Origin of the sequence: Microbacterium proteolyticum (assembly GCF_030818075.1) — a bacterium.
Lineage (GTDB): Bacteria > Actinomycetota > Actinomycetes > Actinomycetales > Microbacteriaceae > Microbacterium > Microbacterium proteolyticum_A.
Map to the genome: position 1 here is coordinate 3,153,362 of NZ_JAUSZZ010000001.1, position 57,671 is coordinate 3,211,032.

The 57,671-nt window shown below is 70.9% G+C and carries 49 protein-coding genes, 1 tRNA gene and 1 pseudogene (2 of these 51 running past the window's edge); 19 read left to right on the forward strand and 32 right to left on the reverse strand.

Annotation, left to right across the window (positions count from 1 at the left end):
• From QE392_RS14700 to QE392_RS14730, 7 genes are all read left to right on the forward strand, one after another.
• Positions 1-760: the 3' portion of an alpha/beta fold hydrolase gene (locus tag QE392_RS14700; protein WP_307453033.1), read on the forward strand. The gene continues 38 nt to the left of window position 1, outside the view; the window shows 760 of its 798 coding nt (coding positions 39-798); the start codon falls outside the window, past its left edge; its stop codon occupies positions 758-760.
• A gap of 334 nt (positions 761-1,094) precedes the next feature.
• Positions 1,095-1,589 (forward strand): Lrp/AsnC family transcriptional regulator, encoded by a 495-nt coding sequence (locus QE392_RS14705; RefSeq protein ID WP_373426482.1) that lies wholly within the window; start codon positions 1,095-1,097, stop codon positions 1,587-1,589.
• Complete coding sequence (locus QE392_RS14710; protein ID WP_307453034.1) at positions 1,586-2,980, forward strand: aspartate aminotransferase family protein; 1,395 nt, start codon at positions 1,586-1,588, stop codon at positions 2,978-2,980. The genes QE392_RS14705 and QE392_RS14710 overlap by 4 nt, the downstream gene beginning before the upstream one ends.
• 178 nt (positions 2,981-3,158) lie before the next feature.
• The gene (locus QE392_RS14715; RefSeq protein WP_373426505.1) at positions 3,159-4,571 is read left to right on the forward strand and encodes an APC family permease; all 1,413 of its coding nucleotides are present in this window, start codon (positions 3,159-3,161) and stop codon (positions 4,569-4,571) included.
• A 170-nt stretch (positions 4,572-4,741) separates the two neighbouring features.
• Positions 4,742-6,217 (forward strand): DUF3375 domain-containing protein, encoded by a 1,476-nt coding sequence (locus QE392_RS14720; protein WP_307453035.1) that lies wholly within the window; start codon positions 4,742-4,744, stop codon positions 6,215-6,217.
• Positions 6,210-7,151: a DUF4194 domain-containing protein gene (locus tag QE392_RS14725; RefSeq protein WP_373426483.1), complete on the forward strand. Its 942-nt coding sequence runs from the start codon at positions 6,210-6,212 to the stop codon at positions 7,149-7,151. Before QE392_RS14720 ends, QE392_RS14725 begins: the two co-directional genes overlap by 8 nt.
• Positions 7,148-10,501 carry an ATP-binding protein gene (locus QE392_RS14730; protein ID WP_307453036.1) on the forward strand — a complete coding sequence of 1,118 codons (3,354 nt, stop codon included), beginning with the start codon at positions 7,148-7,150 and terminating at the stop codon, positions 10,499-10,501. The genes QE392_RS14725 and QE392_RS14730 overlap by 4 nt, the downstream gene beginning before the upstream one ends.
• A 490-nt stretch (positions 10,502-10,991) precedes the next feature.
• Here QE392_RS14730 and QE392_RS14735 read toward each other — a convergent pair whose 3' ends face one another.
• The 3 genes from QE392_RS14735 to QE392_RS14745 all read right to left on the reverse strand — a co-directional run bounded on the left by QE392_RS14735 (position 10,992) and on the right by QE392_RS14745 (position 14,188).
• Entirely contained in the window at positions 10,992-11,636 is a 645-nt protein-coding gene (locus QE392_RS14735; protein WP_307453037.1) for a hypothetical protein, read from the reverse strand.
• A gap of 90 nt (positions 11,637-11,726) precedes the next feature.
• Positions 11,727-13,769: a DUF222 domain-containing protein gene (locus tag QE392_RS14740; protein ID WP_307453039.1), complete on the reverse strand. Its 2,043-nt coding sequence runs from the start codon at positions 13,767-13,769 to the stop codon at positions 11,727-11,729.
• Between the two features lie 47 nt (positions 13,770-13,816).
• A complete protein-coding gene (locus QE392_RS14745) occupies positions 13,817-14,188 on the reverse strand; it encodes a hypothetical protein (RefSeq protein ID WP_307453041.1) in 372 nt (123 codons plus the stop codon).
• Between the two features lie 19 nt (positions 14,189-14,207).
• Between QE392_RS14745 and QE392_RS14750 the strand changes: the two genes are divergently transcribed.
• Positions 14,208-15,656 (forward strand): aminotransferase-like domain-containing protein, encoded by a 1,449-nt coding sequence (locus QE392_RS14750; protein ID WP_307453043.1) that lies wholly within the window; start codon positions 14,208-14,210, stop codon positions 15,654-15,656.
• Between the two features lie 142 nt (positions 15,657-15,798).
• Positions 15,799-17,622 (forward strand): Na+/H+ antiporter, encoded by a 1,824-nt coding sequence (locus tag QE392_RS14755; RefSeq protein WP_307453046.1) that lies wholly within the window; start codon positions 15,799-15,801, stop codon positions 17,620-17,622.
• 888 nt (positions 17,623-18,510) lie between these two features.
• On the opposite strand, the gene QE392_RS14760 is transcribed toward QE392_RS14755, so the two are convergent.
• From QE392_RS14760 to QE392_RS14770, 3 genes are all read right to left on the reverse strand, one after another.
• Positions 18,511-19,323: a shikimate 5-dehydrogenase gene (locus QE392_RS14760; protein WP_307453048.1), complete on the reverse strand. Its 813-nt coding sequence runs from the start codon at positions 19,321-19,323 to the stop codon at positions 18,511-18,513.
• Positions 19,324-19,833: 510 nt separating this feature from the next.
• Entirely contained in the window at positions 19,834-20,043 is a 210-nt protein-coding gene (locus QE392_RS14765; RefSeq protein WP_307453050.1) for a hypothetical protein, read from the reverse strand.
• Positions 20,044-20,066: 23 nt separating this feature from the next.
• Positions 20,067-20,411: a YnfA family protein gene (locus QE392_RS14770; protein WP_307453054.1), complete on the reverse strand. Its 345-nt coding sequence runs from the start codon at positions 20,409-20,411 to the stop codon at positions 20,067-20,069.
• A gap of 169 nt (positions 20,412-20,580) precedes the next feature.
• On the opposite strand from QE392_RS14770, the gene QE392_RS14775 reads away from it, so the two are divergent.
• The 6 genes from QE392_RS14775 (at position 20,581) to QE392_RS14800 (ending at position 24,257) form a co-directional block, all read left to right on the forward strand.
• Positions 20,581-21,570, forward strand: a complete 990-nt coding sequence (locus QE392_RS14775; protein ID WP_307453055.1) for a zinc-binding metallopeptidase family protein — start codon at positions 20,581-20,583, stop codon at positions 21,568-21,570.
• A gap of 216 nt (positions 21,571-21,786) precedes the next feature.
• Positions 21,787-21,981 carry a DUF2795 domain-containing protein gene (locus QE392_RS14780; RefSeq protein WP_307453059.1) on the forward strand — a complete coding sequence of 65 codons (195 nt, stop codon included), beginning with the start codon at positions 21,787-21,789 and terminating at the stop codon, positions 21,979-21,981.
• A 91-nt stretch (positions 21,982-22,072) separates the two neighbouring features.
• Entirely contained in the window at positions 22,073-22,768 is a 696-nt protein-coding gene (gene rfaE2, locus QE392_RS14785) for a D-glycero-beta-D-manno-heptose 1-phosphate adenylyltransferase (RefSeq protein ID WP_307453061.1), read from the forward strand.
• Positions 22,769-22,970: 202 nt separating this feature from the next.
• Complete coding sequence (locus QE392_RS14790; protein WP_307453063.1) at positions 22,971-23,333, forward strand: DUF732 domain-containing protein; 363 nt, start codon at positions 22,971-22,973, stop codon at positions 23,331-23,333.
• A gap of 99 nt (positions 23,334-23,432) precedes the next feature.
• Positions 23,433-23,891, forward strand: a complete 459-nt coding sequence (locus tag QE392_RS14795) for an acyl-CoA thioesterase (RefSeq protein WP_307453064.1) — start codon at positions 23,433-23,435, stop codon at positions 23,889-23,891.
• Positions 23,892-23,957: 66 nt separating this feature from the next.
• Positions 23,958-24,257: a SelT/SelW/SelH family protein gene (locus QE392_RS14800; RefSeq protein WP_307453065.1), complete on the forward strand. Its 300-nt coding sequence runs from the start codon at positions 23,958-23,960 to the stop codon at positions 24,255-24,257.
• 260 nt (positions 24,258-24,517) lie between these two features.
• On the opposite strand, the gene QE392_RS14805 is transcribed toward QE392_RS14800, so the two are convergent.
• Entirely contained in the window at positions 24,518-26,572 is a 2,055-nt protein-coding gene (locus QE392_RS14805) for a putative Ig domain-containing protein (protein WP_307453067.1), read from the reverse strand.
• A gap of 273 nt (positions 26,573-26,845) precedes the next feature.
• A complete protein-coding gene (locus QE392_RS14810; protein WP_307453070.1) occupies positions 26,846-28,087 on the reverse strand; it encodes an NADH:flavin oxidoreductase/NADH oxidase in 1,242 nt (413 codons plus the stop codon).
• 326 nt (positions 28,088-28,413) lie between these two features.
• On the opposite strand from QE392_RS14810, the gene QE392_RS14815 reads away from it, so the two are divergent.
• Positions 28,414-29,511: an NAD(P)-dependent alcohol dehydrogenase gene (locus tag QE392_RS14815; protein ID WP_307453073.1), complete on the forward strand. Its 1,098-nt coding sequence runs from the start codon at positions 28,414-28,416 to the stop codon at positions 29,509-29,511.
• Positions 29,512-29,639: 128 nt separating this feature from the next.
• Here QE392_RS14815 and QE392_RS14820 read toward each other — a convergent pair.
• A tRNA-Pro gene (locus QE392_RS14820) sits at positions 29,640-29,713 on the reverse strand.
• Positions 29,714-29,889: 176 nt separating this feature from the next.
• On the opposite strand from QE392_RS14820, the gene QE392_RS14825 reads away from it, so the two are divergent.
• Both QE392_RS14825 and QE392_RS14830 read left to right on the forward strand, forming a co-directional pair.
• Positions 29,890-30,468 (forward strand): GNAT family N-acetyltransferase, encoded by a 579-nt coding sequence (locus QE392_RS14825; RefSeq protein WP_307453075.1) that lies wholly within the window; start codon positions 29,890-29,892, stop codon positions 30,466-30,468.
• A gap of 141 nt (positions 30,469-30,609) precedes the next feature.
• The gene (locus tag QE392_RS14830) at positions 30,610-30,993 is read left to right on the forward strand and encodes an RNA-binding S4 domain-containing protein (RefSeq protein ID WP_307453077.1); all 384 of its coding nucleotides are present in this window, start codon (positions 30,610-30,612) and stop codon (positions 30,991-30,993) included.
• A 350-nt stretch (positions 30,994-31,343) separates the two neighbouring features.
• Here the strand turns inward: QE392_RS14830 and QE392_RS14835 are convergent, their stop codons facing one another.
• Both QE392_RS14835 and QE392_RS14840 read right to left on the reverse strand, forming a co-directional pair.
• Positions 31,344-32,246: an NUDIX domain-containing protein gene (locus tag QE392_RS14835; RefSeq protein ID WP_307453079.1), complete on the reverse strand. Its 903-nt coding sequence runs from the start codon at positions 32,244-32,246 to the stop codon at positions 31,344-31,346.
• 200 nt (positions 32,247-32,446) lie between these two features.
• Positions 32,447-32,884 carry a DUF805 domain-containing protein gene (locus QE392_RS14840; protein WP_307453081.1) on the reverse strand — a complete coding sequence of 146 codons (438 nt, stop codon included), beginning with the start codon at positions 32,882-32,884 and terminating at the stop codon, positions 32,447-32,449.
• A gap of 223 nt (positions 32,885-33,107) precedes the next feature.
• Between QE392_RS14840 and QE392_RS14845 the strand changes: the two genes are divergently transcribed.
• Positions 33,108-33,521 (forward strand): GNAT family N-acetyltransferase, encoded by a 414-nt coding sequence (locus QE392_RS14845; protein WP_307453083.1) that lies wholly within the window; start codon positions 33,108-33,110, stop codon positions 33,519-33,521.
• Positions 33,522-33,811: 290 nt separating this feature from the next.
• Here the strand turns inward: QE392_RS14845 and QE392_RS14850 are convergent.
• From QE392_RS14850 to pheS, 21 genes and pseudogenes are all read right to left on the reverse strand, one after another.
• Positions 33,812-34,261, reverse strand: a pseudogene (locus QE392_RS14850) (DUF805 domain-containing protein).
• Positions 34,262-34,753: 492 nt separating this feature from the next.
• Positions 34,754-36,277 (reverse strand): ribosome biogenesis GTPase Der, encoded by a 1,524-nt coding sequence (gene der / locus QE392_RS14855; protein ID WP_307453085.1) that lies wholly within the window; start codon positions 36,275-36,277, stop codon positions 34,754-34,756.
• Positions 36,267-36,992: a (d)CMP kinase gene (gene cmk / locus QE392_RS14860; protein WP_307453087.1), complete on the reverse strand. Its 726-nt coding sequence runs from the start codon at positions 36,990-36,992 to the stop codon at positions 36,267-36,269. The genes der and cmk overlap by 11 nt, the downstream gene beginning before the upstream one ends.
• Entirely contained in the window at positions 36,985-38,118 is a 1,134-nt protein-coding gene (locus QE392_RS14865) for a prephenate dehydrogenase (protein WP_307453089.1), read from the reverse strand. The genes cmk and QE392_RS14865 overlap by 8 nt, the downstream gene beginning before the upstream one ends.
• Before the next feature lie 55 nt (positions 38,119-38,173).
• On the reverse strand, positions 38,174-38,998 hold the full coding sequence (locus QE392_RS14870; protein WP_307453091.1) for a pseudouridine synthase: 825 nt from the start codon (positions 38,996-38,998) through the stop codon (positions 38,174-38,176).
• On the reverse strand, positions 38,995-39,654 hold the full coding sequence (gene scpB / locus QE392_RS14875) for an SMC-Scp complex subunit ScpB (RefSeq protein ID WP_307453094.1): 660 nt from the start codon (positions 39,652-39,654) through the stop codon (positions 38,995-38,997). The genes QE392_RS14870 and scpB overlap by 4 nt, the downstream gene beginning before the upstream one ends.
• A complete protein-coding gene (locus QE392_RS14880) occupies positions 39,644-40,462 on the reverse strand; it encodes a segregation and condensation protein A (RefSeq protein ID WP_307454161.1) in 819 nt (272 codons plus the stop codon). Before QE392_RS14880 ends, scpB begins: the two co-directional genes overlap by 11 nt.
• 346 nt (positions 40,463-40,808) lie before the next feature.
• A complete protein-coding gene (locus QE392_RS14885) occupies positions 40,809-41,711 on the reverse strand; it encodes a ParA family protein (RefSeq protein WP_307453097.1) in 903 nt (300 codons plus the stop codon).
• 690 nt (positions 41,712-42,401) lie between these two features.
• Positions 42,402-43,205, reverse strand: a complete 804-nt coding sequence (locus tag QE392_RS14890) for a DUF4184 family protein (RefSeq protein WP_307453099.1) — start codon at positions 43,203-43,205, stop codon at positions 42,402-42,404.
• Between the two features lies 1 nt (position 43,206).
• Positions 43,207-44,520 (reverse strand): tyrosine--tRNA ligase, encoded by a 1,314-nt coding sequence (tyrS, locus tag QE392_RS14895; protein WP_307453101.1) that lies wholly within the window; start codon positions 44,518-44,520, stop codon positions 43,207-43,209.
• A gap of 183 nt (positions 44,521-44,703) precedes the next feature.
• A complete protein-coding gene (locus QE392_RS14900) occupies positions 44,704-45,414 on the reverse strand; it encodes a hypothetical protein (protein WP_307453103.1) in 711 nt (236 codons plus the stop codon).
• Complete coding sequence (locus QE392_RS14905) at positions 45,411-46,058, reverse strand: SatD family protein (RefSeq protein ID WP_307453105.1); 648 nt, start codon at positions 46,056-46,058, stop codon at positions 45,411-45,413. Before QE392_RS14905 ends, QE392_RS14900 begins: the two co-directional genes overlap by 4 nt.
• A 51-nt stretch (positions 46,059-46,109) precedes the next feature.
• Complete coding sequence (gene argH / locus QE392_RS14910) at positions 46,110-47,540, reverse strand: argininosuccinate lyase (protein WP_307453108.1); 1,431 nt, start codon at positions 47,538-47,540, stop codon at positions 46,110-46,112.
• A gap of 9 nt (positions 47,541-47,549) precedes the next feature.
• A complete protein-coding gene (locus QE392_RS14915) occupies positions 47,550-48,704 on the reverse strand; it encodes a heparan-alpha-glucosaminide N-acetyltransferase domain-containing protein (protein ID WP_307453110.1) in 1,155 nt (384 codons plus the stop codon).
• Complete coding sequence (gene argF, locus QE392_RS14920; protein ID WP_307453113.1) at positions 48,683-49,606, reverse strand: ornithine carbamoyltransferase; 924 nt, start codon at positions 49,604-49,606, stop codon at positions 48,683-48,685. Before argF ends, QE392_RS14915 begins: the two co-directional genes overlap by 22 nt.
• Positions 49,603-50,850 carry an acetylornithine transaminase gene (locus QE392_RS14925; protein ID WP_307453115.1) on the reverse strand — a complete coding sequence of 416 codons (1,248 nt, stop codon included), beginning with the start codon at positions 50,848-50,850 and terminating at the stop codon, positions 49,603-49,605. Before QE392_RS14925 ends, argF begins: the two co-directional genes overlap by 4 nt.
• Positions 50,847-51,749 (reverse strand): acetylglutamate kinase, encoded by a 903-nt coding sequence (argB, locus tag QE392_RS14930; RefSeq protein WP_307453117.1) that lies wholly within the window; start codon positions 51,747-51,749, stop codon positions 50,847-50,849. Before argB ends, QE392_RS14925 begins: the two co-directional genes overlap by 4 nt.
• Entirely contained in the window at positions 51,746-52,903 is a 1,158-nt protein-coding gene (gene argJ / locus QE392_RS14935; RefSeq protein WP_307453120.1) for a bifunctional glutamate N-acetyltransferase/amino-acid acetyltransferase ArgJ, read from the reverse strand. The genes argB and argJ overlap by 4 nt, the downstream gene beginning before the upstream one ends.
• On the reverse strand, positions 52,900-53,949 hold the full coding sequence (gene argC, locus QE392_RS14940; RefSeq protein ID WP_307453122.1) for an N-acetyl-gamma-glutamyl-phosphate reductase: 1,050 nt from the start codon (positions 53,947-53,949) through the stop codon (positions 52,900-52,902). The genes argJ and argC overlap by 4 nt, the downstream gene beginning before the upstream one ends.
• A gap of 348 nt (positions 53,950-54,297) precedes the next feature.
• On the reverse strand, positions 54,298-56,805 hold the full coding sequence (pheT, locus tag QE392_RS14945; protein ID WP_307453124.1) for a phenylalanine--tRNA ligase subunit beta: 2,508 nt from the start codon (positions 56,803-56,805) through the stop codon (positions 54,298-54,300).
• Positions 56,805-57,671: the 3' portion of a phenylalanine--tRNA ligase subunit alpha gene (pheS, locus tag QE392_RS14950; protein WP_307453126.1), read on the reverse strand. Its footprint extends 174 nt past the window's final position; 867 of the gene's 1,041 nt are visible here — the last part of the coding sequence; its start codon lies off the right edge, out of view; its stop codon occupies positions 56,805-56,807. The genes pheT and pheS overlap by 1 nt, the downstream gene beginning before the upstream one ends.

The following is a 57,671-nucleotide window of genomic DNA, read 5'->3' on the forward strand; positions in this document are numbered from 1 at the left end:
GCAGTACGTCATCGTCGGCGACAACGTGCGGCTCGCGACGTACATCTGGGGCGATCACGACGCCGATCCCGTGCTGTGCGTCCACGGTTTCGGGTCGAGCACGCGTGACAACTGGGTCAACACGGGGTGGGTGCGCGATCTGCTGCGCGCCGGCTTCCGCGTGGTCGCGGTCGATCAGCGCGGTCACGGCGCGAGCGAGAAGCCCGTCGACGCCCCGTCGTACACGATGCCCACGCTCGTGTCCGATCTCGTCGCCGTGCTCGACACCTACCTGCTCGATTCGGTGCGCTACCTCGGCTACTCCCTCGGCGGCCGGGTCGGCTGGCAGCTCGCCGTCGATGCGCCGGAACACGTCGAGCGGGCGGTGCTCGGCGGCATCCCCGACGGTCGCCCCCTCGCCCGGCTGAAGGTCGAGCAGGCCCGGGCGTTCCTCGACCACGGCACGCCGGTGGAGGATGCCACGACCCTGCGCTACGTCTCGCTCGCCGAGCGGGTGCCCGGCAACGACCTGCGCGCCCTGGTCGCGATCGCCGAGGGCATGCGCCTGGGCGAAACCGATCCCGACCCGGCGTCACCGCCCCAGCAGCCGGTGTTGATCGCCACGGGCACCCAGGACCCGATCCACGACCAGTCGGCGCACCTGGCGTCGCTGCTGCCGCGGGGCGAGTTCGCCGACATCCCGGGTCGCCACCACGTCAATGCACCCGGTGCACGCTCGTTCCGCGAGGCCGGCCTGGAGTTCCTCAGCCGCACGTCGTGACCCCTGCCGGCGCGCGGGGACTTCGGCGGTCGCCTCTCCGCGCGTGGACCGGCGCACCGAAGCCCCGGATCAGGATGCGGGCAGCGTGAGCGGCGGATCCACCGGCGCCCGGCTGGCCACCGCCTGCAGGCGGACGCGCACCGACTGCCCCGACGCGAGTGAAGCGGCCCCGTCGGCGCCGGTGCAGCTCACCCGCGGCTGAGCGACGACGCAGGTGGTGCCCCGGCACCCCGGCGTGCGCGCTCCATGTGCTCCCGAGGCGAGGCACTCGCGCGCGACGGTTTCCGTGCTGTTACGGCGTGTAAATCGACGGATTCATCTCTTCCCTCCCGCCATGCCCGCTGATACCGTCGCCGACATGACTCCCCCGACCGAACGCGCCATCGTCCTCGACGACGTGTCGAAGGCCATCGTGGAGCAACTGCAGGAGGACGGTCGGCGGCCGTACTCCGAGATCAGCAAGGCCGTCGGACTCAGCGAGACGGCGACACGCCAGCGCGTGCAGAAGCTGCAGGATGCCGGCATCCTGCAGATCGTCGCGGTGACCGATCCGCTGCAGCTGGGCTTCGCCCGTCAAGCGATGATCGGCGTGCGCGTCTCGGGCGACACACGGGTCGTCGCGGCCCGGATGGCGGAGCTGCCGGGAGTCATCTACGTCGTCTCGACCGCCGGATCGTTCGACCTGCTGGTCGAGGTCGTCTGCGAGAGCGACGACGACCTGATCGACCTGCTCAACGACCGCATCCGGTCGTTGCCCGACGTCGTCTCGACCGAGACGTTCGTCTATCTCAAGCTCCACCGACAGCTCTACAACTGGGGAACGCGATGACCCTTCTCGACACCGACCACAACGCCACCCTGCAGGCGAAGGCCCGCGACCACCTGTGGATGCACTTCGCCCGTCAGTCGGTGATGACCGACGGCCCCGGCGTGCCGATCATCGTCAAGGGCGAGGGTCACCACATCTGGGATGCGGCCGGCAAGCGCTACATCGACGGGCTCGCGGGGCTCTTCGTCGTCAACGCGGGGCACGGGCGGCGACGCATCGCCCAGGCCGCGGCGAAGCAGGCGGAGGAACTGGCGTTCTTCCCCCTGTGGTCGTACGCGCACCCCGCTGCGATCGAACTCGCCGAGCGCATCGCGAACCTCGCGCCGGGCGACCTGAACCACGTCTTCTTCTCCACCGGTGGTGGAGAGGCGGTCGAGACCGCGTTCAAACTCGCCAAGCAGTACTGGAAGACGCAGGGTCAGCCCACCAAGCACAAGGTCATCTCGCGGGCGATCGCCTACCACGGCACGACGCAGGGCGCCCTGGCGATCACGGGCCTGCCCGGCATGAAGCACATGTTCGAACCGGTCACCCCAGGCGGCTTCCGCGTGCCGAACACGAACCTGTATCGCGCCGCGGAGTCGGGGTTCGGCGGCGGCACCCCCGAGGAGTTCGGCCTCTGGGCGGCCGACCGGATCGAGCAGATGATCCAGTTCGAGGGTCCTGAGACGGTCGCCGCGGTGTTCCTCGAGCCGGTGCAGAACGCCGGGGGATGCTTCCCCGCTCCGGCCGGCTACTTCCAGCGGGTGCGCGAGATCTGCGACAAGTACGACGTGCTGCTCGTCTCCGACGAGGTCATCTGCGCCTTCGGGCGGCTCGGCCACTATTTCGGCGCCGATGCCTACGGGTATCAGCCCGACATGATCACTTTCGCCAAGGCGGTGACCAGCGGCTACTCCCCCCTCGGCGGCACGATCGTCAGCGACCGGATCTACGAGCCGTTCGCGCACGGCGACGCCTCGTTCCCGCACGGTTACACCTTCGGCGGACACCCCGTCTCGGCGGCGGTCGCCCTGGAGAACCTCGACGTCTTCGAAGAGGAGGGGCTGCTCGAGAACGTGCGTACGAACTCCCCCGTCTTCCGCTCGACCCTCGAGCGCCTGCTCGACCTCCCCATCGTCGGCGACGTCCGCGGCGACGGCTACTTCTTCGGCATCGAGCTGGTGAAGGACAAGGCCACGAAGGAGAGCTTCGACGACGACGAGTCGGAGCGGCTGCTCCGCGGCTTCCTGTCGAAGGCCCTGTTCGACGCGGGCCTGTACTGCCGCGCCGACGACCGCGGCGACCCCGTCATCCAGCTCGCCCCGCCGCTCACCCTCGGCCCGTCCGACTTCGACGAGATCGAGCAGATCCTCCGCTCCGTTCTGACCGAGGCCTGGACCCGCCTCTGATCCATCGGATGCCGCGGCCACCCGCCGCGGCATCCTCTTCCCGCTCCGACCCCGGAGCGACGCTCCGCCCGCTGTCCCCGATTTCCGCTCCACGGTCGCGACGCCCGTCCGCGCACCGCCCCTCGCCTCGCGCGTCCCGAGCGCGACCCCACCTCTAGGAGGAGCCACGAACGAGCACATCGCCGCCCCGGCGGCACCGTCTCCCGCGGGCGCCAAGCTCGCCCGCACCCTGGGTCTCTGGTCGATCGTCGGCCTCGGCCTCGGGTACATGACCCCCACGGTCGTCTTCGACACCTTCGGCCTCGTCGCCGAGGAGACCAGCAACGTCGTACCGGCCGCCTACGCCGTCGCCCTCGTCGTGCTGGTCTTCACCGCCATCAGCTACGGCAAGATGGTGCGCGTCATCCCCAGCGCCGGCTCGGCCTACACCTACGCCCGCGAATCGATCCACCCGGGCGTCGGTTTCGTGGTGGGGTGGACCGCCCTCACCGACTATCTGCTGCTGCCGATGGTGAACGCGCTCATCCTGCGCAGCTACATGGAGGCGCTCTTCCCCGACGTCCCGGGATGGCTCTGGGTGGTCGTCTTCACCGCCGGCGTCACCGGCGTCATCTATCTGACGATGCGCGGAACGTCGAACGTGAACATGATCCTGCTCGTGTTCTCGATCCTCGTGATGACGGTGTTCGTGGTCATGGTGGTGGTGCAGCTCGCCGGTGGGGCGGGGGCGGGGACCGTCGTCTCGATCTCGCCGTTCGCGCACAGCGACGTCCAACTGAGCGCCGTGCTGGCCGGTGCCACCATCGTGTGCTTCTCGTTCATCGGTTTCGACGCGGTGTCGATGTACTCCGAGGAGGCGAAGACCCCGAAGATCATGCCGCGGGCCATCGTGCTGACGCTCGTCGCCGGGGGCATCATCTTCCTCATCGCCGCGTACGTCACGCAGCTGCGCTTCCCCGACTCCTCCGCGTTCCCGCCGGAGGCGATCGAAGACAGCACGCTGCCCGAGATCGGCGTGCAGGTGGGTGGGCCCGTGCTGCAGGCGGTACTGACCGCCGCCGGCTTCGCCGCCACCCTCGCCTCGTGGCTGGCGTCGCACGCCTCGGTGTCGCGCATGCTCATGGTGATGGGGCGCAACAACGTGCTGCCGCGGAAGGTGTTCGGCTACATCAACCCCAAGACGCACACCCCGACGATCTCGATCGTCATCGTGGGCGTGGTCAGCCTGTTCGCGATCTCCTTCACGCTGGAGCAGATCGCCGCCTACATCAATTACGGCGCCCTGGTGGCCTTCACCTTCGTGAACATCTCCGTGATCGCGTGGTTCGCGGTGCGCAAGGGACTGCGCAAGACTCCGGGCGACATCCTCCGCTACATCGTCATGCCCGGCATCGGCATGCTGCTGACCGGTCTGCTGTGGGTGAACCTCGACATGCACGCCCTCATCGGCGGTCTGATCTGGAGCGGGATCGGTGTCGTGTATCTCGTGATCCTCACCCGCGGGTTCCGTCGCCCGATCGCCTCGTTCGACGAGAACGAGCCGGTCACCGGGGTGAACAAGACGGTTCCGGGGCCGCGTTCGGAGGTCTGACGCGCGGCGGGTGGACGCGTCCAGGTCGGATGCGCCCACCCGCCCTCACGGCGCGCGCCGTCATCACCGCGTATCGCACTCCCGGTCACCGACACCTCCGGATATTCCGCCGCCGCCCCCCGCCCCGGCGCCGAGCGGGCGGCATCCGCGGTCCCGGTAGACTCCCCTCAGTGACCCGCACCCGAGCCGAAGCCGCCTACCTGCGCTCGGTCACGGCGTTCAAGAACCCCACGCTCGACCTGCTGCACGGGCGGTTCGCCCCCTTCGTCGTGGCCGTGCTGTCCGTGGTGTTCTCACCCGATCGCCCCGCCGTGGCGGTCGCTGACGCGCACGTCGAGGTCGCCGAGGCGATCGACGAACTCCGGGCGGCCGGATACGACACAGACGACGACCGGCGCATCCCGGCGGGGTCGGCGCGCGACATCTGCCGCGGATGGGTGCGCGTGGGCTGGCTGGGTCTGCAGATCGAGGACGACGTCGAGGTGTATCGCCTGTCCGCGCACGCGGTCGGCGCGCTCGAGATCGCCGGTCGCGCCGGCGGCGGGCGGGCACGGGTGTCCCGCTCGCGCGTGCGGACCCTGCTCGACGCCGTCGAACGCCTCGCCCGTGACGCCGAGAGCGACCCGGTGCGCCGCCGCGAGGCGCTGCTGGAGGAGCGCGCGGCACTGGATGCCGAGATCGCGGCGCTCGACGACGGCATCGTCGAGCCGCTCGACGATGACCACCTGCTCGAGGAGGCCGAGAACGTCATCCATCTCGCGCGCGAGCTCCCCGCTGATTTCTCGCGCGTCGCCGAGTCGATCGCCGCGATGCAGCGCGACGTGGTCGCCGAGCTGCGTCGCGACGTGCGCCCCACCGGCGAGGTGCTCCGCGAGTATCTCGAGCGCGGCCGCCAGGTGATGCAGGCGACCCCCGAGGGCCGGGCGTTCGAGGGCGCGCTGCGCCTGATCGGCGATCCCGAGAACATCGACGACCTGACCGACCAGCTGCACGCCGTCCTGACGCAGCCGTTCTCGCGCCTCATGAGCGCCGAGCAGCGGAGCGAGCTGGATGCCATCGCCCGCCGCGTCGAAGCGGGTGTGCAGGAGGTGCTCACGGCTCAGCGGCGGGCCTCGCACGTCATCACCGCGCAGGTGCGAACGCACGACCCGATCCGCGACCGGCAGGTCGACGACCTGCTGCGCGGGGTCATGGCGGGACTGCACCGCTGGAGTCAGACCCGCTCCCCCGGGCGCGTGGAACCCGTGCGCACGCTGCCGCTCGCCGACGTCGGGCACCTGCGGCAGTCCCTCAGCGACGTCCGACCTCCCGGAGCGCCGGAGCCGTTGGCATCCGACACCTCCGACGTCGAATTCGCGAGTGTCGACACGCGCGCGTGGGGCGGTCCGCACTATGCCGAGCTGGAGGCGTACGTCGCGACCCTCGGCGACGGATTCGATCTCGCGGAGGCGTTCGCGGGGGCGGATGCCGAGACCCGGCGCCCCGTCGACCTGGTGGGCCTGCTCGAGATCGTGCACCGCCGGGGCCTGACGGAGACCGACGACGTCTCGATCGTGGAGACCGTGCGCCCGGACGGCACCAGGCGACGCTTCGCGTTCGGCGGAGTCCGAGCAGCACACCTCACAGAACAGGATGCCCATGACTGACGTGCAGACCCCGGGCACCGACGCCGAGAACCGCGCGTTCATCGCCCCGGTCGCGATGGAGAACGACCCCGACGCGCTGTTCGCCGGTGACCGCGGCACCCTCGACGCCGAGGTACGGCGCGTGCTCGTGCGGATCCTCCAGCGCCGGTTCCTCCTCGCCGAGAACTCCCCCGTCGAGTGGAAGCTCCTGCTCGAGCACCAGCAGATGATCGAGTCGCGGCTGAACGACCTGTTCGTGCGGCTCGTCGTCGACCACGCGCGCGGCGTCGCCTACAAGGAGCAGGTGCGCAGCGACGAGCTCGACGTGCCGATCCTGCTCAAGGACGAGGCGTATTCCCGCGCCGAGACCCTGGTGCTGGTGTACCTGCGGACGGTCTTCCAGCGCGAGACGACCGCGGGGACGGCATCCGCCCGGGTCGACGTGGAGGAGGTCGAGCAGACTGTGCTGACCTACTTCAGCGAGAGCGACGGCACGCGCGCGAGCCAGCAGCGTGCCGTGCGCACCGCGATCGCGCGCCTCGACCGCGAGGGCATCATCGAGGAGGAGTCCGAGGGGCGTTTCCGCATCGGGCCGCTCATCGAGATCGTGCTCAGCGCCGAGACGCTGCGCGAGCTGCAGAAATGGCTGGACGAGCAGACACAGGATGCCGAGACGCCGGCGGCGCGTGAGCCGGAGCTCCCGGCATCCGGGGCTCCCGGTGACCGCACAGCGGACCCCGAGGCCTCACCCCAGGGCGATGCTCCGGCATCCGAGGCTCCCGGTGCCGGCACAGGCGAAATTCCCGAGGCCTCACCCCAGGGCGATGCTCCGGCATCCGGGGCTCCCGGTGCCCGCACAGCCGACCCCGAGACCTCACCCCAGGGCGATGCTCCGGCATCCGGGGTTCCCGGTGCCCGCACAGCCGAGATTTCCGAGAAGGACCTTCTCTCATGACCATGCTCGAGACCCTCTTCGGGCTCATCCCCGCCGCGTCCCGCGGGCAGCAGTGGGTGGCCGAAGACCTGCAACTCATCAACTGGGGCGGGTACGACGGCACGCACCGCGTGCGCTTCGCGCCGACGGCGACGCTGCTGTGCGGTGGTTCCGGGTCGGGGAAGTCGACGCTCATGGACGCCTACGTGGCGCTGATGATGCCGCACACGACCCCCTTCAACGGGGCGTCGAACGGGGCGGTGGTGGGGCGTCCGCGCGGGCAGGAGCAGCGCAACATCCTCTCGTACGGCCGCGGCAAGCTCGATGAGGCGCTGACCGACGAGGGCACGAAAGTACGCGTGCTGCGCGGCGACGGCGTCGACACGTGGACGGCGATCGCCATGACGTGGGCCGATCACGACGGTTCCCGCTTCACCGCGGTGCGGGCGTGGTACATCCCGGCGGCGGCGCGCACGCTGGACGACGCGGTCAAGGTGCGGGCCACCGTGCACGGGGCGTTCGATCTGCGCCGGCTCGAACGCGCGGCGCAGAGCCACCTGTCCGACTCCGCGGTGCGGGCGACGGGTCTGGACACCCTCGCGACCGACCGCGAGTTCTCGGCACGGCTGCACGCGGTGCTCGGCATCGGGGCCGCCGGGGCCGGGTCGAAGGCGATGAGCCTGCTCGCGCGCATCCAGGCCGGGCAGCAGATCACCACGGTCGACGACCTGTACAAGCGCATGGTGCTCGAGGAGCCCGAGACGCTCGCGGTGGCCGACGCGGTGGTGTCGCACTTCGACGGTCTGGAGGGCACGCGGACGCGCATGGTCGAGGCGCGCCAGCAGGTGCGCGCGCTGCAGCCGATCCGCGCCATGAAGACGCGGATCGACGAGGCCGCCGAGCGGCTGCGCCTCATCGACGCCCTGGGGCGCTTCGGCGACCCCGAGTCGCGCGCCTCGCTCTGGCGCGCGCAGCGGCGGGTGGACCTGCTCGGCGCGGTCGAAGACGAGCTGCGCGAGCGCACGCACGCCACCGACGCCCTCGTGCGCGAACGGCAGGCCCTCGCGGATGCGGCCGAAGCGGAGCGCGAGGGGCTCGGCGACGTGCTGCGCGCGGCCGGCGGCGACCGACTCGACGCGGCGCAGCGCGAACTCCGGGGGCTCGAGAGGCGTCTGGCGGGCATGCAACGCGACCGCGAGCGGTTCGAGGCGGCAGTGTCTGTTCTGCACGCGGAGGCGACCTCGGAGAAGCAGTTCAACGCGCTGCTCACCGAAGCCCGCAACACCCTGAGCGACAGAGACGGCAAGACCGCCGTGCGCGACGCGTTCGTGGCCGCGAGCAGTCGGCACACCGAGCTGCGCCAGCGGCTCGCCGCTCTCGAGACCGAGCACCGCCGCACCCAGACACGCGACGACAACATCCCGCCCCGGCTGCACGAGGCCCGCGAGGCGCTGGCCGAGGCCGCCGGGCTGACCGCGGCGGAGCTGCCGTTCGTCGCTGAGCTGGTCGACGTCCGCACCGAGTACGAGCCGTGGCGCGGGGCGTTCACGCTGGCGCTGGGCGGTTTCGCGACGACGTTGCTCGTGGATGACGCGCACCTGGCATCCTTCCGCTCCGCCATCGACGGCGTGCGGCTCGGCGAGCGGCTGCGGTTCGAAGGTGTGTCGACGGGGCTGCCCGAGCGTACGGGGCTGGATCCCGCGACGCTGCCGGGGCGCCTGGAGTACCGGCGCTCCCCCTTCACCGGGTGGCTGAAAGACCGGCTCGAACAGCAGTTCGCCTTCGTGTGCGTGGACTCGTCGGCCGAGCTGGCACGCCACCGTCTGGCGCTGAGCATCTCGGGCCAGACGAGTCAGGGCTCGCGCGGTGCGCACGGCGGATCCACCCGCACCAGTGTGCTGGGCTTCTCGTCGCGCGTGCGCCTGACCGAGCTCGGCGAGCAGATCGTCACGGTTCGCCGCGACCTCGCGTCCGCGAAAGCCGCGGTCGACGAGGCCGCCGCGGCCCTCGACGCGTTCGACGAGCGACGCAGCGCCCTCGAGAAGATCGCCGACCTGTCGTGGGACCAGGTCGATGTGGCATCCGTTCAGCGCGAACTCGAGCGCTGGAACGAGACCGTCGTCGAGATCACCGCCGGCAACCCGCGCATCGCGGAGTTGCAGGAGCAGATCTCGGGCACGCGCGTGCGCGCCGCGCGGCTGCGGGAGGAGATCGGCGCGGCCAAGACCGAGCAGCGGACCCTCGCCGCCCGCTGGGCGGAGGTCACGGACGACGTGGACAGTTCCCACGAGCGGCTGGAGCGCGCAGAGGATCTGGGGGTGTCGCTCTCGCCCGAGGAGTCCGCGTACCTGGACGGACTGTTCGTGGCGCCCGCCGGGGAGGCCTCGACGCCGTCGCAGGTCCTCGCGCGGTTCGACGCCGCCCTGGAGAGCGCCTCCCGCCTGCTGCTCGAGGAACAGCGCTCGGCGCAGGAGACCTGGGCCGACCAGCGCGACGGCCTGCGGCGGACGCTCACCGCGTTCATCGACCGGTGGCCGAGCCCCAACCTGCTCGCCGACCCCGACGAGTCTCTTGGCGACTTCGAGCGGATCCTCGCCGACCTGGAGACGAGCGGTCTGCACGAGCTGGAGGCGGAGTGGCGTGATTCGCTGCTGCGGCTGTCGGGGAACGACCTCACCAGCCTCGACTCCGCGCTCACGCGGGCGATGCGGGAGATCCGCGAGCGGATCGCGCCGATCAACGACATCATGCGGGACCTGCCGTTCTACGACGACGAGCATCGGCTGCAGATCGTTCCGCGCGAGGGTCAGTCGGAGGTGCGTCGCCGGTTCCGCCGCGAGCTGCGCGACGTGCGGGCCGCGATCGACGCGGCATCCTCCGACGAGGAGCGCGAAGCCGTCTACGGCCGCATGGCGCGGCTGATCGGGCGGATCCGTCCGACCGCTCCCGATTTCGCCGACCTCGTCGACGTGCGCAATCACGTGCGGGTCAGTGCCGAGCGCTTCCGCGCCGACACCGGGGAGCACGTCGCCCTGTACGACCACATCGGCGAGAAGTCCGGCGGCGAGTCGCAGGAGCTCATCGCGTTCATCGTCGGCGCCGCCCTGCGGTATCAGCTGGGGGATGCCGGAGCCGAGCGGCCGCGGTACGCCCCGGTGTTCCTCGACGAGGCGCTCATCAAGGCCGACGCGCACTTCACCAAGCGCGCGATCGGCGCGTGGCGGGGCCTGGGCTTCCAGCTCGTCATCGGTGCGCCGAACGACAAGTACAGCGCGATCGAGCCGCACGTCGACGTGGAGTACGACATCTTGAAGGACACGCGCGGGCGGTCGTGGGCGAAGGCGAAGGTGGGGGTCGCTGAGCACGCGTGAAAGGGTTGCCGGTCACGCGTGAGATGGTCGCGGGGCTTGCGTGAGATGGTGGCGCGGCTTGCGTGAGATAGTCGCGCGACTTGCGTGAGATGGTCGCCGGTCACGCGTGCGACAGTCGTGCGGCTTGCGTGTGATGGTCGCGGGGCTCGCGTGAAATGGTCGCGCGGCTCGCGTGAAATGGTCGCGCGGCTCGCGTGAAATGGTCGCGCGGCTTGCGTGAGAGGGTCGCGGGGCTTGCGTGAGAGGGTCGCGGGGCTTGCGTGAGATGGTCGGGCGGCTTGCGCGAGAGGATCGCCGGGCTTGCGCGAGATGGTCGCCGGGCTTGCGTGAGATGGTCGCCGGTGACGCGAGAGATGGTCGCGGGGCTTGCGCGAGATGGTCGCGCGGCTCGCGGCGATAGCCTGCCGGCACTGCTCTCCCGGCACTGCTCTGCCCGGAGATGTTCTGCCCGCCACTGCCTGGCCCGGCTCTGCCCTGCCCTCGTTCGCTGTCACATGGTGATGAGCGCGGCCAGCGACACCAGAAAACCCACGCCGAGGCAACAGACCCACGCGACGGCAGCAGCGAGGTGCCAGTTCTGACGTTCCTCGAGCCGTGGACGGCGCGGGTCGTCGGCCCGCATCCGTCCGAGTGCGCGTTGGGTCAGCATGAGCGCGGGCGCGGCGATGACGACGATCAGGATGGTCGCGACGAGCTGCACCAGCAACCCGTTCTCTCGGGGTCCGATCGATATCGTCGCCCCGGCATCCGCCAACGCCGAGATGATGTCGCGCGGACCGGTCAGCGCGATGATCGCGACGGCACCGAGGACGACGAGAATCGCTCGAGCGACAGCGTCGGCGCGCGTCGGCGTCGGGGCCGCGCCCGAGCTCTGACGCCGCTCGAACTCGCGCCGCGCGCGTCGGAGGGCGAGCGGCCAGACGACGACACCGACGATCGCCGTCAGCAGCCACGCGAGCACCTGCGCCGCTGACAGGGGGATGCCTCCCGCCCCGACCAGCACGACTGCCCCGATCCAGACGAAGAGAACGAGCGGCACTTCCCCGATGACCGCGAGCGCGGCAACGATCAGCCGGGCACCGCGGGAGAGACCCGAGGGGTGAGCCGCACGTTCAGCGTCGCGCGCGGAGGTCATGGGGAGAGAGTAGTCGTGCGCCGTCGACCGTTCGCCCAGGTCGTAGGACGCTCATCGCGATCGGGTTCTCGTGTTCGCTGCTGTCGGTTCCTAGAACGGCGGCGGATCCTCGGCGAAGTCGGCGCCGAGCGGAGACGTCCAGCGAAGGTCGCCGGTATCGGGGTCACGAGAGGGATGCCATCGCGTCTCGTGACGCAGTCGATGGTGATGTCGGCACTCCGGTGCGAGATTGTCGTCGTCGGTGACTCCCCCCTCGGCCCAGGCCCGCAGATGGTCGAGGTCGCACTCTCGCGCCGCACGTCCGCATCCGGGGAAGACGCAGGTCGGAGACGTCACGCCCAGCCACCGGCGCAGCGCGGTGGGCACACGGTACGTCGAGCGGTCGAGAGCCAGCGGGACTGCAGTGAGGGGGTGGGTGAGGACGCGCACCCACGACGTCGCCTCGCCCGCCAGGCGCCGGGCCGTATCGAGGTTGATCGGGCCGTAGCCGTCGAGGACCGCCGGCTCGGCACCGGCACCGGCCCCGGCCCCGGCCCCGAGGAGCGTCAGCGCGGGGACCGTCACGACGATCGTGGCCCGGCGGTTCGTGCGCGGTGTCGGTGAGGCGGGAACCGGCGACACCGCACCCCGAGAGTCCGCCGCGCCCGCGCCGGCGCCCGCGCCGGTCGCATCAGGCGGCGTAGATCCCGCGTCGCCCGACCCGCTCACCGTCAGAAGATCGGCGAACACATCGGCTCGCAGCTCCGAGAGCGCGCGATCCTCGTCGGGCGCGGCGCGAAGCTGACGCGCAATGCGGTCGACTCGCGTGAGTGCGTCGTGCGCCCGGTCGGCGGGGAGCAGGGCGGTCAAGGTGGCCATGCCGTCGAGTTCGGGCGTCAGCCACACGCCGCGGTCGCGGGCCGCTCGGCGGTGACGGGCCTCGAGCGACTCGCTGTGCACACGCTCGCGGAGAGCGCGCGCGGCGACGGTGAACCGCGCCGGCGGGAGCCGCAGCGCGCGATCGAGGGCGCCCTCGTCGAACGCCTTCCACGACGCGCGCTCGTCGGATTCGGCCCCCGCGCCAGTGACGAGGGCATCGGGAGCATTCGGGCTACCCGGCTCGGCGTCGGGTGAAAGCTCCCGCGAAGGCACGTCGACCTCGTCAGGAGACGTCGTCGGTTCGTCGGCGGGCAACGCGGAATCGGGAGGCGTCGATGCAACGGGCTCGCCCGCGACCTCGTCAGGAAGCGACGTCGCCAACCGCGCCGACTCGACGGCGTGTCGCTCGGAGATCATGCCTTCCGCGAACGCCGCCCACACCTCGGGACACCGCATCTGGAGCGTCTCCGCGTGTGCCGCCCGCGTGCGCACCGTCTGCTCGGACAGCCGCAACCGCACCGCGATCTCGGCGACCGCCGCCCGCTCGGCCAGATCACGGCGATCACGCCGCACCGCCGCCATGGTGCGCCCGCGAGTGTCGGACCACGCGGCATCCAGGGCGGGGTCAGGGCCCACCCACGGAACGGGGTCGACGACCGCGTCGTAGAGCAGACGTCGGATCAGGCGGTACTCCGCCGCGGCGGCGCGATGGCGTTCACGGACGTGGTGCTCGAGCTCATCGAGAAGGGTCACGGGATCGGACGGCGCGAGCGTCGCTCGATCGGAGGACGTGGGTGTCGCGGGTTCGGAGGACGTGGGTGTCGCGGGTTCGGACAGCGCGGAGGGCGCGGGACCGGACGACGCAGGATCGGAGGGCACGGAACCGGAGGGCACGGAACCGGAGGGCACGGGATCGGACAGCGCGGACGGCGCGGGACCGGACGACGCGCAGGTCGCAGGATAGAACGGCGCAGGTGCCGCGAGATCGGCGTACGCGGAGGCCGCAGGATTGAACGGCGCGGGCATCTCGATATCCAAGCGCTCGCCTTCGAAGCCCCGCACGTCGAAGCCCCCGCGATCGATCAGCCCCACCTCGGGAGCGAAGCGCTCGCCTTCGAAGCTCCGCGCTTCGAAGCCCCCGCGATCGATCAGCCCCACCTCGATCGCCCACGCCGTGTCGGCCTCGGCCTGCAGGTCGTCGTCGCTCGGCCACGGCACGCCCCACCACAGAGAGGCCGGCCGCGACCGGTCACTCGGGGATGCCGCGATGTCCATGCTCGAACACTAACGAGGGGTTCCGACATCGCCCGGCGATCGCGACCTCACACAGCGAGCAGAACCTCGCGACCCGTGTGCTGCCCCACCGGAAGCGGCGCCACGTCGATCAGTTCGGCCAGTCGCCGCTCCCCCACACGGGGTTCGGCCGCGACCCGCATGGCGAGGCCGCGCACCGCCGCGACCGGCGCAACGACTCCCCGGGCGGGCGTTGTGAGCGCGCGCACCGCCGCGACCGGCGCGGCGCCTCCCCGCACGAGGGTTCCGAGTGCGTCGTTCACGGCGGTCAGGATCCATCCCAGGGTCGCGTCGTGGCACCGGGCGTCGTCGGCACCGATCCACTCGAGGAACTCGTTGATGGTCCAATCTGCGGATACTGGACCGAAGAACGCCGATTCGGACGCATTGTGTTGGCTCATTGGACCAGAATCGGGGTCTATGACCCTCGTCGACAGAGCCACTTCCGCCCTTGTGGACCACCGCACGGCCGTCGTGTCGGCCGCGCGCCTCGCCGAACGCCTGGGCAAATGGGCGAGCGCCGAGGCCACGCTCGCGGCGAGTCTGGCCGACGGCATCGCCCGGCTCGTCCGCGAGGGCGAACTGCGCGGCGGCGACCGCCTGCCCTCCGAACGCACCCTGGCCGCCACCGTCTCGGTCTCCCGAGGCACGGTCGTCAGCGCGTACGCGCGGCTGTACGAGGACGGCATCCTGGACCGCCGCCAAGGCAGCGGAACGCGCGTCGCGGGAACAGCCCCCTCGACCCCGCGACAGGCGGCCGGACGGGGCGAGGCGCTTTACGCCTCGCTCTCGTCGAACATCGACCTGCTCCGCGCCGTTCCGGCGATCTCTCCGCGCGCGATCGACATCGTCAACCGGCACCGACCGGTGCTCGACGCCACCACCGTCGAAGCGGACCCCGCCGGACTCCCCGCCCTGCGCGACCTGATCGCCCGGACGATGACCGACGACGGCACCGCGACCACCCCCGCGCAGGTCCTCGTCACGCACGGCGGCCAGCAGGCGTTGAGCCTGCTCATCGACGAACTCGTCTCCCCCGGCGACACCGTCCTCACCGAACACGTGAGCTGGCCCGGACTCACGGATGCCGTGCGCCGACGCGGCGGTCGGGTGCACGGCATCCGCCTGACCCCGGACGGGATCGACGTCGACGAACTCGAGGCGGCCATCGTCGTGCGACGGCCCGTGCTCATCGCCCTGAACCCGCACAACCACAATCCGACCGGCATCCAGACCGAGCCGGCCGTGCGCCAGCGCGTCGCCGATCTCGCCGCGGAGTACGGCATCACCCTGATCGAGGACCGCGTGCTCGCCCACCTGTCGTACGACGGAGCGACTCCCCCCTCGCTGGCGGCCCTGCGGCCCGACGCGCCGATCGTCGTCGTCGATTCGCTCTCGAAATGGGCCTGGGAGGGCCTGCGGGTGGGGTGGATGCGCGCCGACCCCGTGCTCGTGCGACGGCTGCGCGGCCTGCGGCAGACGACCGATCTGTCCACCAGCGTCCCCTCCCAGCTGCTCGCGCTCGACCTGCTCGCCGAGGCCCCCGCCCTCCGTCGAGACGCCGTCGTCGCCCACCGCGAGGCAGCCGTGAAGGCGGGCGCTCTGCTCGCCGCCCACCTGCCGGACTGGCGCTGGCGAGCACCTCGCGGCGGCTTGTGCATCTGGGCCCGGATGCCGACGGGTTCGGCCTCCGCGTTCGCCCGCCACGCTGCCGCATTCGGCGTGTCCGTGGCCGGATCGATGCAGTTCTCGTCGGACGTCGACACCGACGACCACATCCGCATCCCCATCACCTCGACGCTGCTCGAGAACGGTCTCGAGCGTCTCGGCGAAGCGTGGGACCGGTATCGCTCGTCATCGGGGGCATGATCACCGAGCGCGGTCGGGCCGGCACCACACCGTGGCGTGCGAACGGGCCGGCAGACGCCCGCGCTCCGGCGCGAAGCCGACGCCGGGAATGTCGGACCCCCTCTTTACGCTGAGGTGAGGGGCACGGCGAAAGGCGGGACGCATGCAGGGACTCGAGATCACTGTTCTGCTGGGCCTCGCGCTGCTCGCGGGCACAGTGCTGGCACCGCGCCTGCGGGTGGCGACGCCGCTCGTGCTCCTCGTCATCGGTCTGGCCCTCGGTTTCATCCCCGAGCTGCGACAGATCGAGCTGCCGCCCGAGACCGTGCTGCTGCTGTTCCTGCCGGTCATGCTCTTCCGTGAGGCGTGGACCACATCTCTTCGCTCCGTGCGCCGGTCGTTGCGTTACATCGTCCCGATGAGCACGCTCCTGGTGGTGGCCTCCGCCTTCGCCGTCGCGGGCGTCGCCACGTGGATGGGGGTGCCGTGGGAGGCGGCGCTCGTCCTGGGCGCGGCGGTCGCTCCGCCCGACGCCACGGCGGTCGCCGCCCTCGGCCGCCTGCTGCCGGCGCGCACGTTCATGAAGCTGAAGGCCGAGAGCCTCACCAACGACGGCACCGCCCTGGTGCTCTACGCCATCGCCGTCGCCCTGCTCCTCGGCGAACAGATCACGCCGTGGCAGATCACCGGCATGGTGCTGATCTCGTACCTCGGGGGTGCGGCGGCCGGGATCGCGGTATCGGCGCTGGCGTTCTTCGCCCTGCGCCGCATGGAGTCCACGCTCACGATCAACCTCACGCTGCTGCTGGTGCCTTTCGTGGCGTTCCTTGTCGCCGAGCTCATGGAGGCATCGGGGGTCCTCGCCGTCGTGTTCGCCGGTCTCATCGTCGCCTGGGTATCGCCCCGCATTACCACCGCCATCTCCCGGCGGGCGGCGGATGCCACGTGGCCCTTCGGCGTCTACCTGCTGAACGGGGCGCTCTTCGTGCTCATCGGGCTCGAGGTGCAGCTGGTCGCACACGAGATCTCACCCTCCGAGATCGGCACCCTGCTGCTCATCACGGTCGCCGCGTGGCTGGCGCTGTTCGTGGTGCGCTACCTGTTCCAGTGGCTGTTCTCGCCGTTCTCGAGGCCTCCCGCGGGGTCGACGCGGTCGCTTCGGCACCGGTCGCGGGTGGTGAGCACGGTCGCGGGCTTCCGCGGAGCCGTGTCGCTCGCGATCGCGCTCTCGGTGCCCCTCACCACCGCCGACGGGGCACCCGTCGCCGGACGCGAGGCCATCGTGTTCGTGACCGCGGGCGTGATCGTGCTGACCCTGCTCGTCCAAGGTCCCCTGCTCCCGGCCGTCATCCGCTGGGCCAAGCTGCCGAACGACGACGCCGCGATCGAGGAGTACGAACTGGCCCAGAGGGCGATCTCGGGAGCAGCGCTGGCCGCCCTCGACGAGCTGGCCATCGAGCACGGGATCAGCGATCGGGTGCGCGACCGTGCGCGACGGGAAGGCTACGAACGCCTCGAGCTGGCGAACGCGCGAGCCGTCGCCCGTGAGCGCGCCGCCGAGGAGCGCAACCTCGCCGAGCTCGACGCCCCGCTCGACGACACGACCGCGACGATGGGCCCGGTGCCCCCGGGAGCGGACGACGACGAGGAGCGGTCGCGAGGCCCGGTCTCCGACGGGGGCGCGGGGACTGATCGGCGATCGAACGTGCGCGACGGGTCGGAATCCCGCGCGGCCGAGGGGCCGCTCCGCACGGGCCCGCTCGAGATGATCGCCGTCAGCGACGACATCGACCTCACCCAGCGTTCCCCGCTGCTGCGCCACAAAGAGGCCCAGCGTCTGCGCCTGGCGGTGCTCGATCGCAAGCGCGAGGTGCTGCTGCGCCTTCGCCGCGAGGGCACGATCGACGACCTCGTCGCGAGGAAGATCCTGGCCGGCCTCGACCTGGAGGAGATCCGCGCCCGCGGAGGCGACAAGACGGAGGAGTGAGCGGGAAGGCCCGGGCGTGAGGGGATGCCGCCGGCCCCGCTCCGCGCGCGCGTGAGGGGTCAAGAAGTGTCGCTTCCGGCGGTTCTGGGCGACACATCCTGACCCCTCATGCGGCGAAGGGGACGCCGCCGCCCCGCTCCGCGCCCGCGGAGGCGACAAGACGGAGGAGTGAGCGGGAAGGCCCGGGCGTGAGGGGATGCCGCCGGCCCCGCTCCGCGCGCGTGAGGGGTCAAGAAGTGTCGCTTCCGGCGCTTCTGGGCGACAAAAAGTGACCCCTCACGCGGGAAAGGGGACGCCGCCGCCCCGCTCCGCACGCGCGAGGAGTCAAGAAGTGTCGCTTCCGGCGGTTCTGGGCGACAAAAAGTGACCCCTCACGCGGGAAAGGGACGCCGCCGCCCCGCTCCGCACGCGCGAGGAGTCAAGAAGTGTCGCCTCCGGCGCTTCTGAGCGACACATCCTGACCCCTCGCGCCGCGAAGGGGATGGCCCAGCTCCGCGCGCGTGAGGGGTCAAGAAGTGTCGCTTCCGGCGGTTCTGGGCGACAAAAAGTGACCCCTCACGCGGGAAAGGGGACGCCGCCGCCCCGCTCCGCGCGCGTGAGGGGTCAAGAAGTGTCGCTTCCGGCGGTTCTGGGCGACAAAAAGTGACCCCTCGCGCGGGGGGCGGCAGAAGGCAGAGGGATGCCGCTTGAAGGCGCGGCGTCGCGCGGCCCGCCGACACGCACGGCGGGCCGCCGCGCCGCATCCGCCGACGCGCGGCCAGCCCTCGCTCGACGGCTCGCCCGGTGCCACACCCCCGTGCGGCGAGATGCGCGGCGAGCCGCCGTACGACCGCCCGGCCCCGTTACGCCCACCCCCGACCCGCCGCTACGCCCGCGCCCGACCCGCCGCTACGCCCGCGAATGCGCCGATGCGCGCTGCACCTGATCGAGCGTCGGCGTCACGCCGGTGTACCGCGCGAACTGGCCCGCGGCCTGGAGGGCGATGACCTCGGCGCCCGTGATCACGCTCTTCCCCGCGTTTCGCGCGGCGCGAATGAGCGGCGTCTCCGCCGGGAAGGCGACGACGTCGAAGACGGTGTCCGCCGCGGCGATGTGCGCGGGCGAGAACGCCAGGGCGTCGGCATCCGGTCCGTCCATGCCGAGCGGAGTGACGTTGACGATGATGCGGGCGCCAGGCTCCGGGTCGTCGGCGACCCATCGGGCGTCATACGTGTGAGCAAGCGCCGGGCCCGCGTCGGCGTTGCGGGCGAGAACGGTGATGTCTCTGAACCCCGCGCCGTGGAAGGCCGCGACGACGGCCTTGGCCATGCCGCCCGATCCGCGGACCAGCACGGATGCCGCCGGGTCGAGCCCGTGGCTCGCGATGAGGTCGGCAATGGCCTCGTAGTCCGTGTTCGACGCGGTGAGCACTCCGTCATCGTTGACGATGGTGTTGATCGAGCCGATGGCCGCGGCCGAGGGCTCGATGCGATCGACGAGGGGGATCACGGCCTCCTTGAACGGCATCGACACCGAACACCCCCGGATGCCGAGTGCACGCACGCCCGCGATCGCCGCGGTGATGTCGCTGGTCGTGAACGCCTTGTAAACGAAGTCGATGCCGAGCTCGGCGTAGAGGAAGTTGTGGAACCGCGTTCCGATGTTGGACGGACGGCCCGACAGCGAGATGCAGAGGGTGGTGTCTTTGCTGAGCTCGGGCATGGGTCTCGTCTCGTCTCGTCTCGTGGGCGGATCTCTCATGCTACGGCGGGGGCATGCGGGACTCGGATGCAGGCAGCCCGCTACGCCCCCGCAGCGCGCGCCGAGCCCGACGCAGACCGCACGCGTACAGAACGCGACGCACGAGCACAGACCGCGACGCACGCGCACAGACCGCGACACAGACCGCGCAGCGCGCGCCGAGCCCGACGCAGACCGCACGCGCACAGACCGCGACACTGACCGCACAGCACGCCGCACACCGCGCACCGCCACCCACGACGAAGGGCCGGAGCCTTGCGGCATCCGACCCTGTTGGGGAGACCTCGCGCGGAGGTCCGGACGACTACGCGCCGCCGTTGATGACCGACAGGTACGACCCGAAGGGTCGCTCGGTCTCGATGGCGGCGAAGTCGTCGGCGATGCCCTGGGGCGCGTTCTCGTTCGTCATGGGACGAGTGTGCCCGAGACGGCCGGCGCGAGCGGGACGCTTGACACCGCCTAATCTCTCGCCTAACTAACTACTTCGCTCTCTAGGCTTTCGATGCGCTGCTCGAGGTAGGCGATGTACTCGGCCATGTACGAGAGCTTCGCCTCGAGGCGGTCCAGGCGGGGACTGATGTGACCCTGGTTGAAGCTGAAGGGCACCTTGAGCGGGTTGTCGGAGTCGATCTTGGCGATCACCGCGCGCAACCGGTTCGTCTCTCCGGGGACGTTGGTCATGGCGGTCAGCGTACGCTCGCGGTTCACTCGGGCACAGGCGTTGACGGCGCGAGCACGATGATGCCCGCACCCACCAGAGCGACGGCCGACCCGAGGTAATCCCACATCGTGGGCCGGAAGCCGTCGACCACGATGCCCCACGCCAGCGACCCGGCGACGAACACTCCCCCGTAGGCCGCGAGCACGCGCCCGAAATGCGCGTCGGGCTGCAGTGCCGCCACGAACCCGTAGGCCCCCAGAGCCAGGATGCCGAGCAAGGCGAGCCACCACCCGCGGTTCTCGCGCACCGCCTGCCAGATGAGCCACGCTCCGCCGATCTCGGCGACGGCGGCGAGCGCGAAGAGGATGACGATCCGGGCCGTGGTCATTCCGTCATTATGGGGCGGGGTCACGCGGACCCGCGGGCTCCGGCAGCGCGCAGGCCTTCGGGAGGAGCGGGTCCGCCGCGCGCCCCGCCCGTCACCGGGAGGAGGACGACCTGACGCCGGTCCCGCAACCCCGACGAGGATTCTGTTCACGCTCTGACAGGCTCGCGGAATGAAATCGTTCCGGTGTCGCGTGTGCGGCAATGACCTGTACTTCGAGAACTCGGTCTGCCTCTCGTGCGGGACGGGACTGGGTTTCTCCCGCGAGGAACGCGAGATCGTTCCGCTGGATGCCGACGGGCGGTACGTGGATGCCGCGGGGCTCGTCTGGCACGTGTGCCGCAACCTCAACCTGTCGGGGTGCACCTGGCTCTCCCGCTTCGAGGGGGGCCAGTGCTCGGCGTGCGACCTGACGCGCGTCCGCCCCAACGACGCGGACGCGAAGGGACTCTCGCAGTTCCCCGTCGCCGAGCGCGCCAAGCGGTGGCTGCTCGTCGACCTCGACCGGCTCGGGTTCCCCGTCGTCGGCAAGGGCGAGGATTCCGAGCACGGCCTCTGCTTCGATCTGCTGTCGAGCGTCGCCGAGAACGTCACGATCGGTCACGACGACGGCGTCATCACCATCGACCTCGCCGAGAGCGACGACGCCTACCGCGTGCGGGTGCAGGAGCAGCTCGGCGAGCCGTACCGCACGATGCTCGGCCACTTCCGTCACGAGGTGGGCCACTACATGGAGTGGCGGCTGGTCGAGGGCACCGATCGCATCGACGAGGCGCGTCGACTCTTCGGCGACGAGACGGCCGACTACCAGGCGGAGATCGACCGGCACTACTCCGAGGGACCGCCCGCGAACTGGTGGGAGCGTTACATCTCCACCTACGCCACAATGCACCCCTACGAGGACTTCGCCGAGACCTGGGCGCACTTCCTCCACATGACCGACACGGTCGAAACCGCCCACATCTACGGTCTGGCGCGCACGGCCCGCCCCGACGACTGCCCGTCGTTCCGCGCGTTCGTCACCGACACGTGGATGCCACTGTCCACCGCGCTCAACATGGTCAACCGGTCCATGGGCAAGGCCGACCTGTACCCCTTCGTCATCCCCGACCCCGTGCTCGACAAGTTGGACTTCATCGCATCCCTCCGGCCGACGGGCTGACAGGACGAAGGTCGCGCGCCCCCACCCCGCGCCGGCCGGTCGAGGAGAGGGCGGACCGGGCACTCCGGCCGCCGGGCGGACCCGGTGACGCGGGCGCCGGGCCGACGCGAACCACGGACCCCGCGTCCGTCAAGGCCCGATCCGCGAGCCGCGCTCCCGCCGTACGGTGACGAACCGCTCGGCGGACGCCGGGCGCGGTGCGACGAAAGGATCGACATGGCCGACAACCCCACCCCCATCGAACTGCAGAAGTATCTCGGCGGCGTGGACTACCCCGCGACGAAGGACGACCTCGTCCGCGTCGCTCGTCAGAACGGCGCCCCCGACGACCTCGTCTCCGCCCTTGAGAACGCCGACCGCGACTCGTTCGACGGCCCGACCGCGGTCAGCAGCGCCGTGTCGGGCAGCTGAGAGCGACCGAGGTGTCTGACCGGCGGGGCTCCGAGCGATGGGGCGTCGCCGGCCCCCCGGTGCCCGCCGCACTCGACGTCGCGGAACGGTCGTGCTCGAGAACGGCGCGGTCACCGGCCGCACCCGCGCCGTACCCGCCGCCGAGCAGCAGGCGTCGGGAGCGGGCGACACGTTCGCCGCGGCGCTGACCCTGGCACTCTGCGCGGGCGCGTCTCTCCCCCGCGCCGCGACCTTCGCGCAACGGGCCGCCGACGTGGTCGTGGCGCGGCCGGGCACCGCCGTCTGCACCGCCGCCGACCTCACCGACGACGTCTTGCTCAGCCACATCGAGCTCGCGCGCCGCATCGACGACGAACACGCGCGGGGGCGCCGCATCGTCTTCGCGAACGGCTGCTTCGACCTCATCCACCGCGGCCACACCACTCACCTGCACCAGGCCAAGGCGCTCGGCGACGTCCTCGTCGTTGCCCTCAACGACGACGACTCGGTGCGTCGTCTCAAGGGCGTGGGCCGCCCGGTGAATACCCTCGCCGAGCGCGCCGCCGTGCTGAAGGAGCTCGGTTGCGTCGACTACGTCACGGCATTCGCCGAGGACTCCCCCGCCGCCCTCATCGAACGGCTCCGCCCCGAGGTCTACACGAAGGGCGGCGACTACACGCCCGAGATGGTGCCCGAGGCCGAGACCGTCCGCGCGTACGGCGGCGAGGTGCGCATCCTCGACTACCTCCCCCACCGCTCGACCACCGAGACGGTGGCGCGGATCCGGGCCGGCGCCGAGGGCGGGTGACTTCACGCTGTGCGCATCGTCGTCGCGGGGACACGGCGCATCGCGGCGCTGGCGGACGTGCCGAGGGCGGGTAGCCGCACGCTGTGCGCATCGTCGTCGCGGGGATTAGGCGCATCGGGCGGAGGGCGGACGTTTCGCGAGAGCGGGCCATCCGCCATGGACCCCCTCGCGCTGACCGGGCGGCTCGCCTACGCTTCGCCGCATGAGGAAGATCGGCAGCGTCGCCGCGCTCCTGCTGGCAGTGTGTCTCACCGGGTGCGGGGCGATTCCCGTCGCGCCGTCGCCGGCACCTTCGCGCACGTCCTCCCCTCCGACACCGGATGCCGTCGCCCAAGAGACCGCCTACCTCTCGGCGCTTCGCGCCCAGCTCCCCCAGACCGACTTCTCGTCGCCCGGGCTGTGGGTCGACCTCGGTCGCGCGGTCTGCAAGGCCTTCGACAACGGCCTGACTCCCAAAGAGGTCTTCGACTCGATGCAGGGCGGCGCGATCACGGAGCAGCAGGCGAGCGCGGTCGTCGTGATTTCCGGCATCCACCTCTGTCCGGAGTACGCGCCGACCCCGTGACGACGACGTTCCCCCGGGCCGCCCCCGCGCCGAACCGGCCGTCGTCGGGCGACAGCGCCGAGAGGGGCGGGCGAACACACGCGCGGCTAACGTGGAAGGGTGAGCGAACCGCAGTGGCATCCGTCTGACGATGGCATCAACTTCCACACCCGCAAGTGGGTGAAGCCCGAAGACCTGAACGCGAACGGCACGCTCTTCGGCGGCAGCCTGCTGCGGTGGATCGACGAAGAGGCGGCGATCTACGCCATCATTCAGCTCGGCAACTACCGCGTGGTGACGAAGCTCATCTCCGAGATCAACTTCGAGGCCTCGGCCCTGCAGGGCGACCTGGTCGAGATGGGCCTCACCGCGACCCATTTCGGTCGCACATCTCTCACCATGCGCGCCGTCGTGCGCAACATGATCACGCGCAAACGCATCCTCACGATCGAGCGACTGGTGTTCGTGAGCGTCGACGAAGACGGTCGACCGAAGCCGCACGGATACACCGACATCACGTTCGATCGCGACCGGATGCCGCGGGAGCATCCCGCGACCGGAACCATCCGGCTGGACTGACAACGGCGATGCGTCGCCGGCGGTGACCCCGCCGCCCAGGAACCGCTGACCAGGAGGAGAGCCAGGATGCCGCACACCATTCGAGTCGTCTACTGCACGCAATGCGCCTGGATGCTACGGGCCGCGTGGGTCGCCCAGGAGATGCTCTCGACCTTTCAGAACGAGCTGATGGGCGGCGGCGCGACGCTCGTCCCCGGCACCGGCGGGATCTTCGAGATCTACGCCGACGACGCGCGCGTGTGGTCCCGGAAGGACGATGGAGGATTTCCGGACATCGTCGAGCTGAAGCGTCGGGTCCGCGACGTCATCGCACCGGAGCGGAAGCTCGGGCACGCGGATCGCGCAGCGCGAGCGGCCACGCCGTAGCCCCGACGTCGGCGGCGTGCCAGGGGTGCTGTCGGTCTCGCTGACGGGCGCGTCGGGCGGTCCCGCTTCTCCCGCTGAGCGGTGCGCCCGGCAGGGCCTTTCCTCCAACTGGCGGGTGCGCACGGCGGCGCCGCTCCTCGCGCCGGCGGCGCACGCCAGGCGATGCCGCTGCTGGCGCCAGCGGGCACGCCAGGCGGCGCCACTGCTCGCGCCAGCGGGCACGCCAGGCGGTGCACCTGGCGCCAGCAGCGGCGCCGCTCCTAGTTCTGGCGGGTGCGTCGGCGCATCAGGAACGCTCCGCCGCCCACCAGGAGCGCGGCGATCCCGGCCACGACGCCCACATTCCCCTGATCGACACCGGTCGTAGCCAGTTCGCCCGGTGACGATTTCGTGGGTGCCGGCGCTCCAGAAGTACTCGCGTTCGCCGTCGGCGCGGGCGAACCAGTCGGGGCGGCGGGCGCGACGACGACGGAGTACGCCGCCGATGTCGTGCCCGCGGCGTTCGTCGCCGTCACGGTGAACGTGAACGACCCGGCGACGGTGGGCGTTCCACTGATAACCCCGGTGCGAATGTCCAGTGTCAGGCCCGTCGGCAGGGCGCCGCTCGAGATCGCGAAGGTCATCGGCGCCGTCCCGGAGGCCGTGACGGTGTGCGTGTAGGCCGACCCGAGCGTCCCGGCCGCCGGCGACGGGGAGGTGATGGCCGGCGCGGTGAGGATCTGCGCGGTGTACGGGACGGTGTTAGAACCCGCGACGTTCGTCGCGGTGACGCTGAAGGAGAACGGCCCGTCGGCGGTGGGGGTGCCGCTGATGACCCCGGTCTGGGGGTCGAGCGAAATGCCCGCCGGAAGGGCCCCGCTGGTAATCGCGAAGGTGATCGGGCCCGTGCCCGTTGCCTGAACGGTCGTCGAGTACGCCGTTCCGGTGGTGCCGTCCGGCACGGAAGTCGTCGTGATGACGGGCGGCGCGCTCACCACGAGGGAGTACTGCTGTTGGTCGGTGCCGGCGGCGTTCGTCACGGTGACGGTGAACGTGAAGGTGCCGGCTACCGTGGGCGTCCCGGTGATCGCTCCGGTGCTGGAATTGATGGCGAGCCCGGCCGGCAGGGCACCGGCGGTGACGGCGAACGAGCGCGGCGTAGAACCGTTCGTCGTCAGCGCCGCCGAGTAGACGACGCCGGTCGTCGCGGCGGGCACCGAGGTGGTGACGATGTCGGGAGCGGTGGCGAGGACGGTGACGCGATTGTTCGTGGTGCCGTGGTTGTAGATGTACCCGTTGACCTGGTCGACGGTGATGCCGCGATTGAGGCCGAACGGTGCGGCAGTGATCTCCGTCACCGTTCCGTCGGAGAGGTCGATCAGACGAGGCTTGGCAGCGCTCATGTAGGCCACGACGAGGTAGTCCGAGCTCTGAAGATAGGAGAAGGAAGCGATCGACATAACGTTGGTGTCGATTGTGGAGATCGTTGCGAGCGTGTCGGCGTCGAAGGCCGTCATGGCATTGATGGTCGCCCCGGTCACCGCAAAGACGCGACCGCGCGCTGAATCGATCGCGAAACCGTTCCGGTTGTTGCCTCCGGCCAGGATCGGTGCCGATGATGCGACCACGGAGAAATCCGAGGTGCGCATCGAGACGAGGGAGGCGTTCGAGCCGACGTAGAGCAGGCCGCGTGTCCCGTCGATGGCCAACTGCGACAGCCCGGCCGTCGTCGGTGCCGACTGTCTGAGCACGACGCCCGTCGCCGGATCGATGACGTAGATCATCGATGTCCCGCTGGGTCCGCCCGCCACGAACAGATTCCCGCTCGCGGGGTCGACGGCCGTCGAGTAGTAGCTGACACCAGCCGGTGCAGGGATGAAGGAGATGAATGATGTCCCGTTGGTGATGTCGAAGACGTCGATGCCCACCGACGACGTCACGTAGAGCCGCGTGCCTGCATCGTTCTGGTCAGACTCGAAGCTCGCGCCGGGGAGCCCCGTGCGCAGGACGCGGGTGGACGACGTCGATGTGGCGAGGTCGGTGACACTCAGCAGCCCACCCCCGGCATTCGCGGCGTAGAGAACGTTCGCACCCGTGGGCTTGAGCAGCAGCGCCCCGCCGTTCGTGCTCGTCGTGAACGTGCCGACGACCGTCGGAGGAGCGACCGCCGACGCCTGCACCGCCGGAACGAGTGCGAACGCCGCCGCGAGGACGAGAGCAGCGACGACGCGCCCCGCACGACGCGGGCCGCCATCCCCTGCCGCCGCCCCCCGCGTCGGCGTCGAACCGGCACCGACCGCATCACGGGAGGTACGCGAACGAGGATATAGAGCCATGGGGAACCGCCTTCCGAGACCGGCGTCCACCCGCCGGCGACCCCACGCTAGGTGCACGCGGGAGAGAACCCGAGGGCATCTCTACGTGCCATCTACTTCGGGTGACAACGCCGCGCGGTGGAGTCATTGCGCCGAAGCGTCGACCCTGTCCTGCGAATCGGGCGGGGGCGTCGGGGGCGGCGCGGACGGCATAGCAGAGGCGAACCGCCGCTCCGACGCGAGACGCGCACTGCCCGGAGCGCCGCGAGGCCCCGGGCAGTGCGACCGTGACCGCTAGGCGACCTTAAGCTCCTCTTCCTCAGCCCCGTTCTCCGACGCATCGGGCTCATCGACCTTCCACCCCTCGGTCGGCGCGACGTTCGCGGCCTCGGCGCCGGCGATAGCTTCGGGAGCGGCTGGGAAGCCCATGGACTCCTGGTCACCACGGAAGTTGCGCAGCCACCAGCCCCAGTCGTCGGGTACGAGTCCGAACGGGTTGTCGTAGCCCAGCTCGCGCGCCGCCCAGACCGGCCAGTGGGGGTTGGCCAGCGCCGGGCGCCCGAGGAAGACCAGGTCGACGAGCCCCTGCTTGACGACGTCGTCCGCGTTCTGCGGCTTGCCCAGGTTCCAGCTCGCGCCGACGGGGATGCCGACTTCGCGCTTGACGCGGTTCGCCCGCTCGACGAACGCGCGGGGGGTGTTGAAGATGTTCTCGCGCATGTCGTCGGTGTTGCCGCCGAACGACAGGTCGGCGAGGTCGAGACCGTGCTCCTTCATCCACCCGATGGCGACGACCGCGTCATCGAACTGGGTGCCCTCGGGGTTCAGGTCGTCGGCGCCCAGCCGCATCGTGAGGGGAATGCGCTCGGGAATGACCGCACGCACGGCGTCGAGGGCTTCGAGGTGGAAGCGGGCCCGGTTCTCCAGCGATCCGCCGTACTGGTCGGTTCGCTGGTTGGCGAGCGGGGAGAAGAACTCGGCACCAAGGTACCCGTGGGCGTAATGCATCTCGATCCACTGGAAACCGACCTCGACGGCCCATTTGGCGCTCTGGGCGTACGCGTCGTACAAGTCGTGGATTTCGGCGACGGTGAGTTCCTCCGGCGCGTACGGCATGTCTCCCCCGTAGGCGATGGCCGAGGGCGCCTTCGTCTGCCAGCCCTTGGGGTGGTCCGGCGGCAGCATGTGTCCGCCCTCCCAGGGTGTCACGAGGCTCCCCTTCCGACCGGTGTGACCCAGCTGGATCGCCGGTGTGCCGCCCATCGAGGTGATGACGCTGCAGACGCGTTCGAGGCCCTCCAACTGGCTCTCGGCGTAGATACCCGCGCAGCTGACGGTCGTCCGACCGTCGGGGGTGATGGCGATCTGTTCGGGGAAGATGAGCCCGAACCCGCCCGCTGCTCGGGCGCCCAGGTAGGAGACGTGGTAGTCGTCCATCCGCCCGTCGACGGATCGGTACATCGTCATCGGCGACATGACGATGCGGTTTCGCAGGGTGACGCCCTTGAGGGTGAAGGGGGTGAACAGGTTCGGCATCCGAAGCCCTTTCGACAGAGGGAGAACGGTGGAGCTGATGTTCGCTCACCCCACCAGCGCCGCGGACGATCGCGGTGTCTCGTCAATTGCTCCGTCGTAACTTTCCCCTCACATCGCATCGCGTGCGGTGTGAGATCTGCCGCAGCAGATGAGAGGACGGGTCACCTCCCGCACACGCGCAGGCCGGCGGGCCGTCCCAGCCCCCCAGTACACCGGACCGCATGATACAGATCCGCCCGCGAAGCACCAGCGGTCCGTTCCTCGCAGGCCGTGATCGTACCGTTGCGAACCGCCCAGCGACGGGCGACGGAAAGGACACCACCCCCATGGGCAAGAACATCGGCTACGCAACCCCCGACAAGACCACCCCCCTGGCTCCCTTCACCTTCGACCGGCGCGATGTCGGTCCTGAGGACGTGCGGATCGACATCGCCTATTGCGGCGTCTGTCACTCCGACGTCCACCAGGCACGAGATGAGTTCGGCGGCGCGCTCGCCACGCTCTGGCCGTGCCTCCCCGGTCACGAGATCGCCGGCACCGTCGCCGAAGTCGGCGCTGACGTCACGACATATGCCGTCGGCGACCGCGTGGGCGTGGGATGCCTGGTGTACTGGGGCGACGAGTCGCAGCGCGGCGTCCCCGAGGAGCAGTACCAGAACCCGCCGGCGATCTTCACCTACAACGGCCAGGACCCGGAAACGGGCGCGGTGACCCTTGGCGGGTACTCCGACGAGATCGTCGTCAACCAGCACTTCGTGCTGCGCATCCCGGATGCCATCCCCCTCGAGGAGGCCGCCCCGCTCCTCTGCGCCGGGGTGACGACCTGGTCCCCCCTGGTTCACTGGAACGTCGGGCCGGGAAGCACCGTCGCCATCGCCGGTCTGGGCGGACTCGGTCACCTCGGGCTGCAGCTTGCGAAGGCGCGCGGTGCTGACCGGGTGATCGCCTTGACCACAACCCCCGACAAGGCCGACGACCTGCGGGAGCTCGGAGCCGATGAGGTCGTCGACATGAACGACGACGAAGCGGTCGAACGACTCGCGGCGAGCGTCGACTTCGTGCTGTCGACGATCCCGACGCCGTTCGACATGAAGCCGTACCTGTCGCTCATCCGACACGACGGCGCGCTCGTGACCGTCGGGATGCTCGAGCCCATCCACGAGGGCGGCATCGACTTCGGGGCGGTCTCGCTGAGTCGCATCACCATCGCCGGTTCGCTCATCGGGAGCATCGCAGAGACGCAGGAGGTGCTCGATTTCGCCGCCGAGCACGGCATCCGGCCGGAGGTCCAGGTGATCCCCGTCCAGGACGTGAACAAGGCCTTCGACGAGATGGTCGCGAACAACATCCGCTTCCGCTACGTCATCGACAGCAAGACCCTCGAAGCGGATCGCGAGAGCGCGGACGAGCTCCCGACCTCCTGACGCGGAGCATCCCAGGGCTTCGACGCGGACGACCGTCGGACACGGCATGACGTTCAACGGCACCCGAAAGTCGAAGACGACGAAAGGCCCGAACCTCCGCGATTCTGCGGAGGTTCGGGCCTCATCTGTCGGGATGACAGGATTTGAACCTGCGACCCCTTGACCCCCAGTCAAGTGCGCTACCAAGCTGCGCCACATCCCGTAACCCGCGAGCGGGCAACTCGTCTATCTTAGCCGCTCCGCGCGCGACGCGCGAACCAGCGGCGGCCCGGGCGTGTGCGATGCACAAAGCCAGCGCGAGCCCGGGCATGAGCACCCGGCCGGTCACCGCCCCCGCAACGCGTTGCTGATGTCGGACCCCGTCGCTAGCGTCGCCGCATGGCTATCGAGATCCTCCCCGCGACCGGTGACCGCTTCGACGACGCGGAGCGCGCGCTCGACAGCGGCGACGGCCCCGAGTGCCGGTGCCAGTGGTGGTTGCTGCCCAACGGCCCCTGGGAGAAGGCATCCGTCGACGAGCGCACCGAATTGTTCCGTGCCGAGCTCGATGGCTCCCGCCCGCCCGGCCTCATCGCCTACGTCGACGGCGAACCCGCCGGCTGGGTGCGCGTCGGGCCGCGTACCGCCCAACCGCGACTCGCCCGAACCCGCGACGTCACCGGCTCAACCACCGAACCGCTCGATGCCGACGACGTGTGGGCCGTCTCCTGCTTCGTCGTGCGCACCGAGCACCGCAACAAGGGACTCACCGCGAAGCTCCTGGATGCCGCTGTCGCGACGGCCCGCGAAGGCGGCGCCCGCGTAGTCGAGGGATACCCGCTCGACCCCACCGCGGCGAAGAAGTCCTCCAATCAACTCTTCCGCGGCGTCCTGCCCGTCTTCGAGGCGGCGGGATTCACCGTGGTCAACCGCCCGAAGCCCGACCGCGCCCTCGTCGCACTCACTCTGCACGACTGACCGGATCGTCCCCGCGCCGACCCCGGCTGACGTGGCAGGGATCTCCCTGCCCACCCGTCGACACCTCTCGGCGACCGGTGGAGAGACGCACCTTCGGGGCGCCTGCCTACGATGGAGGTTCGCCTTCAGGATGGACCAGAGATGACGGATGCCACGACCACCGCCCGCGTCGACGCGTGGCTGTGGGCGATCCGCGTCTACAAGACCCGGTCGGCCGCGACGACCGCATGCCGCGCCGGCCACGTGCGCGTCAACGGCGAACGCGCGAAAGCGGCGCAGCCCGTGCGACCGGGCGATGAGCTGAGGGTACGGATCCAGGGCTTCGATCGCATCCTGATCGTGAGGAAGACGATCGCCAAGCGCGTCGGGGCCGCGCTCGTCGCCGAAGCGGCGGAAGACCGCACTCCCCCGCCGCCCTCGAAGGAGAGCATGCCGTTCGTGCCCGTCCGCGACCGCGGCGCCGGGCGCCCCACGAAGCGCGACCGCCGCGAGATCGAGAAACTCCGCGGCCGCGAGCTGGACTGACCCCTCGCGCGAGTACGCGATGCGACCTTGCCGGCCTGGCGGTGACGTCACGCGCCAGCATTTACGCTCGCCGGCTGCCTGCACACACGCATCCGCAGACAACCCGAACGACCCGCACAGCCTCAGCCCGAAACGCCCCGATCCCCACCGAGCCGGCGCAGATCACTCAGCCGACGCAAACGGCAACGCGCGGCCCGCACCACGCGAACCACACCACCGACGCGCCCAACCTCAGCGATCCGCACAACCTCTGCCCGAAACAGACAATCCCGACTGCGTCTGCGCACATCACCGGTCGAACACAGCCACCGAGGCGCACCCGCGCGGCGAGTCCCGCCCGTGGAGGGGCCTCACCCCAGCTGATCCCGCAACCAGCGCGCCCCGCGCACCCGCGCCCCGAGCGCCTCGACGCGCGCGGCAAGTCCCCGATCGCTGGTTACGACGACGACCGGGCTGAACGAACCGACATGCTTCTCGGTGACGCGCACGATCTCGTCATCCCCCGAACCGCTGGCTCGCCACACGGCGACCAGGTCGTGGTGCACGTCCGCGTCCCGGGCCTCGCCCTCGAGGACAGCGCCGATGAAGGGGAACCACCGCGTCGCCGGAAGGTCGAGCTGCTCGGCATCCACTCCCCCGTGAGCCAGCGCCGACAGACGCGTCAGCAGTCGCTCGGCCGCACCCGCCCGGTCGTTCCACCACCCGTCGGGAACCGAACCCATCACGTTGGCGACGTCGACGACGATCGCCGGCCGCGTGGACAGGGCCTGCCGCAACGACGGCCACGCCACAGCGAACCCCGGATGCAGCGGAAGGTCCTCGACCTCGTCGACGGGCACCCACGCCAGCGCCACGCTCTCGGGGTCGCTGATCACCGGCTCGAAGGGGATCGTGACATCGGCGACGAGGGTCGTATACGACCAGATGCCGAGGTCGAGGACGCTCTCGAAGTGCGGCTGAACGGCATCCACGGGGACACCGGCCTCCTCGGCCGACTCGCGCAGCGCTCCGTCGCGCGCCGACTCCCCCTCGTGCCGCGCCCCGCCGGGCAACGCCCACGTGTCGCCGAAGTGGCTCCACGACACCCGGTGCTGGAGCAGCACGCCGCGCTCGGAGTCGACCGCCAGCAGCCCTGCCGCGCCGAAAAGACCCCAGTACTTCTCACCGGTGGGCGCGACGACCCACGCGTCACCGGGATCGCGGGGCCCGTGCGGACGCCGCGGTTCACCCGGGGCGGGAGGTTCGATGGTCATCGTCTCCAGCCTGGCACAGACCGACGACACCCGGCCGGTTCCGCGTCACACACTGCCGCACGTCCTCGACACCGTACGTCTCGCGAGAGCGACGAGGATGAGAGACCAGCGGCTCCACCCCGCGCGTCTCGCGACAGCGAGGAGGAGAGACCAGCGGCTGCATCCCCGCGCGACCCGCCACGGCCAAGGGGCGGCGGGTATCAGCGGTCGAACCGCGCGCCGCGCGGATTCGGCCCGAGCACCGTGAACAAGACCAGAACCAGGATGCCGATCACCGGCACCACCCCGACGAGCACCCACCAGCCGCTGCGATCGGCGTCGTGGAGCCGCCGCACGAGCACGGCGATCGTCGGCACGATGGTCGCCACGACCCAGATGACCCACACGAAGGTCAGGATGATGCCGAGGGGACCCGTGACCGTCAGCGATCCGTTCGGCTCGATCCGCACGCCGTCGGTGAGCGTCGGCAGCGCATTCAGCACCGTGCCGACGACGGCGGCGAAGAGAACCCACCACCAGTACTCGCTGCGGCTCGCGCGGCCGCTGAAGGTGGCGTACTTCGCGAAGACGCGGCGCACGGCCGCACCGGGCGGGGCTGCGTAGTACGGCTGGTCGAGGGGCGGTGCGACGTGCGTCATGGCGTGTCTCCCGTGCGAATCCCGGATGCCGCGGCGGCTCCGTCGAGGGAACAGTACCGACGCGGCCGTCGCTCGGGGCCCTCTTGCGCGCGGGCGCTGAACCCGATCCCCCGCCGCCGAGGCACGACCGTCCAGGTCGCCGCACCCGCCAAGATCGGTGCGACGCCGGCCAGAGTGCCCCCGGCCGGGGAAGAGTACCCTTCCGACGCGCAAGACTGGACGGATGACGTTCGAACTCGACGACGACCCGGCCCGGGTCGACCGCGACGCGGTCTGGCAGTGGCTGAGCACCAGTGCGTACTGGGCGCGGTGGCGCACCCGCGCCGACGTCGAGGCGCAACTCGACAGCGCATGGCGCGTCGTGGGTGCCTACCGCGTCGACACCGGCGAGCTCGTGGGCTTCGCTCGCGCCGTGTCCGACGGTGTGTCGTTCGCGTACCTGGCGGACGTGTTCGTGCTCGACGCGTACCGCGGGAACGGTTTGGGCACGCGGATCGTCTCGCGCATGATCGACGAGGGCCCCGGACCCCACTTCCGCTGGACGCTGTTCACGAGCGACGCGCACGGACTGTATCGCCGCTTCGGCTTCGCCGAGCCCGACCGCACGGCGCTGGTCCGCCCCGCGACCGGCGTCTGAGCCGGGGGCGGGCGCGGGATGCCGAGCGCCCGCGCGGTTCGCCGGGATCGCCCCTCGCTGACGCCAGCCTGCACCCTGCAGCTGTCGTGTCGGCGAGGAGCGATCCCGGGGCCGAGACGGCGAACGTCGGTATCCTCCGCTCCGCCGTTGGGCCCGGGGCGCCCGGCGTCCCGGCAGAACACCGGAACGCCGGAACGCACGAACACCGGAACGTACGAACGCCGGAACATACGAACGCCGGAACGCTCAAACGCCGGCCCCACGAGGGCAAGGGCGTTCGTGCGACCGGGTCAGGCGTCGAAGCGTGCGCCCCGCGGATCGGAGGGAAGCAGCACGAAGACGAGCAGGATGATCGAGCCGACGATCGGGACGAAGACCATGAGGAGCCAGAGTCCACTCTTGTTCGCATCGTGCAGGCGACGCTCTGTCAGCGTGAGACCGGGCACGATGGTCGCGACAATTCAGGCGAGATAGAGCAGGGAGAGGACGGATCCGGCATCCGACGGCGCGGTCGCGGCGCCGGCTCCATCGACGGTCCGCCCCGCTGAGACCAGCACCAGCAGAGCAGTGCCGAGTGCAGCCATGACGATGGCGTTGACGAGCGCCCACCACCAGTACTCACTGCGGCTGGCCCGCCCGTGGGATGTGAAGTACTTCCGGAAGAAGCGCTGGACGGCCGCGCTCAGCGGCGCCCCGTAGTAGGGCTGATCGAGTGGCACGGCGCTCTGGAGCTGCGTCATGTGTGTCCTCCTGACACGTGGCGAGTGGATCGAACACCGGCGGGCGCTGGTGCGGCCATAACGTAGCGACTCCGCGACTTCCCGCGCTCGAAGTGTCGCGCCGCCTGTGGATAACCGACGCTCCCCGTCACGAACCACCTCCCCGCGGGCCGTGCAACCGCGGGCAACCCACTCGAGACGACACCTCGCCGCCGGCCCGGCGCAGGCACAACCTCAGCGATCCGCGCCGGATCAGCGGCATCCAGGCCGAACGCGCCGAGATCGCGCGTATCGCTGAGGTCGTGACGCCACCCCTCGGCAACACCGGCCCCTCGGCAACACCCGCGCCACGGCAACACCAGCCCCACGGCAACACCCACCACCCCAGGGCAACACCCCGCCACGCCCCTCGCCCGCGCACACATCCGCGTCCCACGCCCACACCCCACCCCGATGACCCACGCAAAACGCCCCGACCCCCACAGGGGACCGGGGCGTTCGTCGCGGCCGACGTCAGCGCTGGCGCTTCTCGCGGATGCGCATGTTCAGCACGATCGGCGAGCCCTCGAAGCCGTAGATCTCGCGCAGACGCCGCTGGATGAACCGGCGGTAGCCCGGGTCGAGGAACCCGGTCGTGAACAGCACGAATGTGGGCGGACGCGTCGCCGCCTGCGTGCCGAACAGGATGCGGGGCTGCTTGCCGCCGCGGAGCGGGTGCGGGTGCTCGGCGACGAGCTCCGACAGGAAGGCGTTGAACTTGCCGGTCGGGATGCGGGTGTCCCACGACTCGAGCGCCTGCTCGAGCGCCGGCACGAGCTTGTCGAGGTGGCGGCCGGTGCGGGCCGAGATGTTCACGCGCGGAGCCCACGCGACGTGCGCGAGATCCTGCTCGATCTCGCGCTCGAGGTAGCGGCGACGGTCCTGGTTCTCCATGTCGTCGTCGTTCAGGCGGTCCCACTTGTTGAACGCCAGCACGAGAGCGCGACCCGACTCGAGCACGAGGTCGATGATGTTGAGGTCTTGCACGCTGATGGGCTGCGACACGTCGAGCACGACGACCGCGACCTCGCTCTTCTCCAGCGCCGTCGAGGTGCGGAGGGAGGCGTAGAAGTCGGCGCCCTGCGACAGGTGCACGCGACGACGGATGCCGGCGGTGTCGACCAGCGTCCAGAGCTTGCCGCCGAGCTCGACGACCTCGTCGACGGGGTCGCGGGTGGTGCCGGCGAGCTCGTTGACGACGACGCGCTCCTCGCCCGCCGCCTTGTTGAGCAGCGACGACTTGCCGACGTTCGGGCGGCCGAGGATCGCCACGCGGCGCGGGCCGCCGATCTCGTACTTCGCCACCGCCGAGACCTCCGGCAGCACCTTCATGATCTCGTCGAGCAGGTCGGCCACGCCACGGCCGTGGATGGCCGAGACCGGGTGCGGCTCGCCGAGGCCGAGGTTCCACAGGGCCGTCGCCTCGGGCTCCTGGCGGGCGTCGTCCACCTTGTTGGCGACAAGGAACACCGGCTTCTTGCTCTTGCGCAGCAGTCGCACGACGTGCTCGTCGGTCGAGGTGGCGCCCACCGTGGCATCCACCACGAAGAGCACGATGTCGGCCAGGTCGATGGCGACCTCGGCCTGGGCCGCGACGGAGCGGTCGATGCCGCGCGCGTCGGGCTCCCAGCCGCCGGTGTCGACCAGCGAGAAGCGGCGGTCGAGCCACTCGGCCTTGTAGGTCACGCGGTCGCGGGTGACGCCGGGGGTGTCTTCCACGACGGCCTCACGGCGACCGAGGATGCGGTTCACGAGCGCCGACTTGCCGACGTTCGGGCGACCGACGATCGCGACCACCGGCAGCGCCGGCAGGAACTCGATCGCGCCCTCGCCCGACGCGAGGCCGGCGAGCAGCTCGGCATCCTCCTCGTCGAGGTCGAAGTCCTCGAGCCCCGCGCGCAGCGCCTGCGCGCGCTGCTCGGCCAGAACCTCGTCGAGCTCGGCCATCTTCTCGGCGAGCTGGTCGGGCCCGCCTTCGTACTCGTCTTCAACGCCCATCGCGGGCTCCCATCGTGGAGTCGACGACGCTCAAGACGGCGTCGACGGTCTGTTCGAAATCAAGGTGGGTCGAATCGACCACCTGCACACCGGGGGCGGCGGTCAGGAAATCGACGACCGTGGAATCGGCGGCGTCGCGCTTGTGGAGGGCGGCGGCGACCTTCGCGGCATCCTGGTTCGTGAGCTCTTTGCTGCGGCGCGCGGCCCGCACCTCGGGAGCTGCCGTCAGCAGGATGCGCACGGGAGCGTCGGGGTAGACGACCGTGGTGATGTCGCGACCCTCGACCACCACACCGCGAAGACCCGAGGATGCCACGAGCCGGCGGAACAGCTCGTTCACCGCCTTGCGCACCGGGGCGACGCGGGCCACGCCGCTCACGGCGTCGGTCACGCGCGGCTCGCGGATCGCGGTGGTCACGTCGACGTCGCCGACGCGCACCCATCGGTCGTCGGTGTCGAGCGAGATGGCGTAGTGGAAGTCGCCGAAGACCTCGAGCACGGCGGTGGAGTCCGAGGTGTCGACCCCGTGTTCGAGCGCGTGCCAGGCGAGCGCGCGGTACGCAGCTCCCGTGTCGAGGAAGCCGTAGCCGAGACGGCCGGCCGTGGCCTTCGAGACGCTCGACTTGCCGCTCCCGGCGGGTCCGTCCAGGGCGATGACCACGGGCGTGGACTCCGCGACGGCGGGAGTGGTGGCGGCGGGGGTGGACTCAGTCATGGGTGGTGCTCGCAATCCGCCATCCGCGCTGCTGAAGTCCGTCGACGGCACGCCGGACGGCGTCGGGAACGACGCTGATCTCGGCGAGACCGAACGGTGCTCCGGGCGAGTGCTCGAGGCGCAGGTCTTCGACGTTGACGTCGAGGTCGCCGAGCTCGCCGAAGAGGCGGCCCAGCTGGCCGGAGGTGTCGTCGACCATGACGACGAAGCTGTCGAAACGGCGGTTCTGGCCGTGCTTGCCGGGCAGGCGCTCGACGCCCTCGTTGCCACGGCGGATGGTGTCGGCGACCGCGCGGCGGGCGCCCGGCACGTCGGGGTCGCGCAGCGCATCGGCGACATCGGAGAGGTCGGCGGCGAGGCGGTCGAGCACGTCGACCACGGGCGCCGCGTTCGCGCCGAGGATCTGTACCCAGAGCTCCGGGGCGGATGCCGCGATGCGGGTGGTGTCGCGCACCCCCTGCCCCGCGAGACGGAGCGAGCCGTCGGGGGCCTCCACGAAGCGCCCGGCGAGCAGGCTCGCCACGAGCTGCGGCACGTGCGACATGAGCGCGACCGACTCGTCGTGCTCCTCAGGGGTCATCTCGATGAGCGTGGCACCGAGGTCGAGGGCGAGGCCCTCCACCAGCGACAGGTCGTGCGCCGAGGTCTCGCCGTCGCGGCAGACGACCCACGGACGCCCGACGAAGATGTCGGCGCGGGCCGAGATCGCTCCCCCGCGCTCACGCCCGGCCATGGGGTGCGAGCCGATGTAGTGCGTGAGGTCGACGCCGCGGCCGCGCAGGGTGCGCAGCGGCTCCAGCTTCACGCTCGCGACGTCGGTGACGACGGCATCCGGGAACGCCTCGAGCTCGCGCTGCACGACGTCGGCCGTGACGTCGGGCGGAACGGCCACCACGATGAGCGACGGGCTGTCGTCAGGGCGCTCGGCACGGCCGGCACCGTAGTCGATCGCGAGGCGCAGCTGCGAGGGCGAGGCGTCGACGAGCACGACGTCGACGCCGAGCGCCGTGAGAGCGTGCCCGATGCTCGCGCCGAGCAGTCCCGAGCCGACGATGCGCACCGTCCCGCTCGTGCGGGTCGCCAAAGGCCCGGCCGCGCGCGCGGACGTTCCGTTCGGTTCGCTCATCGGGTCTCCTGCTGCCCTGGGCGGCGCCTGGACCGCCGCGACGTGCCCGCGAGGCTCACTCCGCCGGAGTGTCGCCGTCTCGACGAGACAGCGTGAGCAGGGCACCGCGTTCTACTGTAGTCAACTCGCGCGCCTTGCCCACCGGGAGTGTTCCCAGGTGAAGGGGGCCGAACTGCCGCCGCACGAGCTCGACCACCGGATGGCCGACCTCCGCCATCATGCGGCGCACGATCCGGTTCTTGCCCGAGTGCAGCGTCAGCTCCACCAGGCTCTCGCCGCGCGACGAGTCGAGCAGGCGCGCCTTGTCGGCCGCGATCCGTCCGTCCTCGAGCTCCACGCCCTTGAGCAGGCGCTGGATCGTCTGCGGCAGCACCTGGCCCTCGACCTTGGCGATGTACACCTTGGTCACCCCGAACTTCGGGTGCGCGAGCACGTGCGCGAGGTCGCCGTCGTTGGTCAGCACGAGAAGGCCCGAGGTGTCGGCATCCAGTCGTCCGACGTTGAACAGGCGCTCGTCCCAGTCCTTCGTGTAGCGGCGCAGGTCGGGGCGGCCACGGTCGTCGCTCATCGAGCTCACGACGCCGGTGGGCTTGTTCAGGATGACGTAGCGCTTCGAGGAGTCGAGCTGGATGGCGGTGCCGTCGACGTCGACGAGGTCGCGCTCCGGGTCGATGCGCGAGCCCAGTTCGGTGACCACGACGCCGTTCACCCGCACGCGCCCCTCGACGATCATCTGCTCGGAGACGCGGCGCGACGCCACCCCGGCGTTCGCCAGCACCTTCTGCAGGCGGACGCCCTCGGCATCCCCGGTCGCTGAGCCCCCGCCCCCGGTCGCTGAGCCTGCGCCCCCGGTCGCTGAGCCTGTCGAAGCGTCACTCATCTCAAAACCTCTCCGTCGAATCCGTCCGAGCCGTCGTCGAGCAACGGCGAGATGTGCGGCAGCTCATCGAGCGAGTTGATGCCGAGGTGCACCAGCAACTGGTCGGTGGTGCCGTAGTGGATGGCGCCCGTATCGGGGTCGGTGAACACCTCGGTGATCAGCCCGCGGGCGAGCAGCGTGCGGACGACCGAGTCGACGTTCACCGCGCGGATGGATGCCACCTGCCCCCGCGTGACGGGCTGCTTGTACGCGATGACCGCCAGGGTCTCCAGCGCCGCCTGCGACAAGCGCGAGGGCGCCTGCGTGGTGACGAACTCGCCGACCACGTCGTCGTACTCCTCGCGGACGTACAGACGCCAGCCGCCGCCGACCTCGCGCAACTCGAAACCGCGGACGGGACCCCCGGTCTGACCGTCGTAATCGGCGACGAGACCCTCGATGGCCTGACGCACGGCCGGCACGGGCGCGGCCACCGCAGCGGCCAGGCTCACGAGGCTCTGCGGCTCGTCGACGACGAGGAGGATCGCCTCGAGGCGACGGGCCACGGATGCCGCATCGCTCGGGCGCGGGGCGCGCTCGGCGGTCTGCACCACGGCGACGGGCACGGGGGTGTCCGCCGACGGCACATCGGACGTGGGAGGGGTGTCAGCGGTCATAGTCGGCTCCGAGGGCGGCGAGGTTCTCATCCGACCACCTCTCGGCGGTCCAGCGCAGGGTCAGCTCCCCCAACGGTTCGAGCTGTTCGAACGACAGCGCCGCGTGGCGGTAGAGCTCGAGGATCGACAGGAACCGCGCGACGACGACCCCCGTCTCGCTCACGCCGGCGACGAGGTCGCGGAAGTTCAGGGTGCCCGCCGAGCGCAGCAGCGTCACGACGATCGCGGCCTGCTCGCGGATGCTCACGAGCGGCGCATGCAGGTGGTCGAGCCCGACCGTGGGGATCTGCTTCGGAGACAGGGCGACGACCGCGAGGGCGGCGAAGTCGTCGGCGCTGAGCGTCCACTTCAGCTCCGGCACGGCGCTGCGGTACTTCTCGTCGAGCCGCACGGTGCGGGTGTGCCGCTTGTCTTCGCGCTGCAGGCAGCGGGCGAACCACGCCGACACCTCCTTGAACGCCCGGTACTGCAGCAGGCGGGCGAACAGCAGGTCGCGGGCCTCCAGCAGCGCCACCGACTCGGCATCCACCAGCTCGCCCTGCGGCAGGAGCCCGGCGATCTTCATGTCGAGCAGCGTCGCCGCCACGACGAGGAACTCGGACGCCTCGTCGAGGTCGCCGTCCGGCCCCATCAGGCGCAGATACGCGATGAATTCGTCGGTCACACGGCTGAGCGCGACCTCGGTGATGTCGAGCTCGGCGCGCGAGATGAGGGTGAGCAGCAGGTCGAACGGGCCGTCGAAGACGGGAAGCGTGACGCGGAAGCCCGCGGGGCTCGGGGCGCCGGACCCTTCGACAGGCTCAGGGATCGACTCCGGCTCAGGGACCGACTGCGGCTCGAAGGCCTCGGACCCGAGGGGGCTGAGCTTGTCGAAGCCCCCGGGGCTCGGGGAGTCGGACCCTTCGACAGGCTCAGGGACCGACTGCGGCTCAGGGACCGACTGCGGCTCGAAGGCCTCGGACCCGAGGGGGCTGAGCTTGTCGAAGCCCCCGGGGCTCGGGGAGTCGGACCCTTCGACAGGCTCAGGGACCGACTGCGGCTCAGGGACCGACTGCGGCTCGAAGGCCTCGGACCCGAGGGGGCTGAGCTCGTCGAAGCCCCCGGAACCGGCCGCTTCGATGGACACGCCGACCGGCGTGTCGGCGAGGGTGTCGTCAGGCGACGGCGCCACGGGCGACCAGCTCCCGCGCCAGCCGCAGGTAGGCCTGCGCGGCGGCGTGCTCGGGCGCGAACTCCGTGATCGGCATGCCCGACACCGAGGCATCCGGGAACTTCACCGTGCGACCGATGACCGTCTCGAGCACGTCGTCGCCGAATGCCTCCACCACGCGCTCGAGCACCTCGCGCGAGTGCAGCGTACGGGGGTCGTACATCGTGGCGAGCACGCCGTCGAGCTCGATCGCGGGATTGAGGCGGTCGCGCACCTTGTCGATCGTCTCGACCAGCAGCGCGACACCACGCAGGGCGAAGAACTCGCACTCGAGCGGGATCAGCACGCCGTGCGCCGCGGTGAGGGCATTGACGGTCAGCAGGCCCAACGAGGGCTGGCAGTCGATGAGGATGACGTCGTAATCGGACGCGACCTTGCGCAGCACCCGCGCCAGGATCGTCTCGCGCGCGACCTCGTTGACGAGGTGCACCTCGGCCGCCGACAGGTCGATGTTCGCCGGGATGACGTCGAGCCCCTCGACCCGCGTCTCCACGATGACCTCGTGCGGGTCGCGCTTGGTGTCGAGGAGGAGGTCGTAGATGGTGGCGGCGTCGTGCGTCTGGATGCCGAGACCCGCCGACAGTGCGCCCTGCGGGTCGAAGTCGATCGCGAGCACGCGACGGCCGTAGCCGGCGAGGGAGGCGGCCAGGTTGATGGTGGTCGTCGTCTTGCCGACGCCGCCCTTCTGGTTGCACAGCGCGATGATGCGGGCGGGCCCGTGTCCGTCGAGCGGCTTGGGGGTGGGGAACCCCTGGTAGGGGCGTCCGGTGGGGCCGAGGATGACCTCGTCTGCGCCCGTCTTCGTGCCCTTCGTGCTCGCCGACACCGATACTCCCGCCTTCGTCATAACGTCGTCGAGTCTAACCGCCGCCCGGTCCGCCGCCCGGCGTGACCCGCGGGTCCCCGCATCCGGTTCCCCCGCATCCGGTCCCCCGCGCCGGGTCACCCGACAAGGTGCTCGAGCCCGCCGAGCGAGCCCTCAACACGCCCCCCACCCCGAACACAACCTCCGCGATGCGCACAACCTCAGCCCGAAACCCCCGAGACCAACCGACATTGCGCGCATCGCCGACTTCACGCACACGCCGAAGCACCCGCCGGGCGGCGAGGCTCAGCGGACTTCGCGTGAATCGCCGAGTTCACGCACGCGCCGAACCACCCGCCGAGACCCCCCGAACCCGCCGAGCCGGCCCACAACACGCCCCCGCCGCGCACACAACCTCCGCGATGCGCACAACCTCAGCCCGAAACCCCCGAGACCAACCGACATTGCGCGCATCGCCGAGTTCACGCACGCGCCGAACCACCCGCCGAGACTCCCCGAACCCGCCGAGCCGGCCCACAACACGCCCCCGCCGCGCACACAACCTCCGCGATGCGCACAACCTCAGCCCCAAACCCCCGAGACCAACCGACATTGCGCGCATCCCCGACCTCACGCACGCACCCAACCACCCGCCGAGTGGCGAGGCTCAGCGGACTTCGCGCGAATCGCCGAGTTCACGCACGCACCCAACCACCCGCCGAGCGGCGAGGCTCAGCGGACTTCGCGCGAATCGCCGACCGAGCGCCGACGGCGCCGCACCTGCACGAACAGCGCGAGAGCGAGCGTCGCCACGCCCCACGCGGCGGCGACCTTCACCAGCACGCCATAGACCAGGTGCGTCGGCGTGTAGTCGGGGCCGAACCCGCCCTCGACGGCGAGCGCCACGAGCGTCGCCCCGCCGAGCACGAGCGGGAGCGAGAGCCACCACACCGCCCGCACGGCATCCGGAAGCACCCGATCGACCGGCCGCGGCCGCCGCCGTGACAGCCACCACAGCCCGAACAGCGCGAGCCCCGCGAGGCCGAGCACCCCCGAGCCGTACTGCAGCCACTTCACCCCCGGCAGCGGGCCCCACGGCTCCTCCAGTGCCGGAAGCAGCGCCTCGCCCGCACGTCCCTCGTGCGTGAAGAAGTCCCACGCGACGTGCGTGACCACCCCGAGCGCGAGCGACAGCACGAGCCACAGGATGCCGACGACTCCCCCGCCGACGCTCTCGCGCCAGGCCGCGAGGGCTCCGGCATCCCACTCCCCCGGCAGGCGGTCGGCGACCGCCCGGGGCATCACCTCCCGCGTCGCCGGACGCAGGATGCACCGCCACACCAGCAGCAGCGCGAACGCCATGACCACCGTCACCGGCAACCACGCGAGATCGTGCGTCACCGCGTACGGGGGCACGATCCCGCGCAGGAAGAGGGGAAGGTCGGGCGTCATCGCCCCGATCGCGATGGCCGCCGGCACCAGCGGCGTCCGCAGGAACGGCAGCGCGACGACCGCGTGGCTGACGGTGAACGGCATGTCAGCGGAGGAACAGCCCCGCCAGCGTCTTCTTGCCGCGGCGCAGGACCGAGACGCCCCCAGGGAGAGTCCCCTCGACGACCTGGTCGTCGCTCGTGACCTTCTCACCGTCGAGCGAGACGCCGCCCTGCGCGATCGCGCGGCGGGCATCGCTGAGGCTGCTCGACAGGCCGGTGGAGGTCAGCGCCTCGACGACGGTGGACCCGGGGGCGAGCGTCGCGTGCGGCAGCTCCTCGAGCGCGCTGCGCAGCACGTCGGCATCCAGAGACGTCACATCGCCCTGGCCGAAGAGCGCCTCGGTCGCGGCGATGACCGCCTCGGTCGCCTCGGGCCCGTGCACGGTCGTCAGCACCTCGCGGGCGAGACGCTTCTGCGCCGCGCGGCGGAACGGCTCGGCCTCGACGAGGGCCTCGTACTCCTCGATCTCGGCGCGCGTGAGGAACGTGAACACCTTGAGGCGCTCGATCACGTCACGGTCGTCGGTGTTGAGCCAGAACTGGTACATCACCCACGGGCTGCACATCTCGGCATCTAGCCAGATCGCGTTGCCCTCACTCTTGCCGAACTTCGTACCGTCGCTGTTGGTGATCAGCGGTGTGCCGATCGCGTGCACCGACGTGCCCTCGACCTTGCGCACGAGGTCGGTGCCGCTGGTGAGGTTGCCCCACTGGTCGCTGCCGCCGGTCTGCAGCACGCAGCCGTACTGGCGGTACAGCTCGAGGTAGTCCATGCCTTGCAGGATCTGGTAGCTGAACTCGGTGTAGCTGATGCCGGCCTCGGAGTTGAGACGCGCGCTCACGGCGTCCTTCTTCAGCATCGTGCCGACGCGGAAGTGCTTGCCGATCTCGCGCAGGAAATCGATGGCGCTCATCGGCGCCGTCCAGTCGAGGTTGTTGACGATGCGCGCGGCGCTGTCGCCGTCGAAGCTCAGGAAGCGCTCGACCTGGGCGCGGAGCTTGCCGACCCACTCCTCGACGGTCTCGCGGGTGTTGAGCGTGCGCTCGGCCGTCGGACGCGGGTCGCCGATCAGGCCCGTCGAACCGCCGACCAGCCCGAGTGGGCGATGCCCGGCCAGCTGCAGGCGACGCATCGTGAGCAGCTGCACGAGGTTGCCCAGGTGCAGGCTCGGCGCGGTCGGGTCGAAGCCGCAGTAGAAGACGATCGGGTCGCCGCCGAGGAGCTCGCGCAGCTCGCCCTCGTCGGTCGACACGTGCACCAGCCCGCGATACACCAGCTCGTCCCAGACGTTGTCGAAGGTCGGGTCGTTGGCGGGGGTGAGGGCGCTCACGGGCGCCGCGTCGATCGGTGCAGACACCGGTTCAGGGTATCAGCGGGGTTCTCGGGGCCCGGATGCCGCGGCCTCGGCCGACGCGCGGACGAACCCCTGCTGCGAGGGTCTGGTCAGCCGCACGCCACGGTTCGGTTCGACCCGGCCGCGACGGGCCGGTTCGCCCGCGCCTTGCTCCGGACACGCTGCGCGGTGAGCCTTCGTGCCGCGTCAACCCGGGGCGATCCCCCACGACACCAGGAACGCCGCCGCCAGCGCAGTCACCCAGCTGACGAGGCTGCCGATGAGGAAGTACTCCGCGCGGTCACCGCCGTCTCCGTCGCGTGAGATCTCGGGAAAACGCACGATGCCCTTCGCCGCGAGCACCGCCGCGATGAGCGTGTAGGCACCCGCCAGCGTCAGGGCGAACACGAGGATGCGCTCGAGCGGCCCAATGAGCCGGCCGCCCTTGAGCGTCGGGGCCGCGGTCTCGTCGGGTGTCTCGCGGGTGCCCATCTCCGAGCGCAGCGCGATGCGCACCACGGCGTTGCCGGATTCGAGCAGGAACACCAGGCATCCGATCACGAGCACCACCGCATCGGCCGACACGGTCTCGCCCGGTCGATACGACGCCCACAACTCACCCAGGATGCCGGGACGCGCCCGGCCGGGAGCGATCACCACGGATGCGGCTGCGGCGAGCGCGAGGAGAGCGACCGGCCAGAGTCCCGCACGGGCGGGGCCCTGCTCGGGGACGACCCCGACCCAGATGGCCGCGACCGCGACGGCGAGCACGCCCGCGACGACGGCATCCAGGCCCGCTGCCGCGACGACGAGCACGACCGCGGCGACCGCGAACGCGACCCAGCGGCGCGTCCGGATCATCTGGCGCACCAGGTCGACCGTGCCGACGGCGAGCAGGAGCAGGCCCGCGGCGATCATGTGCGCGCCCTGCGCAGGAGCACCGCGAAACCCTCGACGATCGCCGCGGACCCGGCCGACGCCAGCGCCTGCGACACCGCCGACTGGCTGATGCCCTCGCTCTCGGCCAGCTCGCGCTGCGAGCGCCCCAGGCAGCGCCCGGCGGTGAGCCGGCGCGTCCGCTCGCTCATCGCCGACACGAGCTGATCCCGCGTGAGGAGATAGGCGTTGGCGACGGCGACGGTATCGACCATGGCGGCATCCTCCCCCTCGGCGGCGGCGATCCACGTGCGGGCGAACGGCGCGGCGCGCTGCTGCATCTGCTCGACGGCCTCGACGGCGGTGCGGGCGGCCCACCATGCCGGGCCCTCGGGCACCGTCCGGTCGTCGAGGGCGATGGGACGGACCTCGCCGACGCCCACACCGAAACGGCAGTCGATGTCGCCGGGGAGGGCGAGTCTCAGCAGGAGCAGAGAGGCGAGGGCATCGTCGAGGCGGGCGTACTCCCCCTGCAGCTCGTCGCCGACCGTGGCCGTCAGCGACTGCGTGGCGATCGGCAGATCGGCGTCGACCTGGGCGATCGCCCCGGCGAGGCGATGCTGCGCCTCGGCGCGATCGTCGAGACGCCGGGAGGCGACGATGTCGGCGATGACGACTATGGTCATGGCATAAGCATATCGCTTATCATGAGCGTTTGATAAGCGAAAAACTGATACTCAGGCGATCAACGTACGGGCCGCCGCCTGCGCCCGCGTCACGAGGTCTTCGCGCTGCTCGCGCACGCGGTCCGGGGCCGTGCCGCCCGCGCCCGTGCGGCTGGCGACCGAACCCTCGATCGTGAGAACCTCGCGCACCGCGGGCGTGAGCGACGGGGAGACGGATGCCAGGAGGGCGTCATCGGCGTCTTCGAGGCCGATCTCGCGCTCCTCGCAGGCCCGCACCAGCGCGCCCGAGATCTCGTGCGCGTCGCGGAAGGCGACACCCTGGCGGACGAGCCACTCGGCGACGTCCGTGGCCAGCGAGAAGCCCTGCGGGGCCAGCTCGGCCATGCGGTCGGTGTGGAACCGCAGTGTCGCGACCATTCCCGAGAACGCCGGGAGCACGAGTTCCAGGGTCCGCACGGAGTCGAACACCGGCTCCTTGTCTTCCTGCAGGTCGCGGTTGTAGGCCAACGGCAACCCCTTCAGGGTCGCGAGCAGGCCCGACAGATTGCCGATCAGACGCCCCGCCTTGCCGCGCGCCAGCTCGGCGATGTCGGGGTTCTTCTTCTGCGGCATGATGCTCGACCCGGTCGAGTACGCGTCGTCGAGCGTGACGAAACCGAATTCGCGCGTGTTCCACAGGATGATGTCTTCGGACAGGCGCGACAGGTCGACGCCGATCATCGCGGTGATGAACGCGAACTCGGCGACCACGTCGCGCGAGGCGGTGCCGTCGAGGGAGTTCTCGGCGGGACGGGCGAGGCCCAGGTGGTCGGCCACGAGCTGCGGGTCGAGGCCGAGGGTGGCTCCGGCCAGGGCGCCGCCGCCGTACGGCGAGACCGACGCGCGCGCCGACCAGTCGCGAAGGCGCTCGATACCGCGGGTGAACGCCCAGCCGTAGGCCTGCAGGTGGTGGGCGAGCAGCACGGGCTGGGCGTGCTGCAGGTGCGTGCGGCCCGGCATGATCGCGCTCTCGTGCGCCTCCGCCTGGGCCACGAGGGCGTCGATGAGGCGGAGGACCTCGCGCGTGATGGTGCGGGCGTGATCGAGCAGGTACAGCCGCACGAGGGTGGCGATCTGATCGTTGCGGCTGCGACCGGCGCGGAGCTTGCCGCCCACCGCCGCACCCACCGTCTCGATGAGCACGCGCTCGAGGGCGCCGTGCACGTCTTCGTCGCCGGGGGCGGCGACCAGGGAGCCGTCGCGCACGCGCGCGGCGAGCTCGTCGAGCCCGTCGTGCATGGTCTTCGCCTCGTCGGCCGAGAGATACCCCGCGGCCTCGAGGGCGGCGGCGTGCGCGTGGGAGCCGGCGATGTCGTAGAGGGCCAGATCCCAGTCGAAGTGCGTCGAGCGGCTCAGCGCCGCCAGTTCGGGAGACGGTCCGCCCGAGAAACGGGCGCCCCACAGAGCGCCCTCGTTCGTCGACTGACCGTTCTCGTGACTCATGCGTCCAGCCTACCGAGGGCCGCCGACACCGCCGGAGCCAGGAGCCGGGGTATCGGCATCCCGGTCCCGCCCGACGACGAGACGCACCACGGTATCGATCACCCACTCGAGCGGCCCACGCCCGAGGGTGAGCGCCCAGGCCGTGCACCCGATGACGAGGCCCACGGTGAGAGGCCCGAACAGCCCCGCCTCTCGGATGCCGAAGAGGTCGGCCGTGTCGCCAAGCAGGGCGAGCGCGACGATGGCCCACACCACGAGCTGCAGCACGTACGCCGTGAGCGGCATCGAACCCACCGCCCGCAGCGGCACGGCCGCCCACCGCAGCGGGGTGCGGCACAGCAGCAGGCACACGCCGATCACCACGAGAGCGAACCCGCCCGAGCCGACCACTTCCCACAGCCCCTGCGAGTGATCCTCCGCCGTCAGCACGGCCGCCAGGTAGCGATTGCCGGCCGCGGCCGGCGCCGTGAAGAGGGCCGCGCCGTAGCCGAGGAGCACGAGCGCCCCACCCACCATGACGAGAGCGCCCTGCACCTCCACCCGCCGCAGATCCAGCCGCCCCACGCCCATGCCCGCCAGCAGATACGCGATCCAGACGGTGAACGGGTAATGCCAGCCGAGCGCCGCGTCGATCTCCGCGCCCGCCCGCCCGGCCCACAGGGGGGCGGCGTCGAGCACCGGCTGGATCCACGGCATCACCAGCGCCAGCGCGCCGGCCGTCGCGAACAGCACCCGCGACCGCATCCCGAGGAACGGCAGGGCCAGCACGAACAGCAGCGCGTAGGCGGGGAGGATGACGTACACCGGCACGCCGGTGGCCACCAGCAGCATCCCGATCACCCACAGCAGCGCCCCGCGCAGGGCCAAGCGCGCCGCAGCGCGAGGACGACGCTCCGGCGCAAGCGGCCGGGGTCCTCCCGTCACCAGGGCGATCGAGACGCCCGCGAGAGTGGCGAACAGGATCGACGACCGGCCGTTCACCAGCGTGACCCAGGTCTCGGGGTCGATGGTGAGACGGCGTTCCGTGTCGAGCAGGTGCGCGGCCAGCATCCCGAGCACGGCGAGACCGCGCGCGAGGTCGATGCCGACCAGCCGGCCCGGGCCGTCGAAACGTGCCCAGGCCCGACCGATCGGCGAGGAGGTCACTGCTGACGCAGCAGCCACACCAGCAGCGCCTTCTGGGCGTGGAGTCGGTTCTCAGCCTCATCCCACACGACACTCTGCGGTCCGTCGATCACCTCGGCGTCCACCTCGTATCCGCGATCGGCGGGCAGGCAGTGGATGAAGATGGCGTCGGAGGCCGCGCGGGTCATGAGGTCGGTGGTGACCTTGAACCCGCCCAGGTCGCGGATGCGCGCGATCTTCTCCTCCTCCTTGCCCATCGACACCCAGGTGTCGGTGACCACGACGTCGGCTCCGGATGCCGCGGCCTCGGGGTCATCGGTGAGCGAGATCGACCCGCCGGTCTCGGCGGCGATGCGCTCGGCATCCGCGATCACATCGGCGCGCGGCGTGTAATCGGTGGGAGCGGCGACGCGCACGTGCATGCCCGCGGTGACGCCGGCGAGCACGTAGGAGTGCGCCATATTGCTCTGCCCGTCGCCGAAGAACGACAGCGTCAGCCCCTTCAGCTCGCCCTTGTGCTCGCGGATCGTCAGCAGGTCGGCGAGCAGCTGGCACGGGTGGAAATCGTCGCTGAGCGCGTTGACCACGGGCACCCGGGTGCCGCGCGCCATCTCCTCCAGCCCCGCCTGCGCGTAGGTGCGCCACACGATCGCGGCGACCTGGCGCTCGAGCACCCGTGCGGTGTCGGAGGGGGTCTCCTTGCCGCCGAGCTGGCTGTTGGCCGTCGAGATGATCAGCGGCGAGCCGCCGAGATCGGCGATGCCGACGGCGAACGAGACGCGCGTGCGGGTGGACGACTTGTCGAAGATCACCGCGACGGTCTGGGGACCTTCCAGCGGCTTCTGCGCCCAGCGGTCCTTCTTCAGCTCGATGGCGAGGTCGAGGATCTCGGCCTGCTCGGCCGGGGTCAGGTCGTCGTCACGCAGCAGGTGGCGGGTCACGCGGGGGCTCCTTCGAGGATGAGGGCATCGGAGACGGTGGCGAGCGCGGCGCCGAACAGCTCGAGGAACCGAGCCACCTCGGCATCCCCGATCGTCAGCGGCGGCGCGATGCGAATGGTGTCGTCGTTCGCGGCGTTGACGACGAGGCCGTGCTCTTGCGCGGCGGCCACGACGGCCTTGGCGACGGGGCTGCTGAGCCCGATGCCCAGCAGCAGGCCGCGGCCGCGGACGCCGCCGACCAGCGGCGATCCCAGCGCGGCGATGCCCTCGCGCAGCTGCGCCTCGCGACGGGCGGCGTTCTCGACGAGGCCCGCCGACTCGATCTCCTGCAGCACCGCGCCACCGACGGCCGTACCCAGGGCGTTCCCGCCGAAGGTCGATCCGTGGGTACCCGGGAAGAACAGGTCGCTCGCGGCGCCGAAGGTGATGAGCGCCCCGATCGGGAAGCCGCCGCCGATGCCCTTGGCCACGGTGATCGCGTCAGGCGTGATGCCGGCGTGCTGGAAGGCGAACCAGGCGCCGGTGCGGCCTGCGCCCGTCTGGATCTCGTCGACGATGAGCAGCGCGCCGTGGCGGGCGGTGACCTCGCGCGCGGCCTGCAGGTACCCCTCGGGCAGCTCGACCACGCCGGCCTCGCCCTGGATGGGTTCGACGAGCAGGGCGGCGACGCGGTCGTCCATCGCGGCCTCGAGCGCCTCGATCGTGGCGTCGATGTGCTCGACGCCCGGGACCATCGGCAGGAAGTCGGCCTGCAGCGCGGGCTTGCCGGTGAGGGCGAGCGCGCCCATGGTGCGGCCGTGGAAGCCGCCCTTCAGCGTCAGCACGCGCGTGCGGTCGGTCCCGCGACCGTGCAGACGCGCGAGCTTCAATGCGGCCTCGTTCGCCTCGGCGCCGGAGTTGCCGAAGTACACCCGGCCCGACTCCCCGGTTCCGGCGAGGCGCTTGAGGCGCGCGGCCATCGCCAGCTGCGGCGGGGTGGCGAAGTAGTTCGACACGTGCGAGAGCGTGGATGCCTGGGCGGTCAGGGCCTCGACGAACACCGGGTGGGCGTGGCCCAGGGCGTTCACGGCGATCCCGGCGAGGAAGTCGAGGTATTCCTTCCCGTCGACGTCCCACACGAAGGCGCCCTCACCGCGGACGAACAACGCCATGCGGTCGCCGAAGCTGCGGACGAGGTCGCGTCCGGCGTCGTCCTGCCAGGCGGCGCGCTCGGCCGCGGGTTCCTGAGTCGTGTCCGCGTTCACGCGACCACCTCCGTTCCGATTCCCTTGTTGGTGAACAGTTCGACGAGTACCGAGTGCGGCACGCGTCCGTCGATGATGGCCGCGGCGGGCACTCCCCCGTCGACGGCATCGAGGCACGCCTGCATCTTGGGGATCATGCCCGACTCCAGCTTCGGCAGCATCGCGCGCAGCTCGGTCGACGTCAGGTGCGACACGAGGGAGTCGCGGTTGGGCCAGTCGGCGTACAGGCCGGGCACATCCGTCAGCACGACGAGCTTGCGCGCCTTCAAGGCGACCGCCAGCGCCGCCGCCGCGGCATCCGCGTTGACGTTCAACGAGGTGCCGGGGTTGTCCAGGTCGGGCGCGATGCTCGACACGATGGGCACACGGCCGGCGGCGAGATGATCGAGCACGGGCTGCGGGTCGACCGTCACGACGTCACCGACGCGACCAAGGTCGTGCTCGACGCCGTCGATGAGGACGCCGCGCCGACGTCCGCCGAAGAGTCCGGCGTCCTCGCCGCTCAACCCCGTCGCCAGCGGCCCGTGCGTGTTGACCTTCGCCACCAGCTGCGGGTTGATCTGCCCGGTCAGCACCATGCGGACAACGCCGATGGCCTCCGTCGAGGTGACGCGGTAGCCACCGCGGAACTCGCTCGGGATGTCGAGCCGGTTCAGCATCGACGAGATCTGCGGGCCGCCGCCGTGCACGACGACGGGCTTGACCCCGACGTAGCGCAGGTAGGCGATGTCGGCGGCGAACGCGTCCTGCAGTTCGTCACTGACCATGGCGTTGCCGCCATACTTCACCACCACGACCTGGTCGCGATACTTGCGCACCCACGGCAGCGACTCGACGAGCGTGATCGCCCGTTCGCTGGCCTCGGTGGGATCGGTGTCCTGGATATCGATGTCGCTCATGAGGAATAGGCGCTGTTCTCGTGGACGTACTCGTGCGTGAGGTCGTTCGTGCGGATGGTGGCCGACGCCTGACCGACGCGCAGGTCGACGACGAGGTCGGTCGCGCGCGGCGTGAGGTCGACGTCTTCACGGGGGCGGTCGGGGCCGCCGGCCGTGCACACGCGCACGCCGTTCATCCAGACGTCGACGTCGTAGGGGTCGAATTCCGCATCCGTCGTGCCGATGGCCGCGAGGACCCGGCCCCAGTTGGGGTCGTTGCCGAAGATCGCGGCCTTGAAGAGGTTGTTCCGCGCGATGGAGCGACCCACCTCGACCGCGTCGTCCTCGTCGGCGGCGTTGGTCACGCGGATGGTGATGTCGTGGCTCGAGCCCTCGGCGTCGCCCTGGAGCTGCGCGGCGAGGTCGTCGCAGACCGCGATGAGGGCCGCGCGGAAGTCCTCGGCATCCGGATGGATGCCGCTGGCACCGCTCGCCATCAACGTCACCTGGTCGTTGGTCGACATGCAGCCGTCGGAGTCGAGCCGGTCGAAGCTCACCCGGGTGGCCGCGCGCAGCGCCGCGTCGGCCTCGGCGGCATCGAGCACCGCGTCGGTGGTGATGACGACGAGCATCGTCGCCAGACCCGGGGCGAGCATGCCGGCGCCCTTGGCCATGCCGCCGATCGACCAGCCGTCGCCGGTGTGCACGGCGCGTTTGGGCTTGGAGTCGGTGGTCATGATCGCGAGCGACGCCTCGTCACCGCCCTCGGGCGACAGGGTCGCCACGCCCTGCTCGACACCCGCGAGGACTTTCGCCCGGAACTCCTCGTCGCCGGTGCCGATGAGCCCCGTCGAGCACACGACGACGTCACCCGCCCCGACGCCCAGCAGCTCGGCGGCACGTTCGGCGGTCTGGTGCGTGGTCTGGAAACCGAACGAACCGGTGAAGCAGTTCGCACCGCCGGAGTTGAGCACGATCGCCTCGACGACGCCGTCCTTCACCACCTGCTCCGACCAGATGATCGGGTTCGCCTTGGCGCGGTTCGAAGTGAAGACGGCGGCGGCGACCTTGAGCGGTCCGCGGTTGACGACGACGGCGACGTCACGCGCGCCGGTCGACTTCAGGCCCACGGCGACACCGGCCGCTTCGAATCCGGCGGGGGCGGTCACACTCACGGGGCGACTCCGTTCACGGGAAGGGCGGTGGTCTCGGCGAGACCCAGCGCGATGTTCATGGACTGCACGGCGGCGCCCGCCGTGCCCTTGACGAGGTTGTCGACGGCGGCGACGACGACCACGCGGTTCGCCGCCCGGTCGATCGCGAGGCCCAGCGAGGCGATGTTCGCCCCGAGCACGTCGGCGGTGCGCGGGAACACGCCCGCGGGCAGCAGTTCGACGAAGGGCTCGTCGGCGTACGCGGCCTCCCACGCGGCGCGGATCTCGGCATCCGTCGCCCCGCTCCGGATGGGAGCGCTCGAGGTGGCGAGGATGCCCCGCGACATCGGGACGAGGACCGGCGTGAAGGAGATCCGGATGCCGTCCGCCGGGGCACCTGCGCCGACGAGCGCCTGACGGATCTCGGGGATGTGCCGATGTGTACCGCCGACGGCATACGGGTTCGCCGTGCCGAGGATCTCGCTCGCGAGCAGGTTCGTCTTCGCGGCCTTTCCCGCACCGCTCGGGCCGACGGCGAGCACCGAGACGATGTCGCCCGCGTCGATGACGCCCGCGGCGACACCCGGCGCGAGCGACAACGCGACCGTCGAGGCGTTGCATCCCGGTGCGGCGATGCGCGCCGCGCCGCGAAGGTGCTCGCGCTGCTTGACGCCGTCGACCGTGAGCTCCGGCACCCCGTACGCCCACGGCTCGGGGTGGTCGCCGCCGTAGAAGGCCGCCCAATCCTCGGGCGAGGTGAGCCGGTGATCGGCGCCGGCATCGATGACGAGCGGGGTGTCGGCCAGGGCGTCGGTGTACTGCGCCGACTGCCCGTGCGGGAGGGCGAGGAAGACCACATCGTGCCCGGCGAGCACCTCGGGCGTCGTGGCCTGCAATTCGAGGTGCGCGAGCGAGCGCAGGTGCGGCTGATGGGCGACGAGGGGCTGGCCGGCGCTGGAATGCGCGGTGACCGTGCGCACCTCGATGTCGGGGTGTGCGGCGAGCAGGCGCAGGATCTCGCCGCCCGCATAGCCGGAAGCGCCGGAGACGGCGACCGAGAGGGTCATGTTTCTACCTTAGGAGTCGGGGCGTGTGCTGAATCAGCGTGAACCGGGGCGGCGACGCCCGCATGCCCGACCGTCGGCGGGTTTACGAGGTCGCCGAAAGTCGGCGCGTGACCCGACGTCGACGCTCGCCACCGGTGCTCACGAAGAGCTCCTCGGTGCGCACGGTGATCGACGACATGTGGCGAGGGTATCGGCCGCGCGGGCGCACGGGCAAATCGACCCGGATGGTCGACACGTCGTGCGAGGACGCACGACAGGAGGGGTGGGAGACGCCGAAGCGTGTCCACAACACCCTCCCGAGACGCCGAAGCGCCGCGCGGCGAACCGTGCGGCGCTCCAGACGGGCGGTCAGTCGCGGATCGCGGCGCCGAAGCGCTCGGCGGCGACGGCGACGCCGGCGAGCTTGGCCTCGGTGGCCTCGGCCGCGGTGAGCGTGCGGTCGTCGGCCCGGAAGCGCAGCGCGAAGGTCAGGCTCTTCGTGCCGTCCGCCAGCCCCGGCCCGCGGTAATCGTCGACCAGGCGCGCGCCCTCGATCAGCGGGGCACCGCCTTCGAGGAGCGCCGCGCGTACCGCGCCGGCTGCGACCTCGAGCGGCACCGTGAGCGAGACGTCCTGCGTCGCGGCCGGGAAGCCGGAGAGGGATGCCGCGACCACGCGCGCCTGCGCGAGCTCGAGCATCGCGTCGAGGTCCAGCTCGGCGACGAGCACGCGACCCGGCAGGTCGGCGTCGGCCGAGACGGTGGGCAGCAGCTCGCCGACGTATCCGATGTCCTGGCCGGCCGCGAGCACCCGGGCGGTGCGGCCCGGGTGGAGGGCGGCGCGCTGCGCCTGCACGAGTTCGATGTCGAGGCCGGCCGCCGCGGCCAGCACGCGGACGGCGTCGACCGCGTCCGCGAGGTCGGCGGCGACGGCCGCCTGCCCGGGCTGCTTGGGCACCGTGTGGCCGGCGAGCAGCACGGCGACGTGGCGACGCTGCGGCGGGATCGAGGCATCCAGAGCGGCCAGGGTCGCGGCATCCGGACGCACCGCCAGCGGCGGCACCGACGCGGTCCCGTACTGCACGCCCGGCTTGGGGAGGAAGACCGTGCCGACCTCGAACAGGGCGAGATCGACGATGCCGCGCGAGACGTTGCGATGCGCCACCTGCAGCAGCGCCGGCACGAGCGAACGCCGCAGGAACGGTGCCAGCCCGTCGAGCGGGTTCGCGAGCTTCACGCTCGGCAGCCGGTCGCCGGACGGCGAACCGTGCAGCGCGTTCTGCTCCTCGGTCGTGAAGGGGAACGACGGCGTCTCGACGAACCCGGCCGAGGCCAGCGCGTTCGACACGCGACGGCGGCCCTGCTGCGCGGCGGTCAGGCCGCGGCCGGAGGGCGGGGTGGGCAGAACGGAGGGGATGCGGTCGTAGCCGCCGATGCGGGCGACTTCCTCAGCGAGCGTCCACTTGTCGGTGAGGTCGGGGCGCCACGTCGGCGGGATGACCAGGCGTGCATCCCCCTGGCTCTCGATGCGGCATCCGATCGTCTCGAGCGACGCGACGATCTCGTCGTCGGAATAGTCGACGCCGATCAGGCCGGGGACGAACCCGTCCGGCAGCACGATCCCGTCCACGCCGTAGCCCGTGAGGAGGGCACCTCCGATCTGCGTGTCGAGCGTGCCGCCCGCGTATTCGACCATCAGATCGGCGACGCGACGGGCCGCGGCGAAGGGGATCGCCGGGTCGACCCCGCGCTCGAAGCGCCGCGAGGCCTCGGACGGCAGCTTTTGCCGACGGGCGGTGCGCGCGATCGAGACGGTGTCGAAGATCGCCGCCTCGATCAGCACGTTGCGTGTCGCGTCCGTCATCTCGGTCGTCCCGCCGCCCATGACGCCCGCGAGGCCGATCGGGCCGGACTCGTCCGTGATCAGGAGGTCTTCGGGGTCGAGGGCGCGGACCTTGCCGTCGAGCGTTTCGAGCTTCTCGCCCGCCCGCGCGCGCCGGACCGTGATGCCGCCCTGCAGGCGGTCCAGGTCGTAGCCGTGGATCGGCTCCCCCAACTCGAGCATGACGTAGTTGGTGATGTCGATCAGCACGCCGAGCGAGCGGATGCCGGCCAGCGCGAGTCGGGAGATCATCCACGCCGGAGTGGGCTTGGTCGGATCGACCCCGCGAACGATGCGCGCGACGAACTCCGACGCCCCCACCCGTCCGCGGATGGGCGCCTCGTCGTCGACGGCGACGGGGAATCCCGCCCCGGGATCGAGCTCGCCCCACGGGCGTTCCGCGGGATCGCGGAACGCCGCACCGGTGGCGTGGGAGTACTCCCGCGCCACGCCGCGCAGCGACAGCGCGTATCCGCGGTCGGGGGTGACGTTGATCTCGACGGCGACGTCGTCGAGACCGAGCAGCGCGATGGCATCCGTTCCGACGGGCGCGTCCAGACCGAGCTCCACCAGGCGCAGGATGCCGCCGTGCTCGTCGCCGAGCCCGAGCTCCTTCGCCGAGGCGATCATGCCGTCGGAGACGTGACCGTAGGTCTTGCGGGCGGCGATCGGGAAGGGACCCGGCAGCACGGAGCCGGGCAGGGTCACCACGACCTTGTCGCCCGCGAAGAAGTTGCCGGCACCGCAGACGATGCCGCGCACGCCCCCGTGCTCGTCGCCGACGTCGACCTGACACCAGCGGATGGTCTTGCCGTTCGACTGCGGCTCGGGCGTGAATTCCTTCACTTCGCCGACGACGATCGGGCCGGACAGCTCGAAGCGGTGCACGTCTTCTTCTTCGAATCCGACGGACACCAGCGACGCGAGCACGTCTTCGGGCGTGGCCTCGGCGGGCACGTCGACGTACTCACGCAGCCAGGAGAGCGGGACGCGCATCAGACCACCATTCCGAACTGCTCGCTGAAGCGCACATCGCCCTCGGCCATGTCGCGCATGTCTTGCACGTCGCTGCGGAACATGAGCGTGCGCTCGATGCCCATGCCGAACGCGAAGCCCGAGTACTCCTCGGGGTCGATGCCGGCCGCCCGCAGGACGTTGGGGTTGACCATGCCGCAGCCGCCCCACTCGATCCAGCGGGCCCCGCCCTTGAAGGTGGGATGCCACAGGTCGAGCTCGGCGCTCGGCTCGGTGAACGGGAAGTAGTTCGCCCGGAAGCGCGTCTTGGCCTCGGGACCGAAGAGCACGCGCGCGGCGTGGTCGAGCGTGCCCTTGAGGTGGGCCATCGTGATGCCCTTGTCGACGACGAGACCCTCGAACTGCGTGAACACGGGCAGGTGCGTCGCGTCGAACTCGTCGGTGCGGTACACCCGTCCCGGGCAGAGGACGGAGATGGGCAGGTCGCGCTCGAGCATCGAGCGCACCTGCACCGGGCTGGTGTGGGTACGCAGCACCAGGTGACGGGCGACCGGGTCGACGAAGAAGGTGTCCTGCATCTGCCGCGCCGGGTGGTCGACGTCGAAGTTCAACGCGTCGAAATTGAACCACTCGTGCTCGAGTTCTGGACCCTCGGCGATCTCCCACCCCATGCCGACGAAGATGTCGGACACCTGCTCCTGCAGGAGCGAGATGGGATGCCGTGCCCCCACCCGCGCGCGCTGCGGCAGGGCCGTGACGTCGATGCGCTCGGCCTCGAGCCTCGCGGCGATCTCGGCCTCGGCCAGCTCCGCCTCACGGGCGGCGAGGGCCTGGTTCACCCGGCCGCGGGCCTGTCCGACGAGCTTGCCGAACGCGGCCTTCTGGTC

Excerpts from the sequence above, each read along its gene's own strand:
- QE392_RS14705 (WP_373426482.1), top strand. The coding sequence starts at position 1,095 with ATGCCCGCTGATACCGTCGCCGACATGACTCCCCCGACCGAACGCGCC.
- QE392_RS14710 (WP_307453034.1), top strand. The coding sequence starts at position 1,586 with ATGACCCTTCTCGACACCGACCACAACGCCACCCTGCAGGCGAAGGCC.
- QE392_RS14725 (WP_373426483.1), top strand. The coding sequence starts at position 6,210 with ATGACTGACGTGCAGACCCCGGGCACCGACGCCGAGAACCGCGCGTTC.
- QE392_RS14730 (WP_307453036.1), top strand. The coding sequence starts at position 7,148 with ATGACCATGCTCGAGACCCTCTTCGGGCTCATCCCCGCCGCGTCCCGC.
- QE392_RS14735 (WP_307453037.1), bottom strand. The coding sequence starts at position 11,636 with ATGACCTCCGCGCGCGACGCTGAACGTGCGGCTCACCCCTCGGGTCTC.
- QE392_RS14740 (WP_307453039.1), bottom strand. The coding sequence starts at position 13,769 with ATGGACATCGCGGCATCCCCGAGTGACCGGTCGCGGCCGGCCTCTCTG.
- QE392_RS14745 (WP_307453041.1), bottom strand. The coding sequence starts at position 14,188 with ATGAGCCAACACAATGCGTCCGAATCGGCGTTCTTCGGTCCAGTATCC.
- QE392_RS14750 (WP_307453043.1), top strand. The coding sequence starts at position 14,208 with ATGACCCTCGTCGACAGAGCCACTTCCGCCCTTGTGGACCACCGCACG.
- QE392_RS14755 (WP_307453046.1), top strand. The coding sequence starts at position 15,799 with ATGCAGGGACTCGAGATCACTGTTCTGCTGGGCCTCGCGCTGCTCGCG.
- QE392_RS14760 (WP_307453048.1), bottom strand. The coding sequence starts at position 19,323 with ATGCCCGAGCTCAGCAAAGACACCACCCTCTGCATCTCGCTGTCGGGC.
- QE392_RS14765 (WP_307453050.1), bottom strand. The coding sequence starts at position 20,043 with ATGACCAACGTCCCCGGAGAGACGAACCGGTTGCGCGCGGTGATCGCC.
- QE392_RS14770 (WP_307453054.1), bottom strand. The coding sequence starts at position 20,411 with ATGACCACGGCCCGGATCGTCATCCTCTTCGCGCTCGCCGCCGTCGCC.
- QE392_RS14775 (WP_307453055.1), top strand. The coding sequence starts at position 20,581 with ATGAAATCGTTCCGGTGTCGCGTGTGCGGCAATGACCTGTACTTCGAG.
- QE392_RS14780 (WP_307453059.1), top strand. The coding sequence starts at position 21,787 with ATGGCCGACAACCCCACCCCCATCGAACTGCAGAAGTATCTCGGCGGC.
- QE392_RS14790 (WP_307453063.1), top strand. The coding sequence starts at position 22,971 with ATGAGGAAGATCGGCAGCGTCGCCGCGCTCCTGCTGGCAGTGTGTCTC.
- QE392_RS14800 (WP_307453065.1), top strand. The coding sequence starts at position 23,958 with ATGCCGCACACCATTCGAGTCGTCTACTGCACGCAATGCGCCTGGATG.
- QE392_RS14805 (WP_307453067.1), bottom strand. The coding sequence starts at position 26,572 with ATGGCTCTATATCCTCGTTCGCGTACCTCCCGTGATGCGGTCGGTGCC.
- QE392_RS14810 (WP_307453070.1), bottom strand. The coding sequence starts at position 28,087 with ATGCCGAACCTGTTCACCCCCTTCACCCTCAAGGGCGTCACCCTGCGA.
- QE392_RS14815 (WP_307453073.1), top strand. The coding sequence starts at position 28,414 with ATGGGCAAGAACATCGGCTACGCAACCCCCGACAAGACCACCCCCCTG.
- QE392_RS14825 (WP_307453075.1), top strand. The coding sequence starts at position 29,890 with ATGGCTATCGAGATCCTCCCCGCGACCGGTGACCGCTTCGACGACGCG.
- QE392_RS14830 (WP_307453077.1), top strand. The coding sequence starts at position 30,610 with ATGACGGATGCCACGACCACCGCCCGCGTCGACGCGTGGCTGTGGGCG.
- QE392_RS14835 (WP_307453079.1), bottom strand. The coding sequence starts at position 32,246 with ATGACCATCGAACCTCCCGCCCCGGGTGAACCGCGGCGTCCGCACGGG.
- QE392_RS14840 (WP_307453081.1), bottom strand. The coding sequence starts at position 32,884 with ATGACGCACGTCGCACCGCCCCTCGACCAGCCGTACTACGCAGCCCCG.
- QE392_RS14845 (WP_307453083.1), top strand. The coding sequence starts at position 33,108 with ATGACGTTCGAACTCGACGACGACCCGGCCCGGGTCGACCGCGACGCG.
- der (WP_307453085.1), bottom strand. The coding sequence starts at position 36,277 with ATGGGCGTTGAAGACGAGTACGAAGGCGGGCCCGACCAGCTCGCCGAG.
- cmk (WP_307453087.1), bottom strand. The coding sequence starts at position 36,992 with ATGACTGAGTCCACCCCCGCCGCCACCACTCCCGCCGTCGCGGAGTCC.
- QE392_RS14865 (WP_307453089.1), bottom strand. The coding sequence starts at position 38,118 with ATGAGCGAACCGAACGGAACGTCCGCGCGCGCGGCCGGGCCTTTGGCG.
- QE392_RS14870 (WP_307453091.1), bottom strand. The coding sequence starts at position 38,998 with ATGAGTGACGCTTCGACAGGCTCAGCGACCGGGGGCGCAGGCTCAGCG.
- scpB (WP_307453094.1), bottom strand. The coding sequence starts at position 39,654 with ATGACCGCTGACACCCCTCCCACGTCCGATGTGCCGTCGGCGGACACC.
- QE392_RS14885 (WP_307453097.1), bottom strand. The coding sequence starts at position 41,711 with ATGACGAAGGCGGGAGTATCGGTGTCGGCGAGCACGAAGGGCACGAAG.
- QE392_RS14890 (WP_307453099.1), bottom strand. The coding sequence starts at position 43,205 with ATGCCGTTCACCGTCAGCCACGCGGTCGTCGCGCTGCCGTTCCTGCGG.
- QE392_RS14900 (WP_307453103.1), bottom strand. The coding sequence starts at position 45,414 with ATGATCGCCGCGGGCCTGCTCCTGCTCGCCGTCGGCACGGTCGACCTG.
- QE392_RS14905 (WP_307453105.1), bottom strand. The coding sequence starts at position 46,058 with ATGACCATAGTCGTCATCGCCGACATCGTCGCCTCCCGGCGTCTCGAC.
- argH (WP_307453108.1), bottom strand. The coding sequence starts at position 47,540 with ATGAGTCACGAGAACGGTCAGTCGACGAACGAGGGCGCTCTGTGGGGC.
- argB (WP_307453117.1), bottom strand. The coding sequence starts at position 51,749 with ATGAGCGACATCGATATCCAGGACACCGATCCCACCGAGGCCAGCGAA.
- argC (WP_307453122.1), bottom strand. The coding sequence starts at position 53,949 with ATGACCCTCTCGGTCGCCGTCTCCGGCGCTTCCGGCTATGCGGGCGGC.
- pheT (WP_307453124.1), bottom strand. The coding sequence starts at position 56,805 with ATGCGCGTCCCGCTCTCCTGGCTGCGTGAGTACGTCGACGTGCCCGCC.